The following is a 56050-nucleotide window of genomic DNA, read 5'->3' on the forward strand; positions in this document are numbered from 1 at the left end:
AAGATCCGCGCCTACCTGCGCCGACGCGGCATCCCGCACACCATCCCCGAACGCGCCGACCAGAACCTGAATCGCCTCAACCGCGGCTCGCGCGGAGGCCGGCCACCCGGCTTCGACCGCACCGCCTACCGGCTCCGCAACGTCGTCGAACGCTGCTTTAACCGCCTCAAGCAATGGCGCGGCCTTGCCACCCGCTACGACAAGACCCGCGAGTCCTACCAGGCTGCCGTCACCATCGCCTCAATTCTGCTCTGGATCTGATCTTTGAAGACGGTCCCTAGGCGCCCTCGCCCCCGCCCGTGCCCCCTGAGTCCTCCAGCCCCCCGAACCGCCCGGCGTCCTGAGCGCCGGGCAGCCGTGGCCGCGCCCCGCCCGCCGGGTGCGCGGCCACCGGCGTTTCCGGCCATCGGCCGCCTTCAGCGATCCAGGCCGTATGCTGACGAACAGTTAGGACCCTTGACAGACTAGTGGTCTAGTCCAACCATATGCATGTCGATCCGACCGGGATGCACTGTGGGGGTGTGACCACCGGCGGCTGAGGCACCACCCTGCCCTGCTCCGCTCCGCCCCCGCTCCGTACGGCGTGCGCACGTTCGCACCGTCGCCCGCCTCCACGCGAGTCGGTGGCCCCGCGCACCCCAGTGTCCGCATCCGCACCGAAAGCCGGACCCGGACCCGCGCGGCCGACCCCACACGGCCGCCGACGCCCGGGCCCGCGCCCGACCTCCCCAACGCCCTGCCCCACCACGCCTGTTGGAGAACCCATGCGTCTACGCAGAGCTGTCCAGGCCGCACTGACGACCTGCGCCACCTTGGCCGCCTCGACCGGACTGGTCGCCGCCGGAGCGGCCCACGCCCAGGCCGCCACCCCGCTCCCCAACCGGATGTTCGCCCCCTACTTCGAGGCCTGGACGGGCCAGAGCCCCGCCACCCTGGCCGCGCAGTCCGGCGCCAAGTACCTCACCATGGCCTTCCTGCAGGCCGCCACCAAGGGCTCCTGCACGCCGTACTGGAACGGCGACACGTCGATGCCGGTCTCCTCCGCGACCTTCGGCTCCGACATCGCCGCCATCCGGGCCAACGGCGGGGACGTCATCCCCTCCTTCGGCGGCTACACCGCCGACAACACCGGCACCGAACTGGCCGACAGCTGCACCGACGTCAACCAGATCGCGGCCGCCTACGAGAACCTCGTCACCACCTACGACATCAGCCGGATCGACCTCGACATCGAGGACAACTCGCTGACCAACACGGCCGGGATCGACCGCCGCAACAAGGCCATCAAGCTCGTGCAGGACTGGGCCGCCGCCAACGGCCGCAACGTCCAGTTCTCCTACACCCTGCCGACCACGACCAGCGGGCTGGCCGCCAGCGGCCTCGCGGTGCTGAAGAGCGCCGTCAGCAACAACGCGCGGATCGACGTCGTCAACATGATGACCTTCGACTACTACGACGGCGCCACCCACGACATGGCGGCCGACACCCAGACCTCCGCGCAGGGCCTGTACAACCAGTTGGCCAAGCTCTACCCGTCCAAGACCCCGGCGCAGCTGTGGGGTTCGATCGGGATCACCGAGATGGTCGGCATCGACGACTACGGCGCGGCCGAGACCTTCACGGTGGCGAACGCCACCACGGTCTACAACTGGGCGGTGTCGAAGGGCATCAACACCCTGTCGTTCTGGGCCCTCCAGCGCGACAACGGCGGCTGCCCGGGCAAGGGCGGCGACGACTCCTGCTCCGGCATCAGCCAGAACACCTGGGACTTCACCCACACCTTCGCGCCGTTCACCAGCGGCTCGACGGCGACCAATGACTTCTCGGTCGCCCTGAGCCCCAACTCGGCCTCGGTCAAGCCCGGCTCGTCGACGTCCGCGAGCATCGCGACGGCTGTGACGGCGGGCTCGGCGCAGAGCCTGAGCCTCTCGGTGAGCGGCGCCCCGGCGGGGGTGAGCGCCAGCGTCAGCCCCGGCAGCGTCACCGCGGGCGGCAGCGCCACGCTCACCGTCGCCACCACCTCCGCCGCCGCGCCGGGCACCTACCCGCTGACCGTCACCGCCACCGGGCCTTCCGGCAGCCGCAGCGCGAGCTTCTCGCTGACCATCACCGGGACCACCGCGCCCACCGGCCTGGTCAACGGAGACCTGGAGACCGGCAGCCTGGCCCCCTGGACCTGCCAGAGCGGCGGCGGCGTGGTCTCCAGCCCGGTGCACGCGGGCTCCCACGCCCTCGAGGCAGCGGCCGGCGCGAGCCAGACCGGCGAGTGCTCGCAGAGCGTGACCCTGAAGCCCAACACCAGCTACACGCTGAGCGGCTGGGTGCAGGGCAGCTACGCCTACATCGGCGTCAGCGGCGGCGCCACCGCCAGCACCTGGACCCCGGGGTCGTCGGGCTGGACCAAGCTGTCCGTCCCCTTCACCACCGGCGCGTCCGGCGCCGTGACGGTGTACCTGCACGGCTGGTACGGACAGGGCAGTGTCTACGGGGACGACTTCTCGATCGGCTGACGGCGCGGCTGACGGCTGAGAGTGAGCTGGTAACAGATGACAGCCGACAGATTTCAACATCTGTTATCTGAAATCTGTTAGCTGTCATCTATCGGCCGTCCGCCCGCCGGCACATCGTCCCGTACGCCACCAGCGCCAGCGTCCCGCACGCCAGCACCACCACTGCCAGCAGCACGGCCGACGGCCGGCCGCCGAGGCTGCTCAGCGGCGCGACCAGCGCGCCGCACAGGAAGTTGCCGGTGCCCAGCAGCGCCGAGGCCGTCCCCGCGACCTGCGGCTCGACCTGGCTCAACGCCTGCGCCGCCGTGTTCGGCAGGACCACGCCGAGGCTGCCCATCAACACGAACAGCGGCACGCAGAACCCGAGCAGCCCGAAGTCCCACACCGCCGTCAGCAGAACCAGCGCCACCCCGGCCGCCACCACCGCGGCGAGCCCGCCCAGCATCAGCGCCCGCGCCGTGAAGCGCGCGGCCAGCACCCGCCCGTTCAACTGGGTCACGACCACGATCGACAGCGAGTTCAGCCCGAACAGCAGGCTGTAGGTCTGCGGCGAGACCTGGTACACCTGCTGCAGCACTGTCGACGACCCGCTGATGTAGCCGAACAGTGCGCCGAAGGACAGCGAACTGGTCAACGCCAGCCCCAGGAAGGGCAGTCGGCGCAGTAGCCGCCCGATGGTGCGCAGCGCCGCGCCCACCCCGCCGCCGTCCCGGACCTGTGGCGGCAGCGTCTCGCGCAGCGCACCGAACGCGGCCAGGGCGAGCAGTAGGCCGAGTGCCGTCAGTGCGCCGAAGGTGCCGCGCCACGAGGTGAACCGCATCAGCTGCGCGCCGATGATCGGGGCGAGGATCGGCGCCAGTCCGGATATCAGCGCGATCGAGGCGAGGAAGCGCAGCATCGCCACGCCCTGGAAGCGGTCCCGGGCGACGGCCCGTCCGATGACCAGTCCGGCCGAGCCCGCCGCGCCCTGGACGAAGCGGGCGGCGATCAGCACCGCCAGGTTCGGTGCGAGCACGCACACGACGCTCGACACGGTGTAGACGACCAGTCCCACGAGCAGCGGTCGGCGGCGCCCGAAGCGGTCGCTGAGCGGTCCGAACAGCAGCTGACCGGCCGCGACCCCGAACATCGAGAAGGTGAGGGTGAGTTGGACGGCCGCGGCTTGGGCCGACAGGTCCTCGGCGATCGCGGGCAGGCCGGGGAGGTAGAGGTCGGTGGTGAGCGGGCCGAGCGCGGTGAGGCCGCCCAGGACGGCGATCGTCGTCCGGCCGGCGCCGGCCCGGCCGATGACGGAGGAGGTACCGGGCGAGGTGCCGGGCGGGGCGGCGGGGGCGGTCGACGTTTCGTCGGCGGGGCCGACGGTCGGTCCGGGCATGGCTCTCCTCGGGGGCGCGATGACTGGGATTCGTTCGCGGTCCGTCCTATCGCAGCCCGGCGGGGAGAGGACGGCAAGGGTGCGCCCGGGCGGATGCCCCCCGCCGGCCGATCGCCACACGACTTCTCGCGCAATGCGGCTCGTGCGGCGCGCACGACGACGGCCCGCCCGCACCTTCCGGTGCTCGGCGGGCCGTTTTGCTCCCTGGTCGGGACGGCTGATCCGGGGCCAGTGCCCTGTCAGTGACCTCAGTGCTTGGCGACGTGCTCGGCTCGAAGGGCCGCCTGCAGTGTCGCGCCGTCCTGCCACGCGTAGAGCTGGTTGCCGGTGAGGGTCACGTTGTAGTGCCCGCAGGTGCCGGACACCTTGGTCGCGATGTCCTCCGGGAACCAGCCGGCCCTGAGCGAGGCCGGCATCGGGTGCGGGCCCTTGCCCGGCAGTCCTGTGGTGCAGCCGGCGGGCAGCCGGCCCTCGGGGAGGGTGGCGCGCAGCAGGCGGTCGTCCCCCTTGGTGGACATCAGGTACTTCACCGAGGAGGCGTTGTCGGGCAGCCAGGACGGCATCGAGCGGCGGTCGGCCTTGGCCTGGGAGCCGCTCTCGTACGAGGCCTGCTCCTGGTGCCGCCCGTCCCACCACTCGGACACGCGCGGGCCGATTGCCACGGTCGCCACGGCGACGGCCATGCCGGTGCCTGCGACTCCCAGCGCGACCTTGCTCACGATGCCCTTCATTGTCCGACTGCCCTCTCCGTGTCCGTGCCGATGTGTCGGTTCCCGGTGGGCCGTCACCGGCCCCTGCGGGGCCCTCCGGCGGAGTTGTCCGCCGTCCGGGTGTACCTATCGTGGCCCGGGCGGCACCGTCGGTTCGTCACCACGAGGTCGTGACCTCACACCCGACCCACGGGGTACGGTCTCCACCTTCCGGCGTATGTCCGGCCGCCCGGCCCCTGGGGTACCTGCGGTTTCGGGCCCCGATCGAGCCTGACCCGGTCGCGGTCCCACCGCAGCCCCGGGTGCTGCACTCGGAGCACGCGTGACCCCGGGAGGCCCGCCGGACGGGCCGGCCGGACGGCGCGGCGGCGGGTCAGGACAGCGCGGGCACCGGCCGGGCCACCGGGAAGGGCCGCCCGTCGAGGGTCCAGTGCGGGTCGATGGGGCGCAGCAAGGAGGCGTACACCTGGGCGGCGACGTCGGGGTGGCGGATCTCCCCGGTGGGCGGTCCGGCGGGGATGTCGTGGCCGGCGCAGGCGATCCAGGCGGTCCGTTCCTCGAGGCTGCGGCCGCCGTGGCCGCCGGCGTCGACGTGTCCGTGGTCGGTGACGACGATGACGGTCCACTGTTCCTCGGCGTGGGTCGCCCGACCGCGGACGGCGTCGAGCAGTCGGCCGAGGCGTTCGTCGGCGGTGCACATCGAGGCGCGGTACTCCTCGCCGCAGCCGAGGAAGTGGGCGGTCTCGTCGACGGCGCCAAGGTAGACGAAGGAGGCCTCGGGGTCGGCGGTGGAGAGGACGTGCACGGCCTCGCGGGTGACTTCCTCGTCGACGGTCTCCCAGGCCTCGGGGGTGTCCTCGGCCGGGGCGATGTACGAGAGCCTGCCGGGGGCGCGGAACAGCGGGCCGCCGGACTCGTTGATCATCAGCGGGTCCCAGCCGGCGGCGACGAAGGTGCGGCGGCGGTCGCCGCGGTTGAGGCGGGTGGCGAAGTCGGGGAAGACGTCCAGCCGGTTGCCGCCCAGGTGGTTGCCCCAGACGCCGTGCTTGGCGGGCTCCACGCCGGTCACGATGGTGGCCCAGCAGGGTCCGGACATGGTGGGCGTGGTGTCCGCGACGGTGACCGGCACCAGGAACCCGGCCTCGGCGACCTCCTGGAGACGCGGCATCGCCGCCTCGGCCAGGTAGTCGTGGCGCACTCCGTCGATTCCGACGACGAGGACGCGGGGACGGGGCCACTGGGCTGTGGACATGGCGGGGCTTCCTCTCGGTCGTGGGCACCCGGCAGCGCCCGCCGAGGGCGCCGCCGACCGCGCCATGTTTCACGGCCCGCCGTACCGCACGGCATCGCGGTGTCGAACGGCGGGTGTCCGGGAGGTGTCGGGAGGTCGCCGCCTGAAGACTTCGGCGCCCCGGTGCTCCGGGCGTCAGCCGTCCGTCGGCGGACGGACGAAGCGGCGGTCGGCCTCGGCGAGTTCGGTGGCCGGGTCGGCTGCCCGCAGCACCACCGCCCGGTCAGGACGGCGGTGGCCAGGCCGCGCCGGGCGGCGGCCTCGACGAGCAGGGCGGTGGTGTTGCGGGCAGCCAGCCGGAGGTGAGCAGCACGCGCTCCCCTTCGACTGCCGCAACCGCCGCAACCGCCGCGTCCGCAGGTGCCCTCACGGCTGGGGTCGGAACTCGTGGACGACCTCGATCCGGCCGACGATGTGCCGGTTGAGCTCCGCCAACTCGTCGGCGGGCACCCAGAGTTCGAGGATGGTCCGGCCGCCGGCCTGCTGCACGGGGTAGCGGGCGAGGAAGTCGCTCTCGACCTCGAAGCGCGTGACGTAGCCGACGCCGGAGGCGGGCACGTTCCAGTCGCGGGCGATCCGGATCGCGTAGTCCTCGTTGAGGACGGGGTAGAAGATCGGCTGCTCGGGCAGCCGGGGCGGCCAGGCGCGCCAGTCGGCGGCCTCGACCAGCGCCAGCTCCTCGGGGCCGGTGGGGCGCCAGAGGGTGGTGGTCGGGGGCGTCGGGGTGGTCTGGCCGTTCATGGCGGGAACGGTAGCCGGGCCGGGCGGGGCCCGGCCACCGGATTTCCGCTGGTCGTCGGGGCGAACGGACCGTAAGAGAGGCATACGGGAGTACGGCCTGTGCGGGCTGTGCCGGCCGTCAGCGGTACGCGGACTCGCCGGTGATGGCCTCGCCGAGGACCAGGGTGTGGATCTCGCTGGTGCCCTCGTAGGTGAGCACCGACTCCAGGTTGTTGGCGTGCCGCAGCACCGGGTATTCGGTCGTGATGCCGTTCGCGCCGAGGACGGTCCGGGCGCTGCGGGCGATCTCCAGGGCGGTGCGGACGTTGTTGAGCTTGCCGAAGCTGATGTGCGGCGGGCGGGCCGCGCCCTCCTCCTTCAGCCGGCCGATCCGCAGGGCCACCAGATAGGCCTTCTCGACCTCGAGCATCATCTCGACCAGCTTCTGCTGGGTGAGCTGGAAGCCGGCGATCGGGCGGTCGAACTGGATCCGGGTCCTGGCGTAGTCGAGGGCGGCGGTGTAGCAGTCGCGGGCGGCGCCGACGGTGCCCCAGAGGATGCCGTAGCGGGCCTCGTTGAGGGAGGAGAGCGGTCCGCGCAAGCCGGCGACGCCGGGCAGGACGGCGTCGGCGGGCAGTACCACCTCGTCGAAGGCGAGCTCGCTGGTGACCGAGGCCCGCAGGGAGAGCTTGCCGTGCACGTCGGTGGCGGTCAGGCCGGGGGTGCCGCGCTCGACCAGGAAGCCGCGCACGCCCTCCTCGGTCTGCGCCCAGACCACGGCGACGTCGGCGATGCTGCCGTTGGTGATCCACATCTTGCTGCCGGACAGCACCCAGTCGCCGCCCTTGCCGCCCTTCCGGACCGCCCGGGTGCGCATGTTGGCCGGGTCCGAGCCGAAGTCGGGCTCGGTGAGGCCGAAGCAGCCGATCAGCTCGCCGGCCGCCATGCCGGGCAGCCAGCGCTGCTTCTGCTCCTCGGAGCCGAAGGCGTGGATCGAACGCATCGCGAGCGAGCCCTGGACCGAGACAAAGCTGCGCAGGCCGGAGTCGGCGGCCTCCAGTTCCATGCACGCGACGCCGTAGGCCACGGCGTCGGCCCCCGCGCAACCGTAGCCGTCGAGGTGCATGCCGAGCACACCGAGGGCGCCGAGTTCGGGGGCGAGTTCACGAGCCGGGAAGACGCCGCGCTCGAACCAGTCGCCGATGTGCGGGCGGATCCGGTCCTCGGTGAACTTGCGGACGGTGTCACGGATCAGCCGCTCCTCCTCGGAGAGGAGGTCACCGACGGCGAGCAGGTCGGACGGGTCGATCCGGGGCGGCTTCGTCATTGAAGCTCCTTGTATTCTCGGCGCAATACCGGGGAGTATCCCGCAATCGGCCCGACGGCGGATGAGCGCGAAGGCGTGAGGAAGGCGACACGGGTCAGCGAGGGCACAGGAGACCGGGGCACGGGACACCGGAGCACGGGCGAGCCGCCGCCCACGGCTTTCACGCCACCGCACACAGCCGCAGCAGCGCGGTGGTGGCCGCGCCCGCGACGACCACGGCCGGGAACGGGGCCCGGCGCCAGGCGAGCACCCCGGCGACCAGGACACCCGCCGGACGCGCCCACCCGGCGAAGCCGTGGCCCTGGGTGAGCGCGCCGGTCGCCACCAGGGCGACCAGCAGCACCGCCGCGGCGACGGCCAGCAGGTGCCGCAGCCGCTCCGAGAGCGCGAGCCGGTGTCCGAGCAGCGGCCCGACGATCCGGTAGGCGTACGTCCCGGCCGCCAGCAGCAGGATGGCGTAGAACGGCATCATCGGGCCTCCTCCTTCACGGCTTCAGCGGCCGTCACCTCGCGCCCGGCCGACGCGGCGGACCCCGCCGGCCCTGCGAATCCGGCAGCCGACCCCGCCGGCCCAGTGGAACCGGCGGACCCGGTGGACCCGGCGGCCCCGACCGGCCCGGTGGGCTCAGCCTCCGCCCCAGTCCCCGGCCGGCCGGCGAACAGCAGCCCGACCAGGGCCAGCAGCACCGGCAGCCCGGCCGGGACGTACGGCGTCGCCGCGACGGCCACGACCGCGCCCACCAGGGCCGCCGTACGGGTCCGGCGGTCCGCCAGCGAGGGCAGCACCAGCGCGAGCAGCACCGCCGGGAAGGCCGCGTCCAGGCCCACTGCGTCCGTGTCCCCGATCAGCCCGCCCGCGAGTGCCCCGAGCACCACCGAGAGGTTCCACACCACGAACAGTCCGACGCCGCAGATCCAGTAGACCGCCCGGCGCCGGCGCGGGTCACGCTGCTGGATCGCGAACGCGGCGGATTCGTCGGTGAGCAGCTGAGCGCCCAACAGCCGCTGCCACCAGGGGCCTTGGAGCACGTCATTGACGGCGAACCCGAACGGCAGCAGCCGGGCGTTGAGCACCAGGCCGGTGGCGACGGCGGCGAGCGCGCCGCCACCGGAGAGCACCACGCCGACGGCCGCGAACTGCGAGCCGCCCGCGAAGACGAGGACGGAGAGGGCGATCGGCACCCAGAGGGGCAGGCCGCCGGACACGCTGATCGCGCCGAAGGAGGCGCCGACCAGGGCGTCGGCGAGGCAGACCAGGGCGATGTCACGAAGCGTGGCACGCTCCAGGGTTCGGAGAAGCGAACGCATGTCCACCAGACTGAACCCCGACCCAGTCGTTCGTCAAGGCGAACGAACCGTCCGACAGGGCGAACGGCTACCGCTCGCCGGCCGCCGTGGCAGCATGAACGACACCAACCACCGAATCCGAGGGAGCCGGAAGAAAGCGTGAGTGGCGAGCATGAGTGACCAGACCGCCCAGCCCGCAGGCGTCAACGGGCCCGGCACGGAGCTGATCGGCCAGATCGCCGCCTCCCTCCGGCGCGAACGCGAACGCAGCGGGCTGTCGATGACTGAGCTGGCCCGGCGCGCGGGCATCGCCAAGTCGACGCTGTCGCAGCTGGAGTCCGGCGCGGGCAACCCCAGCGTGGAGACGCTGTGGGCCCTCGGGGTCGCGCTCAACGTGCCGTTCAGCCGGCTGGTCGACCCGCCGCGCCCGACTGTCAAGGTGCTTCGGGCCGGAGAGGGCCCGGTGACCCACTCCGAGCAGGCCAACTACGCGGCCACCGTGCTGGCCTCCTGCCCGCCGAACGCCCGGCGCGACATCTACCGGATCGAGGCCCAGCCGGGCGAGACCCGCGCCTCCGACCCCCACATGCCCGGCACCGTCGAGCACGTGATGATCGGGTCCGGCCGGGCTCTGGTCGGCCCCGCCGAGGCGCCGGTCGAGCTGGGCCCGGGCGACTACATCAGCTACCCCGGCGACGCCCCGCACGTGTTCCGCGCGCTCGCCCCGGACACCCTCGCGGTGATCGTGATGGAGCACATCTGACGGCCGGGCGGACCAGGCGGCCAGCCAGTCGTCCGGCGGTCCGGCAGTCCGACTGGCTGGTTGGCCGGCAGGCCGGCTGGCCGGGTGGCCGAGGGCCTTCCCGGCCGTCTACCGCAACAGCCCGTCCAGGAACGGGTTCCCGAACACCCGGTGCGGGTCGTACCGGTCCAGCACGGCGACCGCCTCGTCCCAGCCCGGCCCGCCGCCGGCGCGCAGGCTGTCCGGGATGACCCGGCCGATCAGGTCCGGGTCGGACCAGGCGGCCTCGGCGGTGTAGGCCCAGCCCTTGGACCACTCGACCCGCACGCCCGCCCGGGTGCCGTCGAAGGTGCGCAGCAGCCACTGCTCGAGGTCGCGGGCGAAGCGTTCCAGGCCGGGGGTGCCCGGGAAGGCGAGCACGTCGAGCCAGATCGCGGTGTCCCAGTTCGGCCGGTCGGCCCGGGGTCGTAGCGCGGAGAGCAGCGGGGGCCGGGCACCGGGGACGCCCGAGTACGCGGGATCGTCCAGGCCGGTGACCCGGATCTCCACCGCGCCGTTCACCGGGAACTCGCCCCGGGCCTGGTATTCGCCGAGCAGTTTCCGGTACTGGGCGGCGAATTCGCTGACCACCCACTGCAGGTCGGCGCGCTCGGCCAGGATGGCGTAGCCGTTGGCGGTGACCCGCAGGGTGGTGGGCCGGACGTACTGCAGCAGGGTGCGCGAGGGGCCCCAGAGGTCGGAGCGCAGGCCTCCGGCGAGCAGGTGGGTGATGAGGTCACCGGTGAGCAGGTCGCGCAGCAGTCCGCCGGAGAGCAGGACGTCGGTGAGGTCTCCGGTGAGTGCCACCTTGGCGATGAGGTACTGGAGTTGGCCGAACAGCGTGGCGGATCCCCAGGAGCCGCTGACGATTTGGCCGGCCAGCCGGGCGACCGGTTCCGGAACGTTGTCCGAGAAGGGGTAGTTGTAGGGCTGGTCGACGGCCCGGGAGGCGAGTGGCTTGGTCGGGGTGACGGTCCAGGTCTTGAGCCACGGGTACTCGGTGTAGGCGAACCAGATCGCCTCGACCCGGCCGTCGCGCTCGACGAAGTCGGCGAGGGTGCGCGGACCGCCACCGCCGGGCACACCACCGTCCGGCACTCCACCGCCCATCAGCCCGCCGAGCAGCCCGCCGCCGCTGCTGTCGGCGCCGGGCCGGGCGAACAACTCGGCGGCCGGGATGTCGAGTCGGCTGACGCAGCGCAGCGGCCGGTCGGCCCCGGCTCGCAGCACCACCTCGGTGAGGAAGGCCCGGCCCAGGTGCACCAGGAAGGCGGCGCTGTCGGCCTCGGTGCGGTCGAAGGTGCGCAGCGTGTAGCGGCCGGTGGCTGGGTCGAGGACGACGGCGGTGAGCCGGACGACCTGGTTGCTGACCGAGCCGTAGCCGTGCCCGTCCGGCCGTAGCTCGCCGGCGGCGGGGGCGGCCGTGCCGTGGCCCCCGATGGCGAGCACGCCGCCCACGGTGAGGTCGCCCGGGGCCGGGCAGGCCGTCAGGCCGAGGCCTCGGTCGGCCAGGTGGGCCAGCAGCTCCTCCATGCCGGCGCCGGTCTGCGCCCGGACGGTGGTGGGTGAGTCGGCGGTGAGGGCGGTGAGGTGGCGGCTGGTGTCGAGGAGTAGGACGCGGGCGCTGTCCGGTGTGCCGTTGGCGACGGTGAGCGGCGCCCAGGTGTGCCGGTAGCCGGTGGCGCGCAGCCGCCAGCCGTTGGCGTGTGCCCAGTCGGCGAGCGCCGGGACCTCTTCGGGGGTGCGCGGCGCGCAGGTCCACAGCTGGTCGGTGCGGATCTCGCCGGACCAGTTCTGGAAGATCCGCTGGTAGAGCTCGGTGCCGGCGGGGAGGCCGGGGGGCGGGGGCGTGGCGGCCTCGGCGCTGTCCGGGCCCACGGTGGCGCGCAGCAGCCAGGCGGCGCCGCCGAGTGCGGAGGCGCCGAGCAGTCGCCGCCTGCTCAGGCCGCTCCCACGGCTGGCGGGCTCCCCGTTCGCCCCCTCGCGCCGGGGGCCGCCTACCTCGTCGTCCCCGCGCCGTTGCGTCCGTCCTGTTGCCATCCTGGTCCGCCCCCTCCGCCCCCGTGCCGGCCCCCGGGCCGAGCTGCGGCGCTTCGGGGGGCGGGCCGGTGGTCGCCCGGCTCCGCTCAGGAGCGAGCGTACGAAGGACCGCACGGCCGTCTGGAGCGAACCGACCGGGATCTCACTCCTTCGAGTGATCACGCTGCGGACGGCTGCGGAATCATCCGTGTCCGTAAGGGCCCGGCGGCTCGCGGCGGGACGGGAGTCGCGCGGCGCCGCGAGGGCGGCCGCCGTGTCGTGCTGCCGCCGTGTCGTGCTGCTGCCGCGACGGTCGGTCTCGGGCGGAAATACCCGGGGCCCGCGCGTGGCTGTCATGATCGACAGACCGGCGGATCGACGGACCGACAGAACGCCAGCCCCGCAGGCCGAGAAGCCGACAGGCCAAGAGGCCGAGAGGCCGAGAGGCCGAGAGGCCGACGGCGGGCAGGTCGGGACGGGATCCGCCGACCGGTGACCCGTGACCGGGCCGAGCGGCCCGTACAGGAGGTGCAGCGCGCGATGGGTGACGAGCGGGAGAGGCCGCAGGAGTACCGGGTCGAGCACGACTCGATGGGCGAGGTGCGGGTGCCGGCCGCCGCGAAGTGGCAGGCGCAGACGCAGCGGGCGGTGGAGAACTTCCCGGTGTCCGGCCAGCGGCTGGAGCGCGCGCACATCGCCGCGCTGGCCCGGATCAAGGCGGCCGCGGCCCGGGTGAACGCCCGCCTCGGGGTCCTGGACGAGGAGACGGCCACGGCGATCGCGGCGGCGGCCGAGGAGGTCGCGGAGGGCCGCTGGGACGACCAGTTCCCGGTGGACGTGTTCCAGACCGGCTCCGGCACCTCGTCGAACATGAACGCCAACGAGGTGATCGCCACCCTGGCCGGCGAGCGGCTGGGGCGGCCCGTCCACCCGAACGACCAGGTGAACGCGAGCCAGTCGTCCAATGACGTGTTCCCGTCCTCGATCCACATCGCCGCGAGCGCCGCCGTCACCCACGACCTGATCCCGGCGCTGGAGCACCTGGCGGAGGCGCTGGAGCGCAAGGCCGTCGAGTTCGCGCAGGTGGTCAAGTCGGGCCGCACCCACCTGATGGACGCCACGCCCGTCACCCTCGGCCAGGAGTTCGGCGGTTACGCGGCGCAGGTGCGGCACGGGCGGGAGCGGTTGCTGGCGACGCTCCCGCGGGTCGCCGAGCTGCCGCTCGGCGGCACGGCGGTGGGCACCGGCATCAACACCCCGCCCGGCTTCCCGGCGGCCGTGATCGAGGAGGTGGCCCGGGCCACCGGCCTGCCGCTGACCGAGGCCCGGAACCACTTCGAGGCGCAGGGCGCGCGGGACGCGCTGGTCGAGCTGAGTGGTCAACTGCGCACGGTGGCGGTCGGGTTCACGAAGATCGCGAACGACCTGCGGTGGATGGGATCGGGCCCGCGCACCGGCCTCGGCGAGATCAACCTGCCGGATCTGCAGCCGGGTTCGTCCATCATGCCGGGCAAGGTGAACCCGGTGCTGCCCGAGGTGGTGCTGATGGTCGCCGCCCAGGTGGTGGGCAACGACTCGACGGTTACGCTGGCCGGCGCGAGCGGCAACTTCGAGCTGAACGTGATGCTCCCGGTGATCGCCCGCAACGTGCTGGAGTCGGTGCGGCTGCTGGCCAACAGCGCCCGGCTGCTCGCGGACCGGACGGTGGACGGCATCACCGCCAATGTCGAGCGGGCCAGGGAGTACGCGGAGTCCTCGCCCTCGGTGGTGACGCCGCTGAACCGGTACATCGGGTACGAGGAGGCGGCGAAGGTCGCCAAGCAGGCGCTGGCCGAGCGGAAGACGATCCGTCAGGTGGTGCTGGAGCGTGGGTACGTCGAGCGGGGCGCCCTCACCGAGGAGCAGTTGGACCGGGCGTTGGACGTGCTGCGGATGACGCACCCGTAGCGGCGGGGCCGTCCCTCCCCCGTCCCCGGACGTGCGCCGGGGCGCGGTGGGCTCGCGCCCGCCGTGCCCCGGACACGGGCTGTGGGGAAGGTCAGCCCTTGGCCCGGTCAGCCCGGCCGGCCCGGCCGCGCCGCATCGCCGCTCCGTTCGACGTGATCGTGGCCATCGAGATCGCCGCGAGGCCGAGCAGGAACATCACCGCACCGACGATGACACAGGTGACGATGTTCTTGCCGTGCGCGACGGAGCCCGAGACGGCCCAGGGGGAGATGATCGTCCAGACACCGAGCGCTGCGGCCGCCCAGGCCCGCGCGTGTGTCCGTTCGTAGGCCGAGCCGTAGCCGGCCATCAGCAGGGTGTAGGCCAGACCCACGATCAGGCAGGTCACGGTCAGGGTGCTGAACGCGGTGAAGCCGACGATCCACGGCGATGCCGCGAGGAAGAGGCCGGCCAGAACGGCCAGGGCTTCCACGCCCTGGGCCCGCGGGGTCGAGGTGACCCGCTCGTAGTGCTCCCGGAGTTCGACGATGTCCGGGTGGTGTTCCATGCCGGTCGGCATATGGGTTGCCACCGATACCACCTCCTGTGGTTCCGGACCCTGGAAAAGGGTCGTGCCCCGTACCCATTCTGGCGCTTCTCCATGGTTTTGCACCTGATAGTCGGGAATGACCGATAACCATCGGATCACGCCGGTGACCTGTGTCTCACCACCCCGAAGGCCCATTGCCTATGCAACTCGTTGCATAGCAGGATGCGGGCATGGCACTGGAGCACGCGATCCTCGTCTCGCTACTGGAGCAGCCCGGCTCCGGCTATGAGCTGGCCCGGCGCTTCGACCGCTCCATCGGACGCTTCTGGACCGCCACCCACCAGCAGATCTACCGGGTGCTGCGACGGATGGAGGCGGACGGCTGGATCGCCGCGCAGGAGGTCGCCCAGGACGGCCGGCCCGACAAGAAGGTCTACTCGGCGGCCGGGCCCGGACGCGACGCGCTGGCCGCCTGGCTGCGCGAACCCGTCGAGCCGGAGACCGTTCGGCACGAGCTCGCGGTCAAGATCCGCGCCGCCGCCTTCGACGACCCGGGCGCACTGGTCTCCGAGGTCGAGCGGCACCGCGAGAGCCACGCCGCCCTGCTCGCCCGCTACCTGCACGGCGAGCAGCGGGACTTCCCCGACCTGTGCGCGCTCGACACCCGGCAGGAGCTCCAGCACGTCGTGCTGCGCGGCGGCATCGAGTACGAGCGGATGACCCTCGCCTGGCTGGACGACGTGCTCGCCACGCTGCGCCGCCTCGCCGCCGAAGGCTGACGACCCTCGGCACCCGCTGGGCCACTGCCCGAAGGCCGGCAGCCGTCGGCCGCCACGCCACTCCCCACCCTCGACCCCCGGGAGCCCATGATGCTCTTCAACCCGCGCACCTACGACCCCGCGCAGTTCGACGAGCCGACCCGCCGGCTGCTGCGCGCGACCGTCGACTGGTTCGAGTCCCGCGGCAAGAAGGCGCTCATCGACACCTACATCGACCGCAGCTGGTACGCCGACTTCCTCGAATTCGCGGCGAAGGAGGGCCTGTTCGCGGAGTTCCTGACCCCCGCCGCGGCCGACCCGGCCAAGCGCTGGGACACCGCGCGGATCGCCGAGCTGAACGAGATCCTCGGCTTCTACGGCCTCGGCTACTGGTACACCTGGCAGGTCACCATCCTGGGCCTCGGCCCGGTCTGGCAGAGCGAGAACGAGGCCGTCCGGGCCCGCGCCGCCCGGCTCCTCGCCGAGGGCCACGTGATGGCCTTCGGCCTGTCCGAGCGCGCCCACGGCGCCGACATCTACTCCACCGACATGATCCTCACCCCGGACGGCGAGGGCGGCTTCACCGCGACCGGCTCCAAGTACTACATCGGCAACGGCAACGTCGCCGGCCTGGTCTCGGTCTTCGGCCGCCGCTCGGACGTCGAGGGCCCGGAGGGCTACGTCTTCTTCGCCGCCGACAGCCGCCATGAGGCGTACCACCTGGTCAAGAACGTGGTGAACGCCCAGATGTACGTCAGCGAGTTCCGGCTGGAGGACTACCCGGTCCGCGCCGAGGACGTGCTGCACACCGGCCAGGCCGCCTTCGACGCCGCGCTGAACACCGTCAACGTCGGCAAGTTCAACCTCTGCACCGCCTCGATCGGCATCTGCGAGCACGCGATGTACGAGGCCGTCACGCATGCCCACAACCGGGTGCTGTACGGCCGGAAGGTCACCGACTTCCCGCACGTGCGCCGGGAGTTGACCGATGCGTACGCCCGCCTGGTGGCGATGAAGCTGTTCAGCGCCCGGGCCGTGGACTACTTCCGCACCGCCTCCCCCGAGGACCGCCGCTACCTGCTGTTCAACCCGATGACCAAGATGAAGGTCACCACCGAGGGCGAGAAGGTCATCGACCTGATGTGGGACGTCATCGCGGCCAAGGGCTTCGAGGCGGACACCTACTTCGACAAGGCCGCCAAGGACATCCGCGGCCTGCCGAAGCTGGAGGGCACCGTCCACGTCAACCTGGCGCTGATCCTCAAGTTCATGAGCAACTACCTGTTCGCGCCCGCCGACTACGCCCCCGTGCCGACCCGCCTGGACGCCGCCGACGACGCCTTCCTGTTCCGCCAGGGCCCGGCCCGCGGCCTCGGCGCGATCCGCTTCCACGACTGGCGCGCCGCCTACGACCGCAACGCCCAGCTGCCGAACGTCGCCCGCTTCCGCGAACAGGCCGACGGCTTCTGCCGGCTGCTGCTCGAGCACGCGCCGAGCAAGGAGCAGCAGGCCGACCTGGACTTCCTGCTGGAGATCGGCCAGCTGTTCGCGCTGATCGTCTACGGCCAGCTGGTGCTGGAGCAGGCCGAGCTGACCGGCCTGCCGGCCGACGTGCTGGACCAGGTCTTCGACGCGCTGGTCCGCGACTTCTCCGCGCACGCCACCGAGCTGCACGGCAAGGCCTCGACCACCGAGGAGCAGGCGGCCTGGGCGCTGGCGAACGTGCGCCGCCCGGTCGCGGACGCCGAGCGCGCGGCGAAGGTCTGGGCGCGGGTCGAGGCGCTCTGCGGCGCGTACGAGATGCAGCCGTAGGACCGGACGCACTCACAGGACCCGGGGTGCCGGCCGGCGGGCCGGCCCCCGGGGTCAGCGGCCGCCAGGCCGCTCAGCCGTCCAGGCGGGCTCAGTTTCCCAGGCGGGCTCAGCTGTCCCCGAGCCCCATGTCGCGCGCCCGGGCGACGGCCTCGGCGCGGGTGGCGACGTGCAGCTTCTCGAAGATGTGGGTGACGTGGTTGCGGACGGTCTTCTCCGCGACCACCAGCTCCCGGGCGATCCGCCGGTTGTCGTGGCCGCGCGCGACCAGGTCCAGCACCTCGGCCTCGCGGGCGGTGAGTTCCGGGAAGAGCTGCCCCGCCTCGCGCATCCTCGCCCCGGTGAGCAGGGCCGTGATCCGTCCGGCCACCTCGCCGCCGAACACCGCACCGCCGGCCGCGACGGTACGGACGGCGTGCAGCACCTCCTCCCGTCCGGCGCCCTTGACCAGGTAGCCGCGGGCGCCGGCCTGGAGGGCGGCGAGCAGGTTGCCGTCGTCGTCCGACATGGTCAGCATCAGCACGGGCGGCGCCTGCTCCTGGGCGGAGAGCCGGCGGACGGCCTCCAGTCCGGAGCCGTCCGGCAGCGAGAGGTCCATGATCACCACATGGGGGCGGTTGCGCTCGACCGCCTCCGCCACGTCGGCGACCCGCTCGGCCTCGGCCACCACGAGGACGCCCTCGGCGCTCTCCAGCGCCGCCTTGAGCCCCTCCCGGAAGAGCGGGTGGTCATCGACGATCAGTACACGGACGGACGGGGCCTGGCCCGCCAGGTCCCGGGGTGCCGCCGGCTGCTGTTCATCCACCCGGACGACACTAGCAGCGAGGCTCCCGTGACTTTCCGTGACATGCTCGGAAGGTCGTCCGCACGGCGGGGAGGGGCGGATCGGCTGCGTCCCGCACCGGGTGGGTGACCCCTGCCTCAGGCACCCGGGACGCCGGGTTGCCGAGACTGGACGCGAACGTGCGGGACCCGCCGCCGACCGGGGGCCGTATCGACCGGTGCGGCCCGCGCCCCGGCCCGTCTGCGAGGTGGTGCCATGACCACGGTGACCGTTCCCCGGCGCCGCACGCCGGCCGAGAGGCAGCTCACCGCCGCGGCGGTCGCCACGGCGGTCTGCCTCGTCGTCGCGACGCTGTGGACCTGCTACGTGCTCGTCCACCTCGGCGAACCGGGCGTCGCCCACCCGCGGGACCTGCTCGCCGTCCTCGTCTACGCGCTGCCGACCGCCGCCGCGGGGATGCTGCTGCACGCCCACCGGCCGGGCAGCCCGCTCGGCTGGGTGCTGCTCGTCTACGCGTTCACCCTCGTCCTACCGTACGCGGCGGACGCCCCCGTCTGGGTGGAGGTCACCGACCCGGGCATCCTCGGCGCGACGGCCGCCTTCGACGCGCTGTGCCTCGCCGTGAACGTGACGCTGTTCTACACCCTGCCGCTCTGGCTGCCCGCCGGGCGGCTGACCACCCGGCGCTGGTGGTGGTACATCGGGGCCGTCGCGCTGTGGGTGGTCCCGGTGACCGCCTGGACCCTCGACAGCGCCACCCTCCACGGGCGGCCCAACCCGCTGGCCGGCAACCCGCCCGGCCACCTGTTCCGCACCGTCGTGAACACCCTCTGGAACCACGACCTGCTCATCAGCGAGTGCCTGATCGGGTTCGCCTCCGCCGTCCTGCTGGTGCGCCTGCTGCGACCGGCCGGTCCGCAGCACGCCCGCTCGCAGCACGGCGATCCCAAGTACGGCGATCCGGAGCACGGCGATCCGCAGCCCGCCGGTCCGCAGCGCGGTGCGGACGAGGCCGGGCGGCACCGGCTGCGGGTGGCGGCGATGCTCGGCGCCTACCTGCTGTGGGCCGGCACCCAGGACTTCTACGAGCGGACCCTGACCGAGCACTACTGGCTCAGCTACTCGCTGTTCGCCGCCGCGGGGGCGGTCTGGGCGGTCGGGATCGGCGTGCTGGTGATCCGCGACCACGGCTGGCGACTGCACCGGGCCGCGCGCAGCGTGCTGATCGGGCTCCTGCTGGCCACCGGCGTCACCGTGCTGTTCGTGGCCGCGGCCACCCTGCTCTCCAGCTGGCTGCTGCCGGGGCGCGGCGGGGCGGCGCTGCTGCTGATCGCGCTCGTCTACGCCCTGGGCGCGGCCCTACCGCGGGCGGCCCGGCGGGCCGTCGCCCTGGTGGACCGGCTGTACTACGGCGAGCGCGCGCAGCCGTACCAGGTGCTGCGGGCGCTCGCGGGCCGGGTGCGGCAGGTGGTCGACCCGGCTCGGCTGCCGGAGGCACTGTGCGCGACGGTCGCCGAGGAGCTGCGGCTGCCGGGGGTCACCCTCGCCGTCACCACCCGGGCCGGCCGGCGCACGCTCGCCACCGCCGGCCGCCTCGACGGCCGGACCCGCGGCTTCGCGCTGGTTCACAACGGCCTGCCGATCGGCGAGCTGACCGTCGGGCTGCGGGCGGGCGAGGAACGGCTCGACGCCAGCGACGTCGACATCCTGCGTTCCCTCGCCGACCAGGCCTCGCCCGCCGTCGCGTCGCTGCGGCTGCAGGAGGACCTCCAGGCCAGCCGGGAACAGATCGTCGCGGGGCGGGAGGAGGAGCGGCGGTGGCTGCGGCGGGACATCCACGACGGGCTCGGGCCGGCGCTGGCCGGCCTGCGGCTGCGGGTGGACGGGGCGGCCGCCACCGCCGACGAGGCGCTGGCCACGACCCTGCACGGGATCGCGGAGGGGCTGGGAATGGCGATCACCGAGCTCCGCCGGATCACCGACCGGCTCGGGCCGGCCCCGCTCGGCGAGTTCGGGCTGGCCCGGGCGGTCGAGCAGTTGGCGGCCACCTTCAGCGGGACCGGCCTGGCCGTCACCGCGGAGATCGAACCGGAGCCGTTGCCCGAGCTGCCGGCCGCAGTGGAGGTCGCGGCGTACCGGATCACGGCGGAGGCGCTCAACAACGTGCTGCGACACGCCCGGGCCAGGTCGGCGCGGGTGCTGCTGCGGGTCGACGAGGAGGCGCTGGTGCTCACCGTGCAGGACGACGGGGTCGGGTACCGGGAGGACTCCGCCGGGCCGGGGGAACCGGACGGCGATGCCGGCGGCGGTGGCGGCGGGGTGGGGCTGCGCTCGATGGCGGACCGGGCGACGGAGATCGGCGGCAGCTGTGTGGTCCGGCCGCTGCCGCGGGCCGGCGGGACGCAGGTGCTGGCGGTGCTGCCGCGGTCGACGGGGAGGAGCGGGGTGGAGGAGCCGGCCGTCGACGGCGGGACGCACGGCGGCTGACGGCGGGAGGGCCGGTGGCTGGCGGCGGCCGACCGCGGTCGGCGCCCCCGGCGCTGGCTGCGCCGGGGGCGGTGGGGCTGGGACGGTGGTGCTGGGACGGTGGGGCTGACGGTGGGGCCGGGGCGGTCCCGGGCGGCGGCCCCGGCTCCCCCGCCCCCTACTGGTCCGGGTCCGGCGGGACGGCCCTGCAGCCGCCGGGCGGGCAGCCGATGTGGCCGTCCGCCGCCGCCGAGCCGCCACCGGTGCCAGGACGGGTACCGGTCGTGGAGGTGGCGCAGGCGTTCCGCAGCACCACGACGACCGCGATCACACCGACTGTCACGGAGGCCAGGCAGATCGCCCTGGTCGCGCTGTTCATTGCCATGAGGTGGTTCTCCTGATTCTTCCGAACGGCCGATCCGATCGCTCGATCGCCCTGCCTCAACTGTGCGGACGTCCGGGCCCCGAATGCATGGGCTCGGTGTCCCGTTCCGGTCCCAGAACGGCGTCCAGGACGCCGATCCGCCCGAGAACGGCGCTGACCGGTCCGTCCGTGCCGGCCCGCAGGCCGTACCGCTCCCCCGCCCGGACGTACACCAAGTCGCCGGAGAACAGCGGCACTTCACCGCTGACGCCGTGAAGGAGCCGGCCGGTGCCGGAGAGCGGCAGCAGGAAGGCGTCCGCCGAAGGTTCGGCGTACGGTCCCCAGGTCGCGCCGCCGGCCAGCCGCACGGTGTGCACGGCGATCCGCCGGTCGGGGCCGCGGGACCCCGAACCGCCGCGCTGGGTGGGGATGCCGGCGGTGGGCGGGACGGCACGGACGGTGAGCACGGCGGTCGGCGCGCCGGGCAGCGCGGTGAGCCGGTGGCCACTGCCCGGCGGGTCGTGCAGCAGCTGACCGGGGAGCACGACCCGGCCGCCCACGAACAGCCGCCCGGAGAGCACCACGGCCACCGTCTCGGCGGCCCCGCACGGGAGTCGCGCCACGTGACCGCCGGGCGGCACGGTCTCGACCGCCAGGCCGGCGCGGACGCCGGGCCGCTGGTCGGGGTCGATCAGCCGCTGGAAGACGGGAGCGGTGCGGGGGACGGCGGCGGGGACGAGGATCACCTGGGGCCTCCTGGGCAGGGGGGATGACGTCAGGGGCGGTTGCGGTGCTCGGCGCGGCGTCGGGCAAGGGCCGCGCGGGTGCCGGCGCGGTGCCGGGGCACCGCCAACGTGAGGTGGAGCAGCTCCGCGCCGAGCGGTCCGGCCTCCAGATGCAGGCAGTGGCCGCGCGGGGCCAGCAGCAGGTCACCGTCCGAGGCCAGGTGGTCCGGCTCGGCGGAGCGTCGGCCGATGACGGCGGCGCCGCGCAGCACGTGGAGGACGGTCTCGGCGTCGGGCCGGCCGGGCAGTTCGTGGTGGGCGCCCGGGCTCAGCCGCAGGTGGTCGAAGGACTCGCAGGCGCTGGCGAGCATGGTGCGGCGGGCCAGCGAGCGGATCCGGACGCGCTGGCCGTTCGGGCCGAGGACGACCGTGGCGGAGCCGGTGGCAGGCGTGACGATCACTCCGGGTCACCTTCTTCGGGAGGGGTGTCGGAGGCTGCGGGCGGGGCTTCGGAGGACGGGGCGGGGGTGGCCAGGACGGCGTGGAAGTACTCCAGTCCGGCCGTCCCGGCGGTGAGCACGGTCCGGGAGCCGAGCGGCAGCACCACGGTGGTGCCCTCGACGAGCGGCAGGCCGGCGTCGGGGTGGTCCGGGTGGGCGGCGTCCTCGGGCAGGGTGGCGAGGCCGGAGCCGGCGGTGACGTACAGCGCGTGCTCGACGCCGTCGGCGGTCACCGCGGCACTGTGGCCCGGCTCGAGCCGTTGCAGGCCGACGGCGCGCAGCGGGCCCGCGAGCAGGCGGTGGGGGGCGACGGCGCCGCGGCGGCGCAGGTCGGTGATGACGGTGCCCGGCATGTCGGCGCTCCTTCCGGTCTCCGGCGGGCTCTGCTGCCCGTCTCTGCGCACCACCGTCCGCTGCCCGGTGTCCCGGCCGCACGGGGGCGCCGTCCCGTCCTGATCCCGGCGCGTGCCCGGCGCGTCCCAGGCCCCGGCTGGGGCGGCCGCGGGCCCCGGCGGACGGTCCCGGCCCCCGGCGGGGTGGGTGTGGGACTGGGCGAGGACGGTCCCGGGAGCGGCGTGCCGGATCGGCGTACGGTGGAACTCGGAGGCCGTGTCATGTCCGTCACCGGAAGCCACTTCACCGATCGCACCGACGCCGGCCGGCGGCTGGCCGCCCGCCTGAGCCCGCTGGGCGGCACCGACACCGTGGTGGTCGCGCTGCCGCGTGGCGGGGTGCCGGTGGCCGCCGAGGTGGCGCGGGCGCTCGGCGCGCCGCTGGACATCTGCGTGATCCGCAAGCTCGGCGTGCCGTACCAGCCCGAGCTGGGCATGGGGGCGATCGGCGAGGACGGCGTGCGGGTGCTGAACGAGCAGGTCATCCGGCTCGCCGGGGTCACCGACGAGCAGTTGGCCGCGGTGGAGCGGCGGGAGCGGACCGAGCTGGAGCGCCGGGCCCGCCGTTACCGGGGCGACCGCCCGGCCGCCGACCTGCGCGGGCGGACGGTGGTCGTGGTGGACGACGGCATCGCCACCGGCTCGACCGCCAAGGCCGCCTGCCGGATCGTCCGGGCGCGCGGCGCGGCGCGGGTGGTGCTGGCCGTGCCGGTGGCGCCCCGGGACTGGACGGACCGCCTGGCCGAGGTCGCGGACGAGCTGGTCTGCGTCGACACGCCGTCCCCGTTCTACGCGATCGGCGAGTTCTACGGCGACTTCTCGCAGACCGGCGACGAGGAGGTGCTGCGGCTGCTGGCCGAGGCCCATGGCGAGGGGCCGGGGGAGCCCGCCGGGGTGGACCGGGAGCTGGAGCTGCCGGCCGGCGGCGTCCGGCTGGCGGGCCGGCTGACCGTCCCGGCCGGGGCGCGCGGCATCGTGGTGTTCGCCCACGGCAGCGGCAGCGGGCGCCGCAGCCCGCGCAACCGGCACGTCGCCCGCCACCTGAACCGCGCCGGGCTGGGCACGCTGCTGTTCGACCTGCTCACCGAGGACGAGGAGCCGGACCGGCGCAAGGTGTTCGACGTCGGTCTGCTGGGCTCGCGACTGACCGCCGTCGCCGGGCAGCTGGGTCGGCTCGCGCAGGCCCGCGGCCTGCCGCTGGGCCTGTTCGGCGCCAGCACCGGCGCCGCCGCCGCGCTGCACACGGCCGCCGAACTGGGCCCGGCGGTGCGTGCGGTGGTCTCCCGCGGTGGCCGCCCGGACCTCGCCGGGCCGCAGGTGCTGGGCCGGGTGGAAGCGCCGACACTGCTGCTGGTCGGCGCCCTGGACACCGTCGTGATCGACCTCAACCGGCAGGCCCGGTCCGCGCTGCGCTGCGAGAGTGAGCTGGTGGTGGTGGAGCACGCCAGCCACCTGTTCGAGGAGCCGGGCACCCTCGACCGGGTCGCCGAGCTGGCCGAGGACTGGTTCCTGCGCCACCTCCCGACCGGCGGGAGCCCTTGATCGCCGGTTGCGCAGAATTCCGGCGACCACCCCGCCGACGCAGCGCATTTTGCGCAGCCCTGGGCGGGATTTGCTGATCAGCTTGTACACATTGAGCAGTGAAAAACCGACCTGTTGCCCAACCCCCCTGACAGGAGCAAGCTCTGCGCCAGCCGCACCGCCCACCCGAAAGCCGTGCGGCCGTGATCCACGCGATCCAGCGGAAGCCTCAGCGCCGAGGCCCAGAGTGGAGGAACGAGCGATGACCCCGCAGTCCCAGGCCCTTGAGTTGACCCCCGAGGAGCGCGAGGCCGGTCTCGACGCCGATCAGCTGCGCCGCCTCGTCGGCCTCGTCGAGCACGACGCCAGCACCGACCCGTTCCCCGTCACCGCTCAGGACGCGGTCGTCTTCGTGGTCGGCAACGCCACCCAGACGGCCCAGTTCTACCAGGTCGTGTTCGGCATGGAGCTGGTCGCCTACTCCGGCCCGGAGACCGGCCGTCGCGACCGCAAGGCCTACGTGCTCCGCTCCGGCTCCTGCCGCTTCGTGATCAAGGGCGGCGTCCGGCCGGACAGCCCGCTGCTGGACCACCACCGCCGCCACGGCGACGGCGTGGTCGACCTCGCCCTGGAGGTCCCGGACGTCGACAAGTGCATCGAGCACGCCCGTGCGTGCGGCGCCACCGTCCTGGAGGAGCCCAACGACGTCTCGGACGAGAACGGCACCGTGCGCCGCGCGGCCATCGCCACCTACGGCGAGACCCGCCACACCCTGATCGACCGCTCCCGCTACCACGGCCCGTACCTGCCGGGCTACGTCACCGCACAGAGCGGCGTCACCCACCCCGCGGGCACCCCCAAGCGGCTGTTCCAGGCCCTCGACCACGCCGTCGGCAACGTCGAGCTGGGCCGGATGGACGAGTGGGTCCGGTTCTACAACCGGGTCATGGGCTTCGTGAACATGGCCGAGTTCGTCGGCGACGACATCGCCACCGAGTACTCCGCCCTGATGTCCAAGGTCGTCGCCAGCGGCAACCACCGGGTGAAGTTCCCGCTCAACGAGCCGGCCGTCGCCAAGAAGAAGTCCCAGATCGACGAGTACCTGGAGTTCTACAGCGGCCCCGGCTGCCAGCACATGGCGCTCGCCACCAACGACATCCTCACCACGGTGGACATGCTGCGCGCCCGCGGCGTGGAGTTCCTCGCCACCCCGGACGCGTACTACGACGATCCGGAGCTGCGTGAGCGGATCGGCAAGGTGCGGGTGCCGATCGAGGAGCTGAAGAAGCGCGGCATCCTGGTCGACCGCGACGAGGACGGCTACCTGCTGCAGATCTTCACCAAGCCGATCGGCGACCGCCCCACCGTCTTCTACGAGTTCATCGAGCGGCACGGTTCGCTGGGCTTCGGCAAGGGCAACTTCAAGGCGCTTTTCGAGTCCATCGAGCGCGAGCAGGACCGCCGCGGCAACCTGTGAGCGTCGGCTGACCCCCGATATGACGCCCTGACGGACGGCCGAGGAGGAGCACGGAGATGGCGTACTACCGGCAGCTGGGCAGCATCCCGCCGAAGCGGCACACCCAGCACCGCACACCCGAAGGCGGGCTGTACTACGAGGAGTTGATGGGCGAGGAGGGGTTCTCCTCCGACTCGTCGCTGCTCTACCACCGGGGCATCCCCTCGGCGGTGGTCAACGCGGCGCCCTGGGAACTGCCGGACCAGTCCACGGTGCCCAACCATCCCCTGCTCCCCCGCCACCTCAAGCTGCACGAGCTGTTCGAGGACCAGGAGTGGAAGTCCGCGGACGTCGTGGGCAGCCGCCGCCTGGTCCTCGGCAACGGCGACGTGCGGATCTCGTACGTCGCCGCCGGGGCCCCGAGCGAGCTGTACCGCAACGGGCTCGGCGACGAGTGCGTGTACGTGGAGTCCGGCACGGGCACGGTCGAGACGGTCTTCGGCTCGATCGAGATCGGCCAGGGCGACTACGTGATCATCCCGCGGGCCACCACCCACCGCTGGGTGCCCTCCGGGGACGAGCCGCTGCGCGCCTACTGCATCGAGGCGAACAGCCACATCACCCCGGTCAAGCGCTACCTCTCCAAGTACGGGCAGCTGCTGGAGCACGCGCCGTACTGCGAGCGGGACTTCCGCGGTCCGGTCGGTCCGCTCGTGGTGGACACCCCCGGGGACGTCGACGTGCTGGTCAAGCACCGCGGTCCGAACGGAATCGCGGGCACCCGCTACACGGTGCCGCACCACCCCTTCGACGTGGTCGGCTGGGACGGCTGCCTGTACCCGTACGCCTTCAACATCAGGGACTTCGAGCCGATCACCGGCCGGATCCACCAGCCGCCGCCGGCCCACCAGGTGTTCGAGGGCAACAACTTCGTGATCTGCAACTTCGTCCCGCGCAAGGTGGACTACCACCCGCTGTCCATCCCCGTGCCGTACTACCACGCCAACGTGGACAGCGACGAGGTCATGTTCTACTGCGGCGGCGACTACGCGGCCCGCAAGGGCTCGGGCATCGGCCAGGGCTCGATCTCCCTGCACCCGGGCGGCCACACCCACGGGCCGCAGCCGGGCGCGTACGAGCGCAGCATCGGCGCGGAGTTCTTCGACGAACTGGCCGTCATGGTCGACACCTTCCGGCCGCTGGAGCTCGGCGAGGGCGGGCGGGCCAGCGAGGACGCGAACTACGCCTGGACCTGGGCCGGTCGGGGGCCCGGGCGATGAGCGTTCCGGCTCCCACGGGGGTGATCCCCGAACTGTTCGTCGGGCTCTTCGACGACGCGGCGGTGTTCCCGCCGGGGAACCTGCCGGTCGCCGAGGCGGTGCCCGCCCACCGGGCCCACCGCGAGGCGTGGTACGCCGAGGCGGTCGGTCCGTTGCTGTGCGGGGCGGGCCGGCTGGGCGAGTTGGCCGCTGCGGCGGGCGGCTCTGCGGCGGGCGGCTCTGCGGCGGGTGGCTCTGCGGGTGCTGGGGTGCTCAGGGTCGGGCTCGTACTGCCGGGGGGCAGTGCGGAGCTCGCCCCGGCGCTCGCCGCCGCCGCGCCGTTCGAGCTGGCCGGCGTGGAACTGGCCACCCGGGACGCCGCCGAGGCCATCGCCGAGCTGGACCGGCTGCTGCCCCCGCACGTGCCGGCCGCCGTCGAGCTGCCGCGCGAGCTCCTGCGCGGGGACGCCCTGGACGCGGTGCTGGACGTGCTGGTCGACAGCCCGTACCGGGCGAAGTTCCGCACCGGCGGGCTGGTCGCGGAGGCGTTCCCGGACGAGGACGAACTGGCCGCCTTCCTCACCGGCTGCGCGCGGCGCGGCCTGCCGTACAAGTGCACGGCCGGGCTGCACAACGCCGTCCGGCACACCGACGCGGAGACCGGCTTCGAGCACCACGGCTTCCTGAACGTGCTGCTGGCCGCGCAGGAGACCGACCGGGCGGCTGCGGCCTCGGTGCTGGCGGAGCGGGACGGCGAGGTGCTGGCCAAGGCCGTTCGAGCACTGACCGAACATCAGGTTACGGTGATCAGGAACTCGTTCACCGCGTTCGGCACCTGCAGCATCGCCGAGCCCCTGGCCGACCTGGCCGCGCTCGGCCTGCTGTCACCGCCCGATCGACTGCCCCAGGAGGACCGTTGAGCACCACCCTCAGCAGCTGGCTCGCCAGCGCCCAGGACTCGCCGTTCGGCGTGCACAACCTGCCGTACGGCGTCTTCACCGCCGCCGACCAGCCCGGACGGCGCCGGATCGGCGTGCGCGTCGGGGACTTCGTGCTGGACGCCGGAGCGGCCGCCCGCGCCGCCGGGGCACCGTCCGTACTGCTGGACGCGGACTCGCTCAACCCGCTGATGGCGGCGGGCCGTTCGGTCTGGACCCAGGTGCGCGCCGACCTGACCTCCTGGCTGACGGACGCCTCCTACCGCGAGGCGCTCTCACCCGCACTGCTGCCCGCGGACGAAGTCCAGCTGCACCTGCCGTTCGAGGTCGCGGACTACGTCGACTTCTACGCCTCCGAGCACCACGCCACCAACCTGGGCCGGATCTTCCGCCCCGGCGCGGAGCCGCTCACCCCCAACTGGAAGCACCTGCCGATCGGTTACCACGGCCGGGCGGGCACGGTGGTGGTCTCCGGCACGCCGGTGGTGCGTCCGCAGGGGCAGCGCAAGGCGCCCGCCGACACCGCACCGACCTTCGGGCCGACGCGCCGGCTGGACATCGAGGCCGAGGTCGGCTTCGTCGTCGGCGCTCCGTCGCAGCTCGGGCGGCCGGTGGTGCTGGACGACTTCCGCGAGCACGTGTTCGGCGTCTGCCTGCTCAACGACTGGTCCGCGCGGGACATCCAGGCCTGGGAGTACGTACCGCTCGGCCCCTTCCTCGGCAAGTCCTTCGCCACCTCGGTCTCGCCGTGGATCGTGCCGCTGGACGCCCTGCAGCACGCCCGGGTCGCGCCGCCTGAGCGCGACGTCGAACCGCTGCCGTACCTGGACGACCGGGGCGGCGAGCCGTGGGGCCTGGATCTGGCGATGGAGGTCCGGCTGAACGGGCACCTGGTCTCCCGGCCGCCGTTCGCCGCGATGTACTGGACGGCGCAGCAGCAGCTGACCCACATGACCGTCAACGGCGCCTCGCTGCGTACGGGCGACCTGTTCGCCTCGGGCACGGTCAGCGGGCCGGAGCCGGACACCCGCGGCGCGCTGATCGAGCTGACCTGGAACGGCGAGGAGCCGATCAAGCTGCCGGACGGCACCACCCGGACCTTCCTGGAGGACGGCGACGAGGTCACCATCACGGCGACGGCCCCGGGGCCGGACGGCACGGTGGTCGGCTTCGGCGAGGTCTCGGGGCGGGTGCGGGGGTGAGGGCGGCGGCTGGTGACAGCTGACGGGTAACAGGCAACAGAAGACAGCTAGCAGATGACAGCTGACAGATTTCAGATGATGAAATCTGTCAGCTGTCATCTGTTACTTGCCGGCCCGTTACCGGCGGCCAGCCGCCCAGCGACCGGCGACCCGGTGATCACGGCGGCCCCACCCGCCCCGGTACCGTGGACGACGGAAGTCCACATCAGCCAGGGGACGGGAGCGGGTCCGATGAGCGCGGAGACGGCGGAGGTCCAGGCCTTCCTGGACGGCGAGGGCGACGGCGGCGGCGGCCTCGGACGGCTCGTGCTCAACCGCCCGCGCGCGCTCAACTCGCTCACCCACGGCATGATCACCGCCCTGCGCGCGACCCTGGAGGAGTGGGCCGCCGACGACCGGATCCGCGCCGTCGTGCTGACCGGCGCCGGCGAGCGCGGTCTCTGCGCCGGCGCGGACCTGCGGGTGATGCACGGGGACGTCACGGCCGGCGGGGCCGGCACCCGCGCCTTCTTCCGCGACGAGTACCGGCTGAACGCGCTGATCGCCGACTACCCCAAGCCCTACGTCGCGGTGATGGACGGCATCACCATGGGCGGCGGCGTCGGCCTGTCCGCCCACGGCGCGGTGCGGATCGTCACCGAGCGCTCCGTGGTCGCGATGCCCGAGACCCGGATCGGGCTCGTCCCGGACGTCGGTGGCAGCCGGCTACTCGCCCACGCCCCGGGCGAGTTGGGCACCCACCTCGGACTCACCTCCGCCTCGATGGGCCCCGGCGATGCCCTGCTGTGCGGCTTCGCCGACCACTTCGGGCCGTCCGCGCGCCTCCCCGAGCTCCTCAGCGCCCTGACCCGCACGGCCGATCCGGCCGCCACCGTCGCCGCGCACGCCGAACCCGCACCGCCGTCCGAACTCGGTGCCCACCGCGCGTGGATCGACGCCTGCTACGCGGTCGACACCGTGGAGGAGATCGTCGAGCGGCTGCTCGACTCCGGTGTGCCGGAGGCGAAGGAGACCTGTGAACTGCTCCTCGGCAACTCCCCCACCGCCGTCAAGGTCACCCTGGCCGCGCTGCGCCGGGCCCGTACGCTGCCCTCGCTGAAGGCGGTGCTCGACCAGGAGTACCACATCTCCTGCGCCGCGCTGGACGGGCACGACCTGGTGGAGGGCATCCGCGCCCAGGTCATCGACAAGGACCGCAACCCCCGCTGGTCGCCGCGCACGCTCGCCGAGGTGACGGAGGCGGACGTCGCCCGCTTCCTCGCCCCGCGCGAGGGCGACGAGCTGCGCCTGGCCTGACCCGGACCGACGGGACCCGGCGGAAGCCCACCGTCCCCACCCGCTTCCCCACCTGCTCAGTTGCCGGAGGGCTGGCATCCGCCGCGCTCGTGACCGGCGTCTCGCATGTCAAGACTGGCGCGATGCGGGGAACGTCGTAGATCGTTGGGTGGTCAGTGCGCGCCCGCGCGGCGCCGAGCAGCGGAATGGGAGTCAAAGGCGATGACCGAGGCTGAGACCTACGAGACGATCCTGGTCGACCGCAAGGGCCGGGTGGGGCTGATCACCCTGAACCGGCCGAAGGCGCTCAACGCGCTGAACAGCCAGCTGATGAACGAGGTCGTGGCGGCCGCCACCGCGTTCGACCGGGACCCGGAGATCGGGTGTCTGGTGATCACCGGCTCCGAGAAGGCCTTCGCGGCCGGCGCCGACATCAAGGAGATGCAGGGCAACCGGTTCCCGGACGTGTACCTGGACGACTGGCTGGGCCCCTGGGACCGGCTCGGCCAGCTGCGAAAGCCGGTCGTCGCGGCGGTGGCGGGATTCGCCCTGGGCGGGGGCTGCGAGCTGGCGATGCTGTGCGACATCCTGTTGGCCGCGGACACCGCGAAGTTCGGGCAGCCGGAGATCAAGCTCGGTGTGATCCCGGGCATCGGCGGCTCGCAGCGGCTGACCCGCGCGGTCGGCAAGGCGAAGGCCATGGAACTGTGCCTGACCGGTCGGATGATGGGCGCCGAGGAGGCCGAGCGGGCCGGTCTGGTGTCCCGGATCGTTCCGGCCGACCAGCTGCTCGATGAGGCTCTGGCCACCGCCGAGGCCGTCGCGGCGATGTCCACCCCGGCGGCGATCATGATGAAGGAGAGCGTCAACCGCGCCTTCGAGACCACCCTCGCCGAGGGCGTCCGCTTCGAACGCCGGCTCTTCCACGCGGCCTTCGCCACGGCGGACCAGAAGGAGGGCATGGCGGCCTTCGCCGAGAAACGGGCACCGAAGTTCGAGAACCGCTGACGTCGGCGGCCTTGACGGCGGCCCTCGACGGCGGGCGTCGACGGGAAGCGTCGACGTCCGTCATTCATGCCGGGGCGCTGGCGGCCGACACCTGACGGCTGACAGAATTCAGCTGACAGATTTCAGATGTTGAAATCTGTCAGCTGTCAGTTGTCACCTGTTCTCCGCCGTCCTCCACCAGCACCGTGTTGAGCCGTGCCAGTCCGCTGCGGGTGGCGGCGACCACGATCCGGTCGCCCTGGGCCAGCCGCCGGGTGCGGTCCGGGACGTTCCACTGCAGGTCGCTGCTCCGCACCAGGCGGACCGCGATGACCCGGACACCGCCCGGGTCCTCCAGGTCGTGCCGGTTCAGGCCGATCAGTCCGCTGCCGTCCTCCACCGTCAGCTCGGCGATCAGCAGCGCGTGCCGGAACACCGACAGCGTTCCGCGCACCTCACTGCCCATCAGGGCGGCGGCGAAGGCTGGCGCGGCCAGGTACGAGACGGACCGGGAGGCCGCGTTGTCCAACGTCTTGTAGACGTGCCCGGCGAAGTCGTCGTCGAACAGCCGCACCACCACCCGCACGTCGGGATTGCCGTGGCGCGCCTCCAGCGCCGCTTCCAGGTTGGTGGCGTCGTCGCCGCTGACCGCGACCACGGCCCGACTGTGCTTCAGCCGGGCGCGCCGCAGTTGCTCCTCGAAGGGCCCGTCGCCCAGTACCACCGGGATGCCGAGCGCCCGGACGGCGGCGATGCCGCGGGCCTGCGGGTCGCGTTCCATGCAGACCACCGGCACACCCAGGTCGTGCAGTTGGGTCGCAACGCGGGTGCCGACGTTGCCGAGCCCGAGGACGATCACGTGGTCCCGGGTGCCCGCGCCTGGGTTGCGGGGCAGTCCGCGCCGCCCCGAGCCGAGCACCTCCACCGCGATGGCGGTGGCGACCGGTGCGAAGGTGATCCCGCAGATGGTGATGACCACCTGGGCGACCCGCTGCCAGAGGCCGCCAGTTCCCGTCCCGGCGGCGAGGTCGGCCTGCTGGTCGGGCTGGGCGGCGCCGGCCAGGTCGAGCAGGGAGGTGTAGAGGGTCCAGCCGAAGTCCCGGTTGAGGTACCAGAGCACGCCGAAGGACATCAGCACCGCGGCGAGCGCCGTGAGCAGCACCAGCCGCAGCCGGGCGCTGGTGAAGAAGCGCATGGCGTCGAGCACCCGCCAGCGCAGCCGCCGCACCCAGTTGATCGGCTCCCGGGGTTCGACGGGCAGGACCTGGAGGGCGGCTCTCCCACCGGGTGGTTCCTCGGGCTCCGCGGACGGCCCCGGCCCGCGCCGCGCTCCGCCGGGCAGGACCGGTCCGTCGTCGCCGAACTCGCTGGCGAGACGGACGAATTCGGCCGAGCCGCCGTTCTCTTCGGGCAGCAGCCGGATCTTGCTGAGGTCCTGCCGGTCGATCCGGTCGGCGACCACGCAGATCCGGTCGGAGGTGATGGCGTCGTCGAAGGCGATGTGCAGGTATCGCCCGTCGATCTCGACGGAGTTGGGCCGGCCGAGCGCGGCGGCGGCGAAGGCCGGGGCGGCGGTGGCGGAGCCGGAGAGCGCGGCGCCGTTCCTGAGGAGCCGTTGGATGTTCTCGCCGAGGCGTTGGTTGAACATCCGGAAGACGATCCGGATGCCCGGGTTGTGGTTCTGGGCGCTGAGCGCGGCGTGGATGTTCTCCTGGTCGCTGCCCTCGACCAGGGCGAGCCCGCGGGCGGTGCCGATGGAGACCGCGCGCAGCGCCTCGTCGGTGACGCTGGGGTACTCCACCACGGCGGCGACCCCGGGGAGTTGTTCGATCTGCGGCGCGTGGTCGCGGGTCCGGTCGGTGACCAGGACGACGACCGGCACCTCGTAGTGGTCGACGAGTTCCAGGACCAGCCGGTGCGCCAGCGCGTTGCCCCCGCAGACGATGTAGTGCTGGCTGATCGGCTCGACCGGAGGGGTCCCCCCACCCTTCAGAAGTCATACCGACGGATGGTATCGCCGACGGCCGACCGGAGGGTGTCATTCCGGAGACGGCCGGACATCATTCGAACGGCCGTGCCCGACGGGCGGACCGGCGGCGCGGCGACGAGGCTGGGGTTCGTTCTCCGTTCCGGACTCGATCTCCGTCTCCGACCCGGCCTCGCTCCCCAGCCCGCTCTCCGCCCCCAGCCCCGAGGAGTACCTCACCGTGGCCCCTCCGATCATCACTCCCGACGGCTCACCGGTCCAGGGCCCGCTCGGGATGCTCGCCAGGGCCGCCTGGCAGGTCCTCCTGGCCGCCGGTGTGGCCTCGCTCGCCCTCGGGATCGTGGTCTTCGTCTGGCCCCGGGAGACGCTGCTGGTGGTGGGCGTGCTGTTCGGCCTCTACCTGTTGGTCATCGGCATCGTGCAGTTGGTCGCCGCGTTCGGCACCCACGTCGCCACCGCGATGCGGGTGCTGGCCTTCATCAGCGGCGCGATCAGCGTGCTCCTCGGGCTGCTCTGCTTCCGCAGCGCGGCGCAGTCGCTGCTGCTGCTCGCGCTCTGGATCGGCATCGGCTGGCTGTTCCGCGGCATCACCCAGTTCGCCGCCGCGGTCTCCGACCCCCTGATGCCCGCCCGCGGCTGGCAGGCCTTCGCGGGAGTGGCCAACACCCTGGCCGGCGTGCTGCTGATGGTCTGGCCGGTCGGCTCGATCACCGCGCTGACCGTGCTGGCCGGGTGCTGGCTGCTGATCCTCGGCGTGGTCGAGATCGCGACGGCCGTTCGGATCCGCGGCGACGCCAAGCGGCTGCCCCCGGGCGTCTGACCGACGGCGACACCCGCGCACGGCTCGGGGCCGTCACCCGGCCCGGCACCCCACCCGCTCGGCAACTCCCCTGCCTTCCCGTTCCTTACGGCCGTGGCGCGTAGCCGAGCCGGAAGGTGGCGGCTTCCAGCCGTTCCGGGGTGAGCCGGACGTCGGTCAGCCGCTCGGCGAGCGCGAACACGGCCTCGGTGTGCAGGTCGCCGTGGTCCCCGTCCAGCTGGAAGCCGCAGGCCGTCAGCAGTTCGGCGGTGCCCGGCGCCTCGGCATCCGTGCCGCGCCGCCGGCCGGCGAAGAGCGGTTCGAACTCCAGGCGGCAGGTGCCGTGCTCCCACCAGTGGAAGTGGTCCGCCGCGTTGACGTTCCGGAAGTGCGAGACCAGCCGGGTGCCCTCGGCGAGCCGGGGGACGACCTCGTTCAGGCTGCCGAGGTAGCCGTACGGCTCGACCGCGAGGGCCCAGCCGTCGAGCTCGGTGACGGCGACGAGGATGCGGTCCTCGTCCGGGTCGAACAGCTCCTCGGCCTGCTCGTCATCCCCGTCCTCGAAGGTCTCCCAGGCGGCGAGGACCGCGTCGAGCCCGGTCACCTCCCGGCCGGTGGGAGCGCTGAAGCGGCGCAGCAGTTCCTCGGCGTCGATGCCCTGGACCTGGGTGAGGCAGTAGGCCTCGCCCAGGACGGGGTAGCGCTTGGCGAACCAGGTGTAGTCGGCGGCGTGTGCGGCGGTCATGCGCAGGATGCTGCCACAGGCCACTGACAGTCCTCACCGCGCTGCTGACGGATCTTCCGGGCGTTGGGCCGATCGCTCTTCCGGTCGTCAGCGCCACACCGGCGCGTCCGTCCCCCAGCGCCCGGGCGGGCGGGCCCAGTCGGCGGGCGCACCCTGGTATCCGATGGGCGGCAGGGCGTGCCGCAGCCGCCCGTACGCCGAGTCGGTCTCCGCGAGCCAGCGTGCCGGGTCGTAGGGATCGGTGCCGTGGCGCGGCTCGACCGGCGGGGCGGGTTCGATGCCGTGCAGCAGCCAGGAGGCGGTGCCGGCCAGGGAGAAGCGCAGGTGGCGGCCGCCGGGGCGGTGGGTCCGCTGGTCAGTGAGGGCGCGCAGGACGGCGGCGGCGACCAGGTAGCCGGTGCCGTGGTCGAGGGCCTGGGCGGGCAGGGCGCCCGGGCGGCCGTCGGCGTCGGCCTCGTGGGCGGCGATGCCGACACCGGCCTGGACCAGGCTGTCGAAGCCCCGGCGGACGGCCCACGGACCCGTCCAGCCCCAGGCGCAGAGCTGGGCGACGATCAGGTCGGGCCGGCGGGCGAGCAGGGCGTCCGGGGCGAGGCCGTGGGTGTCCAGTGCGCCGGGGCGGTAGCCGGTGACCACGATGTCGGCGATGGCGAGCAGGCTCTCGAAGACGGCGCGGTCGCCCGGGTCGGCGAGGTCGAGCCGGGTGGAGCGCTTGCCGAAGCCGGTGTCGGCGTGGGAGTCGTCGGCCTCGGGCAGCCGGGGCGAGTCGATCCGCAGGACGTCGGCACCGAGCAGGGCGAGGGTGCGGGTGGCGACCGGTCCGGCGATGACCCGGGTGAGATCGAGGACCCGGACGCCGGCGGCGGGCTGGTCCACCGGGGCCGCACCGAGCGGGCGGACGGCCGCGGTACCGGATTCCCGGCACTCCACCAAGGGGTGCATGGTTGCACTCACCGGCGCGACCGCCACGGCGAGCGCCCCCGCCGCGTACGCGCGCTCCTGCGCCTGCTCGGCCGGCAGCTTGCCGAGCACCTCAGCGAGCTGCTCCGGGCCGGCCTCCGGGGCGAGGTCGAGGGCGGCGAGCAGCCGGGCACGGTGGTGCGGGTAGTTGGCGTGGGTGCGGATCCAACCGTCGGCGGTGCGCCAGAACCCGGAGAGCGGGGCGAAGTTGACGGGTTTGCGGCCGTCGACTGTCAGGTGCCGCTCGCTGACGAACGCGGTGGCGACGGCCCCTTCGTCCACCCGGACGGCGGGGACGGGGCCGCCGGCGCGGTACGCGGCCAGTTCGGCGGCGGCCAGCGAGCAGGCGGCCACCGTGGCGCGGGCGAGCCGGCGCACCGGCAGGCCGGAGGGCAGGACGTCCTGCGGGCCGTGGAAGCCCACCCGCTCCAGGAGCTCGGCCGGCCCGCCGAGCGCGGCCCAGGCGTCGGCGGTGGGGCGGTCCGCGTGCTGGTGTTTCGGCGCTTGCTCGGGTGCTCGCTCGGACGCGGGGCCGCCCTCGGGCTCGGGCTCGGTCGCGGGGTCGGGCTCGGTCGCGGGGTCGGGCTCGGTCGCGGGCGGCATCGGACGATCGGTCATGTCCGCATTGTGCTCCGCTTCCCGCTCGCCCGCCGTGACGCCCGCCACCGGGCTTGAGTCGAAGGCCGCCCTTGGCCGGCCCGCTCGACCGGCGGGTAGGCTGCGGGCCGGCGGCCGTCCCCCGTGTACGCACCGGGGGGATGGCGCGGGGCGCTGAATGACGAGGGGGACGCATGCACACGATCCGCCGCCTCGACCTGGGCTACTTCGTCCGGCCGTCCTCCGAGGTCGGCGGCCCCGAGCCGCGGGTCGAGCCGGTGCTCGCGTACCTCGTCCGGGGCCCGGAGGGGCTGTTGCTGTTCGACACCGGGATCGGCTCGGGCTCGCCGGAGACGGAGGCGCACTACCGCCCGGTCCGCCGCCCGCTGCCCGAGGCGCTCGCCGCGGCGGGCGTCTCGCTCTCGGACATCGACCTCGTGGTCAACTGCCACCTGCACTTCGACCACTGCGGCGGCAACCCGCTGCTCGCCGGGACGCCCGTCCTGGTCCAGGCCGGGGAGCTGGCCACCGCCCGACGCGGCGACTACACCATCGACGCCCTGGTCGACTTCCCCGGCGCCGTCTACCGCGAGCTCGACGGCGAGGCCGAGGTGTGGCCCGGCGTCCGGGTGCTGCCCACCCCCGGCCACACCGACGGCCATCAGTCCCTGCTGGTCGAGCGGCTGGACGACTGCCCGGTTCTGCTCGCGGGGCAGGCGTATGACTTCGCCACCGAGTACGGGCAGGCGGTGCTCGCCCGTCGGGCGGAGCGGGAGGGCATGGCTGAGCCGCTGCCCGGCTACCGCCCCTGGCTGGACCGGGTGTCGGAGTACGGGCCGGGCCGGGTGCTCTTCGCGCACGACCACGCGGTCTGGGAGACCTCTTAGGGAGCGCGGGCTCGGCCCAGGGGGTCGGTCGGTGCTGGACGCGCGGTCCGAGGTGCCGCCGACGCGGTGAGGGGCGGACGGCTCGGTGAGGGGCGGACAGCTTGGAGACGGATGAATTCGGCGGCCGGGTTCAGAAGGTGAAGCGCAGTGAGCGGATCCGGTGGTCGAAGCTGGACGGGACGAGCTCCGGCGCGCCGACGGACCGGACCGCGGGGAGGCGGGTGTAGAGCTCGCGCAGCAGCACCGTCATCTCCTGCCGGGCCAGGTGGGCGCCGAGGCAGTAGTGCGGTCCTCCGCCGCCGTAGCCCAGGTGGGGGTTGGGGCTGCGGGTGATGTCGAAGGCGTCCGGGTCGGGGAAGACCGTCTCGTCGCGGTTGGCCGAGCCGTAGTAGAGCGCGACCTTCTCCCCCGCCCGCAGCAGCGGGCCGCCCGGGCCGCCCAGCTCGTGGTCGACGGCAAGGGTGCGGCGGAACTGGATGATCGGCGTGGAGTGGCGCACGATCTCGTCCACGGCGCCGTCGAGGCGGCCGTCCAGATCGCTGAGGAGCAGGGCGCGCTGCTCGGGGTGGACGGTCAGCAGGTGCAGGCCGTGGGACAGCGCGTTGCGAGTGGTCTCCACCCCGGCGACCAGCAGCAGGGTGAAGAAGGCGCCCAGCTCCCGGCCGGTGAGCCGGCGGCCGTCTACGTCGGCGGTGACCAGCGCGGAGATCAGGTCCTCGGCCGGCCGGCGGCGGCGCTCGCGACCGATCCCGGCGACGATGCCCTGCATCCGGGCGAGCGCCGCCAGCCCGCGGCCGGGGACCCGGAGCCGGCGGCGCGGGCGGGCCACCCCGATCTCCTGGGAGCTGCGGTTGACCAGGTCGAGGATGGCGCGGCGCGGTTCCTCGGGGATGCCCATCATGGTGCAGATCACCTGGAACGGGAGCTCGGCGGCCACCGCGTCGACGAAGTCCTCGGGCCGGTCGCGCTCGACCTCGTCCACCAGGGCGGTGGTGATCCGGTGGATGTCCTCCTCGACCCGGCCGAGCAACCGCGGGGTGAAGGCCTGCGAGACGATCCGGCGCAGCTGCGCGTGGCGAGGGGCGTCGAGGTTGACCATCGAGTCGCCGAAGAGCAACCGCACCCAGCGGGCCGGCTCGGGGGTGGTGACGCCGGGGCCGGAGAGGAAGACCGCGGGGGTGCGGCTGGCCTCGATCACGTCGGCGTGCCGGACGAAGGCGTGGAAGCCCCGGCCGGTGGCGCGTTCGCCGAAGTACGCCGGGGCGGGACGGCGGCGCAGCTCGGCGAAGGCGGCGGATCGCACGGCTTCGGGCAGCTGCCAGAAGCGGGGGTCGGCGAGGTCGGGGCCGGACGGTGCGGGGCCGGATGGTGCGGGGTGGATTGGTGCGGGGTCTGCGCTGGAGGTCGCGGTGGAGGTTTTCGTCGGGGTGTTCATGGGGTGCCTCCTGCGTCCGGTCCCGTCGCGCACTGCCCGGCACGCACGCCGCGTGGCAGGGTGTGCACATCTAGTGATCACGGGGTGTGCGATGTCAAGCCGCATCGACGGTGCGACGAAAGGGTGCTATGAGCGGTTGATCGGCTCGACTGCGCCGGTGTGATCGGTGCCCGCCGGCCGGCCCGGCGTTCCGCGGGTCGGTGGAGGTCGGGCATGGTCTCACGGGGCGGAACCGGCCATTACCGGAGGGCGTGATCCGGGCCCGGCAGGGTGGGTGCGACGATGAGTGCCATCGTGATGACCGATCGGATCCGCCTGCTGCGCGCCGCGGTCTTCGCCGCGCTGTGCGTGGCGATGGCCGCCACGGCGCACGTCGCCATGGGCGGGGCCGGAGTCTCTCCTGCCGTGCTGCTCGGCGCGCTCGCGGCGGTCCTCGGGCTGACCTGGCTGCTGGCCGGAAGGCGGCGCGGGATCCGTGTGATCAGTGCGTGGATGGTCGCGGCGCAGAGCGCGCTGCACCTGCTGTTCGAGCAGGCCGGGTCGTTCGGCCGCGGGAGCGGCGGCCTCGGCCGGCTCGCCACCACGGACTGGACGGCCCTGTTGCTCTGCACCCCGGACCGGGTGCCGGGCGGACTGTCCCCCGTCGAGCTGGCGCGGATGGCCGGCATCGACCCCGACATCCCGCCGACGGCCGGCAGTCTGCAGCCGATGGCGGGGATGCACCACGGGGCGGCGGCCGGCGCGGCCGGCGGGATGGCCGACGGGATGGCCATGGGCGCGGGCCTGCCGGGGATGACAGGGATGACGGGGATGTCCGGAACAGTGGACATGCCCGGCGTGTCGCCGGTGATGCCCGTGGGGGCGTCCGGCGGGATGCCCGATGGGATGGCGCACGGGATGTCCTACGGCATGGCCCATGGCATGACGCCGGGAATGGCCGTCGCCCACGTGCTGGCGGCGCTGGGCTGCGCGCTGTTGCTCTGGCGCGGCGATGTCGCGCTGGTCCGGCTCTTCGAGTTGCTCGGCGCGGTAGGCGGCCTGGTCGCGGGGGCACTGCTGCTCCCGTTGCTGGCGCTGTTCGCGGGCCCGTTCGGGTACCGGCCGCCGGCTCCGCCCCGGCCCGTCGACCGGCCGGCCCGGCTGCCCCGGTCGGTGCTGCTCACCCATGCCCTCGTCCGGCGCGGGCCGCCGGTTTTCGCCCCAGCCTGCTGACGCGCCCGCCGCACTGATCCCCGGCCGACCTCGGCCGATCCCGGCCGTTGCCGGGACTCCCGTGGCGGGCAGGTCGCCCCGCCGTGTCGTACCGCCCAGCCCACCGCCGCAGCACCTCAAGCCGCTGCGCCGCCGTGGGTCCGGCGCGTCGTGCCGTCGGGGCTCGGGCCCGCGTTCGCCGATTGCTTCCCGCGGGGGGGTACGGCGTGCCGCGCGGTCGCCCTGGACGCCTGCGGTGCCGCCCTGCGCGGCCGCCGCTCCCCACCTTCCCTTCGGGACCTTGCCATGCCTCATCACGACGGCATACCGGCTCCGGCCGGCGCCACCGTCCTACCGCTCCGCGCCCCCCGACGACTCCGCGCCCTGCGGGTCCTGCCGGCCTTGCGGAGCGTGACCGAACGGGCCGTGCGCCCTCAGCTCGGCCAGCAGCCCGGCAGACCACTCCGGCGACGGCCCTTCGGCGGCGGTCGCCCGCACGCGGCCGCGCAGTTGCTCGGCGCGCTCCGACCACTCCCGGCAGCCGGGGCAGCGCGCGAGGTGCTTGTCCAGCCGGGTGTCCGACAGGCCGCTCGGTTCACCGTCGAGCCGGGCGGACAGAGCGGTACGAAACTGCGCGCATCTCATGTGACCATCGTCCCGCACCGCCGGCATGCCAGGACGGCGACCCGGGCGGGGGGCGGCCGTGGATGACGACCAGCTCACCGCACTCGCCCTGACCGCCCGCTCCGGCCGCGCGGCCGACGTCGAGGCCTTCGTCCGCGCGACCCAACGGGACGTCTGGCGCTTCGTCGCCCACCTCACCGACGTCCAGTCGGCCGACGACCTCGCCCAGGAGACGTTCCTACGGGCGCTGCGCGGCCTGCCCGCCTTCGCCGGACGCTCCTCGGCCCGCACCTGGCTGCTGTCCATCGCCCGGCGCACGGTCATCGACCGGTACCGGATGGCCGCCGCCCGGCCACGCTGCGCGGCGCTGCCGGACTGGCAGGAGGCGGCGGAGCGGCAGGACGGCAGCCGGACGGCGGGATTCGAGGACGGGATCGCCCTCGGGGACCTGCTCGACCGGGTGCCGGAGCAGCGGCGGGAGGCCTTCGTGCTGACCCAGGTGGTCGGCCTGAGCTACGCCGAGGCGGCCGAGGTCGCCGGTTGCCCGGTCGGCACCGTCCGCTCCCGAGTCGCCCGGGCGCGCGAGGAGCTGGTGGCGCGGCTGCGGGCGGCCGAGACAGGTGAGCTGGCGGCGGCCTGCTGAGCGGGAGGTCACGGCGAACAGATGACGAATGACAGATGACAGATAACAGATTTCGAAATCTGTTATCTGTCATCTGTCGCCTGAACTCCCCGGCCACCGCCCGCACGAAAATTCCGCCAAGTGTTCGGAACCGGAGCCCCCGCGCCCCCGACTGCTGTACCGGACCCCGCCGCCGAGGCGGTGCCCGGTCCAGCAGCGGGGGAACGGAGGACTCCATGTCGACACAACGGCCGCCCAACTCGGAGCTCCTGACGGCCGATCAGGCTCCGCAGACCGACCGGTGGAGCCTGGTGGTGGCCGCCGGATTGCTCTCGTTCGTCGCGATGCTCGACATGAACGTGGTCAATCTGGCACTCACCGACATATCCGCCGGCCTGCACGTCTCCGCCGGGGTCGCCCAATGGGCCGTGCTCGGCTACCAACTGCCCCTCATCGCCCTGCTGTTGCCCGCCGGGCGGTGGCTGGACCAGGTCGGCACCCGGTCCGCGCTGCTGCTCGCGGTCGGCTGCTTCGCCACCTGCAGCGCGCTGGCCGCGCTCGCCCCGTGGGCGGCTTGGCTGATCGCGGCGCGACTGCTGCAAGGCGCCTTCGGAGCCGTCCTGTTCGTCCTGATGCCGGTCCTGGCGGCGACCTCCGTCCGGCCCGAGCTGCGCGGACGGGCGATGAGCGTGCCCGCGACGCTCGGGCCGCTCGGGGCGGTCACCGGTCCGGTGGTCGGCGGCCTGCTGCTGGACCACCTCGGCTGGCGGGCGGTCTTCCTGGTCAAGCTGCCGGTGTGCCTGGCGGCCGTCCTGATCGTTCGGCGGAACGCCCCTCGCCGCGGCGGGCTCCGCCCGCCGGACCGGAGGTCGCTCGGCGACGCCGTCCTGATCGGCGCCGCGGTGGCCGCCGTCCTGCTCGGCCTCACTCTGGCGCCGCGCGCCCCGCAGTGGCTGCTGCTCGCGCTGCCCGCCGTACCGCTGGTGCTGCTGTGGCTGCGCCGCCCCGGCGGCCGGCCGGTCGCCGAGGTGCTGCGGGCGGCCGGGACCGCCGGGGTGAACGCCTCGGTGCTCGCGCTCGCCGCCGGATTCGCGGCCTGCCAGTACCTGTTGGTCCAGCACCTGCGCGGGCCGCGGGGCGAGAGCGCCACCACCACCGCGCTGACCATACTGGCCTTCCCGCTCGGGATGGTGCTGGCCGGTCGGCTCGGCGGCCGCCTGGCCGACCGCTGGGGCGCCCGGCCGACGGCCCTGACCGGTGCCGCCGTCACCACGGTCGGTCTGGCGCTGCTCGCACCGGTCGGCGCCGACTGGTCCGCCCCCGGCATCGCCGCGCGGCTCGCCCTCGCCGGAGCCGGGATGGGCCTCAACGGCGGCCCCACCCAGGCCCTCGTGATGTCCGCCTCCCCGCCCGCGAAGCTGGCCACCGCCGGCTCCACCGTCCAACTCGCCCGCAGCCTCGGCTTCGCCCTCGGCCCGGCCCTGGCCACCGCCGCGGCCCTGGCGGGCGACCGCGCCACGACGGGCACCCGTACCGGTATCGCCCTCGCCGCCACGATCGCCGCCACCGCCGTGCTCCTGCTCGCTCTGCACCGACGCCCGTCGGCCGCAGGCGCGGCGCCCGTATCCATCCCACCGAAGGAAGCCCACCCATGACCGACACCGTCCACGACCCGGCGACGACCGGGGCCGCGCCCGAGGCGCCGCGCTGCCCGTACGGGCACGACCTGCCCGCCAGGCCCGTCCCGCTCTACGGTCCGGCCTACAAGAGTGACCCGTCCCCGCTCTACCGCCGGATGCGCGAGGCCGGGCCGGTGCACCGGGTGGAGTTCCCGAGCGGCATCCACGCCTGGCTGGTCACCGGCTACCAGGCCGCCCACGCGGCCCTCAACGACCCCCGGCTCGGCAAGAACCACAGCCTGGGCAACGCGAACTGGCGCCGGCTGGCGTCGATCATGCCGGAGCCGCAGCACTCGCAGCTCCAGGTCCACCTGCTGCACCAGGACCCGCCCAAGCACACCGCGATGCGCCGACTGGTGCTGGACGCCTTCGCCCCGCTCCGGGTGGAGGCGCTGCGCCCCCGGCTGCGGGAGCTCGCGGACGCCCTGGTGGACGACCTGCCCGCCACCGGCGGCGCCGACCTGGTGGCCGGTTTCGCGGCCCACTACCCGTTCCGCGTCCTGGCCGAAGTCATCGGCCTGCCCGGTAACTTGGCGACCCGCTTCGACCGCGACTGGGGCAAGGTGGTGCAGCCCGTCGGCCCGCAGGACCCGGGCCGGCCGGCGTACGAGGCACGGCTGCGCGGCCTGCAGACGTACATCGCCGACGTCGTCCTCCGCAAGCGCGCCGACTACCGGGCCCCCGGCTGGGTGGAGGGTGAGGACCTGCTCGGCCGGCTGGTCGCCGCCCACGACGAGGGCGAGTTGAGCCGCGAGGAACTCGACTCGATGGTGTTCCAGCTCCTGGTCGCCGGGCAGGAGCCGGTCACCAACCAGATCACCACCATGCTGATCACCCTGCTGCGCCACCCCGAGCAGCTCGCCGTGCTGCGCGAGCACCTCGGCGAACCCGGCCGGCTCGCCCGCGCGGTCGAGGAACTGCTCCGCTACGACGCCGCGTTCGAGCTCACCACCTGGCGGTTCTTCGCCGAGGACAGCGAGCTGTTCGGCAGCCCCGTACCCGCCGGCGACTCGGTGATCGTCTCGCTGTGCGCCGCCAACCGTGACGACGCGCAGTTCCCCGAGGCCGACACCCTCGACCTCGACCGCACGCCCAACGCCCACCTGGCCTTCGGCCACGGCATCCACTACTGCCCGGGAGCGGCCCTGGCCAGGGCCGAACTCCAGATCGCCGTCGCTACCCTGCTCACCCGGCTGCCCGGTCTGCGCCCCGCCGGCACGGCCGGGGACGGTCTGGACGAACTCGCCTGGATCCCCGCCGTCCTGGCCCGCGGCGTCAACCGGCTGCCGGTCGCCTACGACCGGCGCGTCTGAGCGCCACGCCGCAGCCGCGGCCGCCCCGAAGCCCGTACGCCCCATCCGTGGAGGAGAACCGATCATGCCGCCCGTCGGCACCGCCCCCGCCGGCACCAGCACCGCCGGCACCGCCCCCGCCGGCACCAGCACCGCCGGCACCGCCCCCGCCGGCACCAGCACTGTCCTCACCAGCACCGCCGAGCAGCGGTCGGCGACGCAGCTCGCCGCCCGCGTGCTCAGTCTGCTGCTGCCCCACCGCCGCGCCTCCGATCCGGAGGTCGACGCCCGGCCCGAGCACTTCCCGTTCCAGCTCGCGCAGTTGGCAGAGATCATCGATGCCGGTGAGCCGATCGTGTTCACCCTGCCGGGGTTCCCGTGCAAGTCGCCGAACCCGGCGAAGGTGCTGGGCCACCTGCCCGACGAGGGCGAGCGGCTGTCGCTGACGTTCCTGGACGACCTGTGCGCCCGAATAGGCCGGATCCACCCGCCCGGCGCGCGGATCCTGATCTGTTCGGACGGGCACGTCTTCGGTGACCTGATCAATGTCCCCGACGAGCACATCGACGCGTACTCGGACGCGTTGACGGCGATGATCGAGCGCGAGGGCCTGCGCCATCTCGCCACCTTCGACCTGCGGGCGGTGCTCGGCGACCTGCCGTACGACGAGAAGCGCGCCCTGGTGCACGAGCGGTACGCGCCCCGTGTCGAGGAGGTGCGCGAGCAGGTGCTGACCGAGGAGGAGACGTTGCGGCTCTACCGGGGCATCACCCGCTTCCTCACCGAGGACACCGCGGATTTCCCGGGCACCAGGTCGGCCCTGCAGCGGGAGTGCCGCCGCCGCGCGTACGGGGTGATCCAGCGCAGCCGCGCCTGGGGCGAGTTGATCGCCGAGCAGCATCCGCGGGCGGTGCGGCTGTCCATCCACCCGCAGCCGGCCGGGGCACTGAAGTTCGGGATCCGGCTGCTGGCGGCGGCCGACGCCTGGATGACGCCCTGGCACTCTGCCGTGCTGCACCGGTCGGACGGCACGTGGGAGTTGCGGCGCAACGAGGAGGCCGCGCGGCTCGGTCGGCTGGTGCTGCGCGAGGGCCGGCCGAGCCACTACGAGAGCGAGGGCCATGGAAGCCCCGGCAGCCACGAGGGCCGCGGAGGGCGGGAGGTCCACGGGCGCCGGAAGAACGACGAGAGCCGCCCGAGTCGCTGAGGACCGGCCGGCCGAAGACGGGCTACCGGAGCGCGAGCTAGCGGAGCACCGCGGCGTTCGCCGGGCTGCGGTGGTCGAAGGCGATCAGCGGGTCGCCGGTGAGCGGGTGCTCGACCACGGCGGCCCGGACGCCGAAGACCTCGGCCAGCAGGTCGGGGGTCAGTACCTCGCGCGGGGCGCCGGAGGCCACCAGGGCGCCGCGGTGCAGCACGTGTAGCCGGTCGCAGACGGAGGCGGCGGCGTTGAGGTCGTGGAGCGCGACCAGGGTGGTGCGGCGTTGTTCCCGGAGGAGGGCGAGGAGTTCGACCTGGTGGCGGACGTCCAGGTGGTTGGTCGGCTCGTCCAGGACGAGCACGTCCGGCTGCTGGGCGAGCGCACGGGCGAGCAGCACCCGTTGCCGTTCGCCGCCGGACAGTTGGGTGAAGCGGCGGTGCGCGGCCTCGGCCATGCCGACCCGAGTCAGTGCCTCGGCGGTGATCCGGTGGTCCTCGGCGTCATCGGCCGAGAAGGCCCGCTTGTACGGGGTGCGGCCCATCGCGACCACCTCGCGCACGCTCAACTCGAAGTCGCCGCCGCGCTCCTGGGGCAGGGCGCCGATGTGCCGGGCGGACTGGGCGGGCCGCAGTCCGGCGAGGTCCCGCCCGGCCAGCAGCACCCGGCCGGCGCTCGGCCTCAGGTGCCGGTAGACGGTGCGCAGCAGGCTGGACTTGCCGCTGCCGTTGGGCCCGACCAGCCCGGCGATCTCGCCTTCCTCGGCGATCAGGTGGACCCCGGCCAGGACCGTGCGGCCGGCCAGGGCGACGCCCAGGTCCTCGATGGTGATCCTCACGTGCGCTCCAGTCGTCGGTCCAGCAGGTAGAGCAGGGTGGGGGCGCCGAGCACCGCGGTGACCACGCCGATCGGCAGTTCCTGGCCGTCCAGGGCGGTGCGGGCCGCGGTGTCGACGACGACCAGCAGCACGGCGCCGGTGAGTGCGGACAGTGGTAGCAGGCGCCGGTGGTCGCCGCCGACGAGCAGTCGGCAGACGTGCGGCACCATGAGTCCGACGAAGCCGATCGCGCCGGAGACGGCGACCAGCACCCCGGTGAGGACGCTGGTGACGACGAACACCTCGCGGCGCAGCCGGGTGACGTCCACGCCGAGTGCGGCGGCGGTCTCGTCGCCCATCAGCACCGCGTTGAGTCCTCGGGCGCGGGCCTGGAGGAGGGCCAGTCCGGCGGCCACCGCGACGGCGGGTACGGCGAGTTGGGCCCAGACGGCGCCGCCGAGGCTGCCCATGAGCCAGAACAGTACGCCGCGGGTCTGCTGTTCGTCGCGGGTCTGCAGGACGAGGTAGCTGGTGATGCCGCCGAGGAACTGGGCGATGCCGATGCCGGCCAGGACCAGGCGCAGCGGGGAGAACCCTCCGCCGCGCCGGGCCATCAGCCAGACCAGGGAGAAGGCGGCGAGCGCGCCGGCGAACGCCGCGAGGGAGACGGTGAGGCCGAGCGCGCTGCCGAAGGCGAGGTCGAGGCCGAGGGCGCTGCCGAGGACGACGGTGGCGACGGCGCCGAGGGAGGCGCCGGAGGAGATGCCGAGCAGATAGGGGTCGGCGAGCGGGTTGCGGACCAGTGCCTGGACGGCGGTGCCGACCAGGCCGAGGCCGGCGCCCACGACGGCGGCCAACAGGGCGCGGGGCACGCGTAGTCGCCACACGATGAGGTCGTGGGTGCCGGGTCCGGGGGCGCGTCCGGTGAGGTGGTGGGCGACCACCGACCAGACTTCGCCGGGCGGGATGTCGACCGAGCCGAGCGAGACGGCGGCGGTGAGCGCGAGCAGCAGGGCGACGGCGAGGGCGGCGGCCAGCGGCCCGGCCCGCAGGGTGCGGGCCGGGCGGCGGTCGGCGGTGCCGGCGGCAGCGGCAGCGGCAGCGGCAGCGGCGGGGTCGTCGTCGGATACGGTGGGCGCGGCCGAAGTCACGTGCTACTGGCCGTTCTTGACGAGGTCGGCGTGGACGGTGGCGGCGATCTGCCGGACGGCGTCGGCGTTGCGCACACCGCCGATGGTGGTCACCTCGGAGCCGAGCCGTACGAAGTGGCCTTCCTGGACGGCCTTGAGGTCCTTGGTCGCCGGGAAGCTCCGCAGGAACGCCTCGGCGTCGTCGTAGGCCTTGCGGGTGGCCTCCTCGCTGCCCCGGTTGCGCACGGCCAGCTGGATCCAGTCCGGGTTCTCGGCGACGACGTCCTCCCAGGAGCCGGTCTTGAAGTCGGCATCGCAGTCGGCGAACACGTTGCGGGCCCCGGCCAGGCTGATCACGGCGTTGGCGACCTGCCGGCCGCAGACCTCCACCGGCTGCTTGGTGCCGGCGTCGAAGTCGAAGACGAAGTAGCCGGGCCGCTTGTCCTGCGGGACGCCGGCGAGCGCGGTGCGGACCTCGCCGATGCGCTGCTCCATGCCGCTGACGAGTTCCTCGGCGCGGGCGGCGGTGCCGGTGACCGCGCCGAGGCGGCGGATGTCGTCCTCGATCGCGGCGAGGTCGGTGCGCGGCGCTTCGGCGGCCTTCGGGGTGCCGGCGCAGGCGGTGGACAGCAGGTGGACGTGCTGGATCCCGGCCGCCGCGAACTCCTCCTCGCTGGGCCCGGTGGCGCCGCCGCCCATCATCGGCATGGCGCCGAAGGTGTCGACGTACAGGTCGGCGCCGGAGCCGAGCAGCTTCTCCTTGGGGATGGTCTTGTCGCCGAGCACCGGCACCTTGGCGCCCTGTCCGGCGAGGTCGGCCGGCAGGGTGCCCTTGCCGGGCGGGAAGCCGGTGCCGATCACCCGGTCGCCGGCGCCGAGGCGCAGCAGCATCTCCAGGCTCGCCGCGTTGCTGGTGACGATCCTCGCCGGGGCCTTGGCGATCACGGTCTCCTTTCCGGCGCAGTCGGCGACCTTGACGGGGTAGCCTCCGGGCGGAGCGGCCTGGGCGGTGACGGAGGCGCTCCCGCCGCCCCCGCCGCCGCTTCCGCAGGCCGTGGCGAACAGGGCGACGGCGGCCGCGATACCGCAGACAACGCGAGGACGCATGACAACTCTCCTGGTCGGTGATCGTGCTGCGGGCCCGTGCTGCGGACCCGGACCAGGTAGTCGGACGGGGTGTCCGGCGGGTTCCCGTCGAATTTCGCTTTCCGCGCCGCCGACCGGCTTCCGCGACGGCCTGAAGTGGCCTGGGGCGCCCGGCGCGTAGGGTGGCGGGATGGCCGAATCCACCGCGCTGCGCGACGACCTCGACCTGCCCGTGCCGCTCGGGCCGCACCGGCCGCGCCGGGTGGTCTCGCTGGTGCCCTCGCTGACCGAGGCGGTCGCCGCCACCGCCCCCGGTCTGCTGGTCGGTGCCACGAACTGGTGCAGTCACCCCGCCGACCTGGCAGTCACCCGGATCGGCGGCACCAAGAACCCGGACGTGCCGGGCGTCCTGGCGCTCGAACCGGACCTGGTGCTGGCCAACGACGAGGAGAACCGGCGCTCCGACCTGGATGCGCTCCGGGCGGCCGGGGTGCCGGTGTGGGTCACCGACATCCGCACCCTGGACGACGCGTTCCGCTCGCTGGACCGGCTGCTCACCGCCGCCTGCCGACTGCCCCGCCCGGCGTGGCTGGACGAGGCGGAGGCGGCCTGGCGCGAGGTGCGGCCCGTGGCGGGCGGTCCACGGGCGATCGTGCCGGTCTGGCGCCGCCCGTGGATGGTGCTCGGACGTGACACCTTCGCCGGGGACCTGCTGCGCCGCCTGGGCCTGCGGCTCGTCCACGCCGACCACCCGGAGCGTTACCCGGCCGTGCCGCTACCCGAACTCCTGGCGAGCCGACCGGGCTTGGTGGTGCTGCCGGACGAGCCGTACCGCTTCACGGCCGAGGACGGCCCGGAGGCGTTCCCGGGCGTCCCGGCGGCGCTGGTCAGTGGACGGTACCTGACCTGGTACGGCCCCTCCCTGGTCGCCGCTCCGACCGTGCTGCGGGCGGAGCTCGGCCACCCGTTGACCTCGGGCACGACGGGCACATCGTAGGATGACCGCCACTCGCCGGGACCACCGGCGACACGTGGGGGGAACCACATGAAGCCGAGCACCATCCGGCGGGCACTGATCCTGGTGTCCGCCACCGCCGTCTCGACCGCCGTCCTCACGGGCTGCGGCACCGAACACGCCGACGACCACCGGAACGCGGCGGCCGGCAGCACGACGACGGCCGCCACCGCCACGCCGGGCGACTCGCCGAGCGCGAGCCCGTCCGCGAGCGCCGCCCCGACGCCCACCGACGCGGCGACGGCCGGGCCCAGCGGCTCCCGCAGCCCGAGCGCGAGCCCCGCGACGGGCAAGTCGGCGAAGGCCACGCCGAGCACCCCGCCGGGCAACGCCAAGGCCGCCGCCGGCAACGCGGCCGGCAACCCGGCCGGCGCACCCGCGACCCAACCGCCGGTCGCCAAGCCCGTCATCGCCGCGCCGGTGCCCACCGCCAAGCCCGGCGCGGTCGCGCTCCCGCCGCCGCCCGCGCCGCCGGCCCCCCACGTGCCGCCGCTGCAGAGCGGCTGCCAGCCCAGCAAGCCCCAGCCGGACGAGCCCAAGGCAGCCGTCGCCACCGCTCTCACGGCGGCGGCGGGCCAGGCCCGCACGCTCACCCTCAGCTCGGGCGGCACCGACAAGCTCCCGCCGCTGCCGGTCAACCTGGTCAAGGCGATCGCCTGGCAGGAGAGCGGCTGGCAGTCCGGCATCCTCGCCTGCGACGGCGGGATCGGCACCATGCAGGTCATGCCGAACACGGTGAGCTGGATGAACGGCAAGTTCGGCACCGCCTCCGACCCCAAGACCCTCACCGGGAACGTCCAGCTCGGCACCCAGCTGCTCGACTGGCTGGTCGCCTACTACGCCGACTCCTCCTTCAGCGGCAAGTACGACCTCTCCCCCGACCCGGCCACCGGCAAGACGCCGCTGCTCGACCTGGTCATCTCGGCGTACAACGCGGGCGCGGGCAACGTGCACTACAACACCGTCACCGACCCCACCACGGGCGAGATCGTCGGCAGCCTGGTCATCCCGAACCCGCAGTACGTGGCCAACGTGAAGGCGCTGATGTCCGGCCAGCCGTGGAACAAGGCGGGCTGACGGCCACCGGCGCGCAGCGGCAGGGCCCGGGACGCGTGCGCGCGTCCCGGGCCCTGTGCGATCCGGCGCCGAGGCCGGCTCAGGTGCTGCTGAGGCGTCAGCCGCGCGCGGCGGCGACGGCGGCGCCCAGCGCCTCCTTGATCCGGGGGCCGAGGCGGGCGAAGCCGAGCTCCTTCATGGCGGCCCGGAGCAGTTCCTCCTCGCTCCTCTCGGCGCCGTCGCCGTCGATCCAGCGGACCACGGCGAGCAGTTCGTCGGCCGAGTAGGCGGTCACGGGGCGGCCGGGGGTGAAGTCCGGCTTCTCGGGACGGCCGGCGGGGGCCTCGGCGGCGGGCTCCTCGGCCTCGACGGGCTCGGGCTCGACAACCGCTGCCTCGACCGGCTCCTCGCCCTCGACGACCGGCTCCTCGACGGTCTCGGGCTCGACGACCGCGGCCGCCGCCGGCTCCTCCACCTCGACGGCAGGGACCTCCTCCACCGCCTCAGCCACCGGCTCGGCTTCCGCCGCCGGCTCCTCGGCCGTGAGGGTGTCGGGCTCAGCGACCTCGACGGTCTCGGCCTCGGCCCCAACCTCGGCCTCAGCCACCGGCTCGGCGTCGGTGGCGTCCTCCGCCACCTCGTCAACGGTGTTCAGCTCGGCCGCGGCCTCGTCCGCCCCGTCCGCTTCCACCTCGTCCGCAGCCGCGGACTCGGCCAGGGCCACGGTCGCGGCGGCGACCAGGTCGTCGGCGGCCGGGGAGGGCGCGGGGAGGGACACCACGGCGGCCGTGGCCTCCTCCTCCGTCACCTCTTCCGCCACTGGGGCCGACTCGGCGTCGGTGGCTTCGGCGTCCGGGCCGGACGGCGTCCCGACCGCCTCGGCACCGGTCTCGTCCTCTCGCTCGACGTCGACCTCAAGCTCGGACTCAAGCTCGAAATCGGGCTCGGCCTCCGCCTCGACGGCGACGGCGACGGCGGCGATGGCCTCGACCTCAGCCTCGACAGCTACGGCCTCGACCTCGGCCTCGACCTCAGCCTCGGCCGGAGCCGCCACCGAAACCGGCGTCTCCTCGACGAGCCCGTCCCGCTGACCGCCGGCCAGGGCCTGGCGCGCAGCGGCCTCGGCGTCGACGTCCGACTCCTGGACGCCCACCTCCTGGCCGTCCGCCTCCTGCACCTCCGGCTCGCGAACGGCCGGCTCCTCGACGGCCGTCGGCTCCGCACCGATGGCCCCGACAGCCCCGTCCGACCCCGTCAGCCCGTCCCGCTGCCCGCCCGCCAGCGCCTGGTGCGCCGCGTACGCGGCCTCGGCGGAGCGGCGGTCGGCCTTGGCGGCGGTGAGCTCGGCGAGCAGGTCGCCGAGGCCGGCGGCCTCCAGGGTGGCGCGCAGGCTGCGGATGGTGGGCAGCCGGTAGAGGGTGCCCTCGTCGGCGGCGAGGCGCTCGACCAGCTCGATCAGTTCCGCGAAGGCGAGCCCGTCGAGGTCCTGGTCGGGCAGCAGGCGGGCGAGCTCGCGCAGGCCGGTGTTGATGCCCTCGAAGGCCTGGGCGGTGCGGTCGACCAGGGCGCCGTCGGCGGGCACGACCGGGAGGGTGCCCGCGGGGGCGAGGGCGGCCCAGGCGCGGCGCTCGACCTCGGCGGAGGTGAGGGCCTCGTGCAGGTCCTCGCGGCGGACCCGGCGGTCGGTGGCGAGGGCGGCGGCCTGCTTGCGCAGCGAGCGGCCGCGCAGCCAGGAGAGCTTGACGCCGTTCTCGCGGCGCCAGGCGCCGTCCGCGGTGGCGGCGGCCAGGGCGGCGAGGTCGGCGTCGTACGCGGTGGAGGAAAGGGTGGCGGAGGTGCGGCGCACCCGCTGGAGCAGTTCGACGAGCAGCGCGGTCTTGGCGACGGTGTCGGGCTCGTCGAGCTTGACCTCGGCGGCCAGCGCGGTGACGGCCTCCCAGGTCTGCTGGAGGTCGCTTCCGCGCAGTTCGGCGAGGGCGGTGGAGGCTGCGCGGGCGTCCTCGGGGGTGGCGACGGTGTCGACGGCCGCGTACCAGGCGTGGGTGTCGGCACTGAGGGTGAAGGCGCCGAGTTCGGCGTAGCGGCCGAGGTCCTCGCGGAGGTCGGGCTCCGCGGCGGCGTCCTGGGGGTCCTTGACGTCTGCGGCGTCGGCGACGTCCGCCGGGTCGGCTGCGTCGGCGTTGCGCGAGTGAAGCACTGTCATGTGTGGTCCGGTTCTGGGCGTCGACGGCGGGGCGGGCGGGGAGGGCGCGACGGACCGGGTGCGCGGGGTGCCCCTGGGGCGGGGCCGGGGGCGCGCGGTCGGGCCGCCGGTTGCGGAGGCCAAGAATACGGGTGCCCGTTCGAGCCTTGCACGCACCCACCGCCGGACGGGCCGGTGTCGCGTGCCATACCGCCCGCCTGGCCGCTACTCGGGAGGGCCGCCCGGGTGGCCGGTGGCTGGTCCGGGCGGGTGGCCGGGGTGCTCCGTCCGGGGTGGGCGGGGCCGCCGGAGCCCGTCCAGTGGCACCTTGCGGGGGCCGCGGGCCGGTCGGCCGAGGGGCGGGCGGTACCCGGCTCGACGCAGGGTGTGGGTGTCGACGGGCGGGAGGTACTCGTGCAGCGCGGTGCGGTGCCACCACGCGCCGGTGTCCCGGAGTTCGCGCCATCCGGTGAACCGGTAGAGGTGGAGGGTCGCCCGGACGTGGGTCGGTGGGGCGTCGGGGAAGGGGTTGTGGCGCAGCAGTCGAAGGGTCGCCGGGTCGCCGGCCAGCAGGCGGGCGACGAAGGGCAGGAACCAGGGGCGCGCGTAGGCGGGTGAGATGCCGGCGAACCACATCATCCAGTCGAGCCGCAGGTGGTAGGGGGCGTACTGGCGCGGGAGGCGGCGCACGTCGCCGGGCTTGCCCTTGAAGCCGTACTCGTGCCAGGCGGTGTGCGGGGTGAGGACGGCCTCGTCGGTCCCCTCGATCACGACCTCCTGGCGCAGCCGGTTGACGCTGCCGAAGGCGCCGTAGGTGTTGACGAGGTGGATCCGGTTGAAGGAGCGGTTCATCGCCTGGCCGCGGGAGACCATGTTGGCCACCGGCCAGTAGCTGAGCACCAGGACGGTGACGGTCAGGGCGATCACCAGCGCTTCGTACCAGAGCGGGGTGTCGGGGTAGTGGCGGGCGTGTACGGGCAGGCCGAGGCGGGCGGGTTCGACGGCGGCGAGGGCGAGCACGATGGTGAGCCAGTTGAGCCAGGCGAAGTTGCCGGAGGCGATCAGCCACAGCTGGGTGACGAGCACGGCGCAGGCGGCGTAGCTCGCGATCGGCTGGGGGAGCAGCAGGCAGACGGGTACGACGAGTTGGACGAGGTGGTTGGCGGCGGCCTCGACCCGGTGCAGGGGGTCGGGCAGGTGGTGGAAGAACCAGCTGAGGGGTCCGGGCATGGGCTGGGTCTCGTGGTGGTAGCGCAGGCAGGTGAGGTCGCGCCAGCAGCTGTCGCCGCGAAGTTTGATCAGCCCGGCGCCGAACTCGACCCGGAAGGCCAGCCAGCGCGTCAGCCACAGGACGAGGGTGGGCGGGGCGGTGTCGGCGTTGCCGAGGAAGGCGGCCAGGAAGCCCGCTTCGAGGAGCAGGGACTCCCAACCGAAGGAGTACCAGGTCTGGCCGACGTTGACGATGGAGAGGTAGAGCGCCCAGAGCACGGCCCACAGCAGCATGGAGGCGCCGAGGGGGACGGCGTCGCCGAGTCCGGCGGCGACGGCGGCGGCGAGGGCCGCGCCGGTCCAGGCGACGGTGGCGAAGAAGCGGTCGCTGTAGTGGAGGTGGAACAGGCTCGGGGCATGGCGGAACGGGACGCGGGCGGTGAAGCGGGGCACCGGCAGCATGCCGTCGGCGCCGATCAGGGCGCGGAACTGCGCGGCGGCGGCGAGGAATCCGATCAGGTAGAGGCCGGCGAGCAGGCGTTGGACGAGCAGTCGGCTCAGCCAGTAGTCGGGGGCGGCGAACCAGTCCATGCGGCCCATGCCTACCATCGGCGGCCCGGTGGCCGGGCCCGGCCGGGGTGCGGACGGCGGGCGGTTCACCCGCTCGGCCCGGGGGCGGGCGGAGGGCGGTGCTGGTCAGGCGGTCCCGGGAGCCACCCGGGCGCCATCGGCGGCGCCGCCCGGACGACGCCCGCCGCCACGACGCCGGCCCGGACGACACCGTCCGAACCGCACCGCCCGGACGGCACGTGGCGGGGAGCCTCTCCACGGGGGTGAGAGGCGCCCCGCCACGGTGGTGGTCGGTGCGGGCGGTGGAGCGGGCCGGCGGCCGGGCCACGGTGCCACACGCGGGCGGTCGGTCGGCGGCTCAGCTCGGCAGGACGAGTCCGGACCCGCCGGCGACGCCCGGGCGGGCCGTCCCGGGGGCGGCGCCGGTCTGCTGCAGCCGGTCGACCAGCAGCGCGGCCAGCGTGCCGAGTTCCTCCTCGGTGCGGGACTGCGCGGTGACGTCCATGCCGACGGTGAGGACGCCGTTGACCTGGCCGGTGCGCACGGCCCGCATCGGGGTGCAGGTGAAGCTGAAGACCTGCTGGATGCGCTGCGCCTCGGAGCGGCCCTGGATCCGGACGTCGTTGAGGACGGTGGTGCGCCCCGTGTGGTACGCCTCCGTGACGGCCTGCTGGAGTCCGGCCGCACCGAGCTGGGGGTAGGCCGCGCCGACCGAGCCGTAGGCGACCGGGGCGCCGAAGGTCTCGGCGTGCTGGGCGTTGGCGTAGCGGATGTCCAGGCCGGGGCCGTCGGTCAGCATGATCGGGAACGGGGAGCCGTCGAAGGCGGCGAACATCTCCTGCTGCTGGGCGAGCAGGTTGTCGCGCAGCCGGATCTCGGAGAGCAGCGCCTCGGCGAGGTGCTGGATGTCGCGCAGCCGCTCGCGTCCCCACTGGCGCGGCTCCCGGTCGAGGACGCACACGGTGCCGATGACGGTGTTGGTGTCGTCGACGAGGGGGGCTCCGAGGTAGGCCCGGACGCCGAGTTCGTCCACGACCGGGTTCCCGGCGAAGCGCGGGTAGGCGAGGATGTCGTCGAGGGCGAGGGGCGAGCGCTGGGCGACCACGTGCGGGCAGAACCCGTGGCTGAGCGGCATCTGGCGGGTGGGGAGGTCGAAGGCGATGCCCCGGTCCGCCCAGGAGGCGCCGTCCTCGTGGGCGATTTCCGTCGAAGTTGGCGGGATGTAGAGCCCCCGGAACATCTGGCGCTCGTCGTTGATGAAGTTGACCATCGCGATGGGAGCGCGGGTGATGCTGGCTGCCAGGTGGGCGAAGCGGTCGAAGGCCTCGTCGGCGGACGGGTCGTTGAGACCCAGGCTGCGCAGCCTTCGGGTCCGCTCGGACTCCCCGGCGGCACCCGGGAACTGGCCTTGAGTGCTCATCACATCAGTCATGGCGGACATGTAATCAGACATCCGGGCGCTGCGGTGGAACCGGGACCGGCCGTCGTGTGCTGCTGATGCACAGTCAAAGCCGCATGTGAGCGGCCGACCGCAGACTGTTGAGCAGGGAAAGATCACTGCCCAGTGGGCGCCTCGTCGAAACGCCCCCGGAAAAGGAGGCGCCGAATCCCGCCAATCCAAGATCAGATCTGTGTAAGCCGGCAAGGCCATATGACAATGAGCCCTGCCGAAGACACGGACGGTAGTCCCCGACCCTCCGGGAACCCGCCCCAGGGTCCGCATGCATCCGGTTGCGAAGGAGCGATCGGCCCCGCCCCCCACACCCTCCACACCCCCACCGATCCCCTTGGGGGAGCGGCCGGAGCGGCATCGACGGCATGAACGGAGGCACGACACCCACCGGAACGAGAGGACGAGAGCATGGCGATGGACTACTTCACCGACGAGCGGCACGAAAGCCTCCGCGCGGAGGTCCGTGAGTTCGCGGAGAAGGAGGTGCGTCCGCAGGTGGCCCGGATGGAGGCCGACCGGGAGGTGGAGTTCGATCTCGCCCGCGAGATCGCCCGGCGCGGCTGGATCGGTGTCACCATCCC

49 protein-coding genes (1 of these 49 cut by a window edge) are annotated in these 56050 nt (G+C 73.7%); 24 read left to right on the forward strand and 25 right to left on the reverse strand.

Going from position 1 to position 56050, the window contains the following annotated elements; translation table 11 throughout:
• Positions 1–261: transposase (locus tag ACZ4WV_RS22050; RefSeq protein ID WP_465749222.1), on the forward strand; the 261-nt coding region annotated here is incomplete at its 5' end.
• 503 nt (positions 262–764) lie between these two features.
• Positions 765–2510, forward strand: coding sequence for a glycosyl hydrolase family 18 protein (locus ACZ4WV_RS22055; RefSeq protein ID WP_465749224.1), 1746 nt, complete (start codon positions 765–767; stop codon positions 2508–2510).
• A gap of 88 nt (positions 2511–2598) precedes the next feature.
• On the opposite strand, the gene ACZ4WV_RS22060 is transcribed toward ACZ4WV_RS22055, so the two are convergent.
• The 7 genes from ACZ4WV_RS22060 to ACZ4WV_RS22090 form a co-directional block, all read right to left on the reverse strand.
• Complete coding sequence (locus ACZ4WV_RS22060) at positions 2599–3885, reverse strand: multidrug effflux MFS transporter (protein WP_465749226.1); 1287 nt, start codon at positions 3883–3885, stop codon at positions 2599–2601.
• A 248-nt stretch (positions 3886–4133) separates the two neighbouring features.
• Complete coding sequence (locus tag ACZ4WV_RS22065) at positions 4134–4604, reverse strand: hypothetical protein (RefSeq protein ID WP_465749228.1); 471 nt, start codon at positions 4602–4604, stop codon at positions 4134–4136.
• 364 nt (positions 4605–4968) lie between these two features.
• Positions 4969–5847 (reverse strand): alkaline phosphatase family protein, encoded by an 879-nt coding sequence (locus ACZ4WV_RS22070; RefSeq protein ID WP_465749230.1) that lies wholly within the window; start codon positions 5845–5847, stop codon positions 4969–4971.
• Positions 5848–6252: 405 nt separating this feature from the next.
• Positions 6253–6627: a hypothetical protein gene (locus tag ACZ4WV_RS22075; protein ID WP_465749232.1), complete on the reverse strand. Its 375-nt coding sequence runs from the start codon at positions 6625–6627 to the stop codon at positions 6253–6255.
• A 118-nt stretch (positions 6628–6745) separates the two neighbouring features.
• A complete protein-coding gene (locus ACZ4WV_RS22080; protein ID WP_465749234.1) occupies positions 6746–7933 on the reverse strand; it encodes an acyl-CoA dehydrogenase family protein in 1188 nt (395 codons plus the stop codon).
• A gap of 160 nt (positions 7934–8093) precedes the next feature.
• Complete coding sequence (locus tag ACZ4WV_RS22085; protein ID WP_465749411.1) at positions 8094–8402, reverse strand: AzlD domain-containing protein; 309 nt, start codon at positions 8400–8402, stop codon at positions 8094–8096.
• Complete coding sequence (locus ACZ4WV_RS22090; RefSeq protein ID WP_465749236.1) at positions 8402–9241, reverse strand: AzlC family ABC transporter permease; 840 nt, start codon at positions 9239–9241, stop codon at positions 8402–8404. Before ACZ4WV_RS22090 ends, ACZ4WV_RS22085 begins: the two co-directional genes overlap by 1 nt.
• A 151-nt stretch (positions 9242–9392) precedes the next feature.
• Between ACZ4WV_RS22090 and ACZ4WV_RS22095 the strand changes: the two genes are divergently transcribed.
• The gene (locus ACZ4WV_RS22095; protein WP_465749238.1) at positions 9393–9983 is read left to right on the forward strand and encodes a helix-turn-helix domain-containing protein; all 591 of its coding nucleotides are present in this window, start codon (positions 9393–9395) and stop codon (positions 9981–9983) included.
• 108 nt (positions 9984–10091) lie between these two features.
• Here the strand turns inward: ACZ4WV_RS22095 and ACZ4WV_RS22100 are convergent, their stop codons facing one another.
• A complete protein-coding gene (locus ACZ4WV_RS22100; RefSeq protein WP_465749240.1) occupies positions 10092–12041 on the reverse strand; it encodes a cholesterol oxidase substrate-binding domain-containing protein in 1950 nt (649 codons plus the stop codon).
• Between the two features lie 519 nt (positions 12042–12560).
• Here ACZ4WV_RS22100 and ACZ4WV_RS22105 point away from each other — a divergent pair.
• Entirely contained in the window at positions 12561–13967 is a 1407-nt protein-coding gene (locus tag ACZ4WV_RS22105) for a class II fumarate hydratase (RefSeq protein ID WP_465749413.1), read from the forward strand.
• A gap of 91 nt (positions 13968–14058) precedes the next feature.
• On the opposite strand, the gene ACZ4WV_RS22110 is transcribed toward ACZ4WV_RS22105, so the two are convergent.
• Complete coding sequence (locus ACZ4WV_RS22110) at positions 14059–14538, reverse strand: SPW repeat protein (protein WP_465749242.1); 480 nt, start codon at positions 14536–14538, stop codon at positions 14059–14061.
• A gap of 188 nt (positions 14539–14726) precedes the next feature.
• Here ACZ4WV_RS22110 and ACZ4WV_RS22115 point away from each other — a divergent pair, with 188 nt between their 5' ends.
• Together ACZ4WV_RS22115 and ACZ4WV_RS22120 are read left to right on the forward strand one after the other, a co-directional pair.
• Positions 14727–15275, forward strand: a complete 549-nt coding sequence (locus ACZ4WV_RS22115) for a PadR family transcriptional regulator (protein WP_465749244.1) — start codon at positions 14727–14729, stop codon at positions 15273–15275.
• 87 nt (positions 15276–15362) lie between these two features.
• Positions 15363–17066 (forward strand): acyl-CoA dehydrogenase family protein, encoded by a 1704-nt coding sequence (locus ACZ4WV_RS22120; RefSeq protein WP_465749246.1) that lies wholly within the window; start codon positions 15363–15365, stop codon positions 17064–17066.
• A gap of 109 nt (positions 17067–17175) precedes the next feature.
• Here ACZ4WV_RS22120 and ACZ4WV_RS22125 read toward each other — a convergent pair whose 3' ends face one another.
• Complete coding sequence (locus ACZ4WV_RS22125) at positions 17176–17871, reverse strand: response regulator (protein ID WP_465749248.1); 696 nt, start codon at positions 17869–17871, stop codon at positions 17176–17178.
• A 234-nt stretch (positions 17872–18105) separates the two neighbouring features.
• On the opposite strand from ACZ4WV_RS22125, the gene ACZ4WV_RS22130 reads away from it, so the two are divergent.
• A complete protein-coding gene (locus ACZ4WV_RS22130; protein ID WP_465749250.1) occupies positions 18106–20337 on the forward strand; it encodes a sensor histidine kinase in 2232 nt (743 codons plus the stop codon).
• 157 nt (positions 20338–20494) lie between these two features.
• Here the strand turns inward: ACZ4WV_RS22130 and ACZ4WV_RS22135 are convergent, their stop codons facing one another.
• Genes ACZ4WV_RS22135 through ACZ4WV_RS22150 form a run of 4 tightly spaced genes read right to left on the reverse strand, consistent with a single transcriptional unit; the run spans position 20495 to position 22258 of the window.
• Positions 20495–20701: a hypothetical protein gene (locus tag ACZ4WV_RS22135; protein WP_465749252.1), complete on the reverse strand. Its 207-nt coding sequence runs from the start codon at positions 20699–20701 to the stop codon at positions 20495–20497.
• Between the two features lie 56 nt (positions 20702–20757).
• Positions 20758–21426 (reverse strand): hypothetical protein, encoded by a 669-nt coding sequence (locus ACZ4WV_RS22140; protein ID WP_465749253.1) that lies wholly within the window; start codon positions 21424–21426, stop codon positions 20758–20760.
• A 29-nt stretch (positions 21427–21455) separates the two neighbouring features.
• Positions 21456–21866 carry a hypothetical protein gene (locus ACZ4WV_RS22145; RefSeq protein WP_465749255.1) on the reverse strand — a complete coding sequence of 137 codons (411 nt, stop codon included), beginning with the start codon at positions 21864–21866 and terminating at the stop codon, positions 21456–21458.
• Positions 21863–22258: a hypothetical protein gene (locus ACZ4WV_RS22150; protein ID WP_465749257.1), complete on the reverse strand. Its 396-nt coding sequence runs from the start codon at positions 22256–22258 to the stop codon at positions 21863–21865. The genes ACZ4WV_RS22145 and ACZ4WV_RS22150 overlap by 4 nt, the downstream gene beginning before the upstream one ends.
• A gap of 261 nt (positions 22259–22519) precedes the next feature.
• Between ACZ4WV_RS22150 and ACZ4WV_RS22155 the strand changes: the two genes are divergently transcribed.
• From ACZ4WV_RS22155 to ACZ4WV_RS22185, 7 genes are all read left to right on the forward strand, one after another.
• Positions 22520–23839, forward strand: a complete 1320-nt coding sequence (locus ACZ4WV_RS22155; RefSeq protein WP_465749259.1) for a phosphoribosyltransferase family protein — start codon at positions 22520–22522, stop codon at positions 23837–23839.
• A 241-nt stretch (positions 23840–24080) separates the two neighbouring features.
• Positions 24081–25295 carry a 4-hydroxyphenylpyruvate dioxygenase gene (hppD, locus tag ACZ4WV_RS22160; protein ID WP_465749261.1) on the forward strand — a complete coding sequence of 405 codons (1215 nt, stop codon included), beginning with the start codon at positions 24081–24083 and terminating at the stop codon, positions 25293–25295.
• 56 nt (positions 25296–25351) lie between these two features.
• Complete coding sequence (locus tag ACZ4WV_RS22165) at positions 25352–26554, forward strand: cupin domain-containing protein (protein WP_465749263.1); 1203 nt, start codon at positions 25352–25354, stop codon at positions 26552–26554.
• Complete coding sequence (locus ACZ4WV_RS22170) at positions 26551–27453, forward strand: hypothetical protein (RefSeq protein WP_465749265.1); 903 nt, start codon at positions 26551–26553, stop codon at positions 27451–27453. The genes ACZ4WV_RS22165 and ACZ4WV_RS22170 overlap by 4 nt, the downstream gene beginning before the upstream one ends.
• Positions 27450–28673 carry a fumarylacetoacetase gene (fahA, locus tag ACZ4WV_RS22175; RefSeq protein ID WP_465749267.1) on the forward strand — a complete coding sequence of 408 codons (1224 nt, stop codon included), beginning with the start codon at positions 27450–27452 and terminating at the stop codon, positions 28671–28673. The genes ACZ4WV_RS22170 and fahA overlap by 4 nt, the downstream gene beginning before the upstream one ends.
• 231 nt (positions 28674–28904) lie before the next feature.
• The gene (locus tag ACZ4WV_RS22180; protein WP_465749269.1) at positions 28905–29969 is read left to right on the forward strand and encodes an enoyl-CoA hydratase/isomerase family protein; all 1065 of its coding nucleotides are present in this window, start codon (positions 28905–28907) and stop codon (positions 29967–29969) included.
• A gap of 201 nt (positions 29970–30170) precedes the next feature.
• On the forward strand, positions 30171–30956 hold the full coding sequence (locus ACZ4WV_RS22185; RefSeq protein WP_465749271.1) for an enoyl-CoA hydratase: 786 nt from the start codon (positions 30171–30173) through the stop codon (positions 30954–30956).
• A 139-nt stretch (positions 30957–31095) separates the two neighbouring features.
• Here ACZ4WV_RS22185 and ACZ4WV_RS22190 read toward each other — a convergent pair whose 3' ends face one another.
• Positions 31096–32928 carry an NAD-binding protein gene (locus tag ACZ4WV_RS22190; protein WP_465749415.1) on the reverse strand — a complete coding sequence of 611 codons (1833 nt, stop codon included), beginning with the start codon at positions 32926–32928 and terminating at the stop codon, positions 31096–31098.
• A 268-nt stretch (positions 32929–33196) separates the two neighbouring features.
• Here ACZ4WV_RS22190 and ACZ4WV_RS22195 point away from each other — a divergent pair, with 268 nt between their 5' ends.
• Positions 33197–33742 carry an HdeD family acid-resistance protein gene (locus tag ACZ4WV_RS22195; protein ID WP_465749417.1) on the forward strand — a complete coding sequence of 182 codons (546 nt, stop codon included), beginning with the start codon at positions 33197–33199 and terminating at the stop codon, positions 33740–33742.
• 85 nt (positions 33743–33827) lie between these two features.
• Here ACZ4WV_RS22195 and ACZ4WV_RS22200 read toward each other — a convergent pair whose 3' ends face one another.
• Complete coding sequence (locus ACZ4WV_RS22200) at positions 33828–34466, reverse strand: DUF6461 domain-containing protein (protein ID WP_465749273.1); 639 nt, start codon at positions 34464–34466, stop codon at positions 33828–33830.
• A gap of 87 nt (positions 34467–34553) precedes the next feature.
• Positions 34554–36044, reverse strand: a complete 1491-nt coding sequence (locus ACZ4WV_RS22205) for a CoA transferase (protein WP_465749275.1) — start codon at positions 36042–36044, stop codon at positions 34554–34556.
• A 173-nt stretch (positions 36045–36217) separates the two neighbouring features.
• Here ACZ4WV_RS22205 and ACZ4WV_RS22210 point away from each other — a divergent pair, with 173 nt between their 5' ends.
• Positions 36218–36910, forward strand: coding sequence for an N-acyl homoserine lactonase family protein (locus tag ACZ4WV_RS22210; RefSeq protein WP_465749277.1), 693 nt, complete (start codon positions 36218–36220; stop codon positions 36908–36910).
• A gap of 130 nt (positions 36911–37040) precedes the next feature.
• Here the strand turns inward: ACZ4WV_RS22210 and ACZ4WV_RS22215 are convergent, their stop codons facing one another.
• Positions 37041–38345 carry a cytochrome P450 gene (locus ACZ4WV_RS22215; RefSeq protein ID WP_465749279.1) on the reverse strand — a complete coding sequence of 435 codons (1305 nt, stop codon included), beginning with the start codon at positions 38343–38345 and terminating at the stop codon, positions 37041–37043.
• Between the two features lie 282 nt (positions 38346–38627).
• Here ACZ4WV_RS22215 and ACZ4WV_RS22220 point away from each other — a divergent pair, with 282 nt between their 5' ends.
• Positions 38628–39557: a hypothetical protein gene (locus ACZ4WV_RS22220; protein ID WP_465749281.1), complete on the forward strand. Its 930-nt coding sequence runs from the start codon at positions 38628–38630 to the stop codon at positions 39555–39557.
• 330 nt (positions 39558–39887) lie between these two features.
• Here ACZ4WV_RS22220 and ACZ4WV_RS22225 read toward each other — a convergent pair whose 3' ends face one another.
• Positions 39888–40181 (reverse strand): zf-HC2 domain-containing protein, encoded by a 294-nt coding sequence (locus ACZ4WV_RS22225; protein WP_465749283.1) that lies wholly within the window; start codon positions 40179–40181, stop codon positions 39888–39890.
• Positions 40182–40206: 25 nt separating this feature from the next.
• On the opposite strand from ACZ4WV_RS22225, the gene ACZ4WV_RS22230 reads away from it, so the two are divergent.
• The 4 genes from ACZ4WV_RS22230 (at position 40207) to ACZ4WV_RS22245 (ending at position 44960) form a co-directional block, all read left to right on the forward strand.
• Positions 40207–40803, forward strand: coding sequence for a sigma-70 family RNA polymerase sigma factor (locus tag ACZ4WV_RS22230; protein ID WP_465749285.1), 597 nt, complete (start codon positions 40207–40209; stop codon positions 40801–40803).
• Between the two features lie 215 nt (positions 40804–41018).
• The gene (locus tag ACZ4WV_RS22235) at positions 41019–42437 is read left to right on the forward strand and encodes an MFS transporter (protein WP_465749287.1); all 1419 of its coding nucleotides are present in this window, start codon (positions 41019–41021) and stop codon (positions 42435–42437) included.
• On the forward strand, positions 42434–43774 hold the full coding sequence (locus tag ACZ4WV_RS22240) for a cytochrome P450 family protein (RefSeq protein ID WP_465749289.1): 1341 nt from the start codon (positions 42434–42436) through the stop codon (positions 43772–43774). The genes ACZ4WV_RS22235 and ACZ4WV_RS22240 overlap by 4 nt, the downstream gene beginning before the upstream one ends.
• Positions 43775–43838: 64 nt before the next feature.
• On the forward strand, positions 43839–44960 hold the full coding sequence (locus tag ACZ4WV_RS22245; RefSeq protein WP_465749291.1) for an L-tyrosine/L-tryptophan isonitrile synthase family protein: 1122 nt from the start codon (positions 43839–43841) through the stop codon (positions 44958–44960).
• A gap of 37 nt (positions 44961–44997) precedes the next feature.
• On the opposite strand, the gene ACZ4WV_RS22250 is transcribed toward ACZ4WV_RS22245, so the two are convergent.
• The 3 genes from ACZ4WV_RS22250 to ACZ4WV_RS22260 all read right to left on the reverse strand — a co-directional run bounded on the left by ACZ4WV_RS22250 (position 44998) and on the right by ACZ4WV_RS22260 (position 48005).
• Positions 44998–45789 (reverse strand): ABC transporter ATP-binding protein, encoded by a 792-nt coding sequence (locus tag ACZ4WV_RS22250; RefSeq protein ID WP_465749293.1) that lies wholly within the window; start codon positions 45787–45789, stop codon positions 44998–45000.
• Positions 45786–46820, reverse strand: a complete 1035-nt coding sequence (locus tag ACZ4WV_RS22255; RefSeq protein WP_465749419.1) for a FecCD family ABC transporter permease — start codon at positions 46818–46820, stop codon at positions 45786–45788. Before ACZ4WV_RS22255 ends, ACZ4WV_RS22250 begins: the two co-directional genes overlap by 4 nt.
• Before the next feature lie 102 nt (positions 46821–46922).
• Complete coding sequence (locus ACZ4WV_RS22260) at positions 46923–48005, reverse strand: ABC transporter substrate-binding protein (RefSeq protein ID WP_465749295.1); 1083 nt, start codon at positions 48003–48005, stop codon at positions 46923–46925.
• A 169-nt stretch (positions 48006–48174) separates the two neighbouring features.
• Between ACZ4WV_RS22260 and ACZ4WV_RS22265 the strand changes: the two genes are divergently transcribed.
• Together ACZ4WV_RS22265 and ACZ4WV_RS22270 are read left to right on the forward strand one after the other, a co-directional pair.
• The gene (locus ACZ4WV_RS22265; RefSeq protein WP_465749297.1) at positions 48175–48981 is read left to right on the forward strand and encodes a helical backbone metal receptor; all 807 of its coding nucleotides are present in this window, start codon (positions 48175–48177) and stop codon (positions 48979–48981) included.
• A 48-nt stretch (positions 48982–49029) separates the two neighbouring features.
• Positions 49030–50076, forward strand: a complete 1047-nt coding sequence (locus tag ACZ4WV_RS22270) for a transglycosylase SLT domain-containing protein (protein WP_465749299.1) — start codon at positions 49030–49032, stop codon at positions 50074–50076.
• Between the two features lie 97 nt (positions 50077–50173).
• Here ACZ4WV_RS22270 and ACZ4WV_RS22275 read toward each other — a convergent pair whose 3' ends face one another.
• From ACZ4WV_RS22275 to ACZ4WV_RS22285, 3 genes are all read right to left on the reverse strand, one after another.
• Positions 50174–52258, reverse strand: a complete 2085-nt coding sequence (locus ACZ4WV_RS22275) for a hypothetical protein (protein WP_465749301.1) — start codon at positions 52256–52258, stop codon at positions 50174–50176.
• Between the two features lie 204 nt (positions 52259–52462).
• Entirely contained in the window at positions 52463–54037 is a 1575-nt protein-coding gene (locus ACZ4WV_RS22280; protein ID WP_465749303.1) for a lipase maturation factor family protein, read from the reverse strand.
• A 337-nt stretch (positions 54038–54374) separates the two neighbouring features.
• The gene (locus tag ACZ4WV_RS22285) at positions 54375–55448 is read right to left on the reverse strand and encodes a GAF domain-containing protein (protein ID WP_465749305.1); all 1074 of its coding nucleotides are present in this window, start codon (positions 55446–55448) and stop codon (positions 54375–54377) included.
• 429 nt (positions 55449–55877) lie between these two features.
• Here ACZ4WV_RS22285 and ACZ4WV_RS22290 point away from each other — a divergent pair, with 429 nt between their 5' ends.
• Positions 55878–56050, forward strand: partial view of an acyl-CoA dehydrogenase family protein gene (locus tag ACZ4WV_RS22290; protein WP_465749307.1) — the 5' end (the start) only. It continues 1186 nt past the right edge of the window; 173 of the gene's 1359 nt are visible here — the first part of the coding sequence; the start codon lies at positions 55878–55880; its stop codon lies beyond the right edge, outside the window.

The organism is Kitasatospora sp. NPDC029312, assembly GCF_055569215.1.

Coding starts and splice junctions, on each gene's coding strand:
- ACZ4WV_RS22055 (WP_465749224.1), top strand. CDS start 765: ATGCGTCTACGCAGAGCTGTCCAGGCCGCACTGACGACCTGCGCCACC.
- ACZ4WV_RS22060 (WP_465749226.1), bottom strand. CDS start 3,885: ATGCCCGGACCGACCGTCGGCCCCGCCGACGAAACGTCGACCGCCCCC.
- ACZ4WV_RS22070 (WP_465749230.1), bottom strand. CDS start 5,847: ATGTCCACAGCCCAGTGGCCCCGTCCCCGCGTCCTCGTCGTCGGAATC.
- ACZ4WV_RS22075 (WP_465749232.1), bottom strand. CDS start 6,627: ATGAACGGCCAGACCACCCCGACGCCCCCGACCACCACCCTCTGGCGC.
- ACZ4WV_RS22080 (WP_465749234.1), bottom strand. CDS start 7,933: ATGACGAAGCCGCCCCGGATCGACCCGTCCGACCTGCTCGCCGTCGGT.
- ACZ4WV_RS22085 (WP_465749411.1), bottom strand. CDS start 8,402: ATGCCGTTCTACGCCATCCTGCTGCTGGCGGCCGGGACGTACGCCTAC.
- ACZ4WV_RS22090 (WP_465749236.1), bottom strand. CDS start 9,241: ATGCGTTCGCTTCTCCGAACCCTGGAGCGTGCCACGCTTCGTGACATC.
- ACZ4WV_RS22095 (WP_465749238.1), top strand. CDS start 9,393: ATGAGTGACCAGACCGCCCAGCCCGCAGGCGTCAACGGGCCCGGCACG.
- ACZ4WV_RS22100 (WP_465749240.1), bottom strand. CDS start 12,041: ATGGCAACAGGACGGACGCAACGGCGCGGGGACGACGAGGTAGGCGGC.
- ACZ4WV_RS22105 (WP_465749413.1), top strand. CDS start 12,561: ATGGGTGACGAGCGGGAGAGGCCGCAGGAGTACCGGGTCGAGCACGAC.
- ACZ4WV_RS22115 (WP_465749244.1), top strand. CDS start 14,727: ATGGCACTGGAGCACGCGATCCTCGTCTCGCTACTGGAGCAGCCCGGC.
- ACZ4WV_RS22120 (WP_465749246.1), top strand. CDS start 15,363: ATGATGCTCTTCAACCCGCGCACCTACGACCCCGCGCAGTTCGACGAG.
- ACZ4WV_RS22130 (WP_465749250.1), top strand. CDS start 18,106: ATGACCACGGTGACCGTTCCCCGGCGCCGCACGCCGGCCGAGAGGCAG.
- ACZ4WV_RS22135 (WP_465749252.1), bottom strand. CDS start 20,701: ATGGCAATGAACAGCGCGACCAGGGCGATCTGCCTGGCCTCCGTGACA.
- ACZ4WV_RS22150 (WP_465749257.1), bottom strand. CDS start 22,258: ATGCCGGGCACCGTCATCACCGACCTGCGCCGCCGCGGCGCCGTCGCC.
- ACZ4WV_RS22155 (WP_465749259.1), top strand. CDS start 22,520: ATGTCCGTCACCGGAAGCCACTTCACCGATCGCACCGACGCCGGCCGG.
- hppD (WP_465749261.1), top strand. CDS start 24,081: ATGACCCCGCAGTCCCAGGCCCTTGAGTTGACCCCCGAGGAGCGCGAG.
- ACZ4WV_RS22165 (WP_465749263.1), top strand. CDS start 25,352: ATGGCGTACTACCGGCAGCTGGGCAGCATCCCGCCGAAGCGGCACACC.
- ACZ4WV_RS22170 (WP_465749265.1), top strand. CDS start 26,551: ATGAGCGTTCCGGCTCCCACGGGGGTGATCCCCGAACTGTTCGTCGGG.
- ACZ4WV_RS22180 (WP_465749269.1), top strand. CDS start 28,905: ATGAGCGCGGAGACGGCGGAGGTCCAGGCCTTCCTGGACGGCGAGGGC.
- ACZ4WV_RS22185 (WP_465749271.1), top strand. CDS start 30,171: ATGACCGAGGCTGAGACCTACGAGACGATCCTGGTCGACCGCAAGGGC.
- ACZ4WV_RS22195 (WP_465749417.1), top strand. CDS start 33,197: ATGCTCGCCAGGGCCGCCTGGCAGGTCCTCCTGGCCGCCGGTGTGGCC.
- ACZ4WV_RS22200 (WP_465749273.1), bottom strand. CDS start 34,466: ATGACCGCCGCACACGCCGCCGACTACACCTGGTTCGCCAAGCGCTAC.
- ACZ4WV_RS22205 (WP_465749275.1), bottom strand. CDS start 36,044: ATGACCGATCGTCCGATGCCGCCCGCGACCGAGCCCGACCCCGCGACC.
- ACZ4WV_RS22210 (WP_465749277.1), top strand. CDS start 36,218: ATGCACACGATCCGCCGCCTCGACCTGGGCTACTTCGTCCGGCCGTCC.
- ACZ4WV_RS22215 (WP_465749279.1), bottom strand. CDS start 38,345: ATGAACACCCCGACGAAAACCTCCACCGCGACCTCCAGCGCAGACCCC.
- ACZ4WV_RS22220 (WP_465749281.1), top strand. CDS start 38,628: ATGAGTGCCATCGTGATGACCGATCGGATCCGCCTGCTGCGCGCCGCG.
- ACZ4WV_RS22225 (WP_465749283.1), bottom strand. CDS start 40,181: ATGAGATGCGCGCAGTTTCGTACCGCTCTGTCCGCCCGGCTCGACGGT.
- ACZ4WV_RS22230 (WP_465749285.1), top strand. CDS start 40,207: ATGCCAGGACGGCGACCCGGGCGGGGGGCGGCCGTGGATGACGACCAG.
- ACZ4WV_RS22235 (WP_465749287.1), top strand. CDS start 41,019: ATGTCGACACAACGGCCGCCCAACTCGGAGCTCCTGACGGCCGATCAG.
- ACZ4WV_RS22240 (WP_465749289.1), top strand. CDS start 42,434: ATGACCGACACCGTCCACGACCCGGCGACGACCGGGGCCGCGCCCGAG.
- ACZ4WV_RS22245 (WP_465749291.1), top strand. CDS start 43,839: ATGCCGCCCGTCGGCACCGCCCCCGCCGGCACCAGCACCGCCGGCACC.
- ACZ4WV_RS22260 (WP_465749295.1), bottom strand. CDS start 48,005: ATGCGTCCTCGCGTTGTCTGCGGTATCGCGGCCGCCGTCGCCCTGTTC.
- ACZ4WV_RS22265 (WP_465749297.1), top strand. CDS start 48,175: ATGGCCGAATCCACCGCGCTGCGCGACGACCTCGACCTGCCCGTGCCG.
- ACZ4WV_RS22270 (WP_465749299.1), top strand. CDS start 49,030: ATGAAGCCGAGCACCATCCGGCGGGCACTGATCCTGGTGTCCGCCACC.
- ACZ4WV_RS22275 (WP_465749301.1), bottom strand. CDS start 52,258: ATGACAGTGCTTCACTCGCGCAACGCCGACGCAGCCGACCCGGCGGAC.
- ACZ4WV_RS22280 (WP_465749303.1), bottom strand. CDS start 54,037: ATGGACTGGTTCGCCGCCCCCGACTACTGGCTGAGCCGACTGCTCGTC.
- ACZ4WV_RS22285 (WP_465749305.1), bottom strand. CDS start 55,448: ATGACTGATGTGATGAGCACTCAAGGCCAGTTCCCGGGTGCCGCCGGG.